This is a genomic window from Paenibacillus sp. JJ-223 (assembly GCF_927798175.1).
In the GTDB taxonomy this organism is placed as follows: domain Bacteria; phylum Bacillota; class Bacilli; order Paenibacillales; family Paenibacillaceae; genus Paenibacillus; species Paenibacillus hubeiensis.
This window is the reverse complement of record NZ_CAKMMP010000012.1, coordinates 200,460-255,173: the sequence shown is the minus strand read 5'-3', so window position 1 is coordinate 255,173 and position 54,714 is coordinate 200,460. Positions and strand designations below refer to the sequence as shown.

Here is a 54,714-nt window from a genome sequence, read left to right as displayed (position 1 = left end):
ATGCCCATGAACGAAGAACATCGGAAAGCCGTATGAGGGAAAACCTCACGTACGGTTTGATGAGGAGGGGCTGGGTTTTGCCCAGCCTTTTACTCTAGACCCGTTAGCCCATATACTTGCGCCGAAGCCGCAAAGCGAAAATCAGGTATTCGTCCCAAGGTTCGAGTGATAAAATAGATTACGGCTCCGCCAAACGGGATATTCCCGCTCGGGCAGCGCCAAATGAACGGTCTAATCCTTAAATCATACACTGACTGTCATTGACGATACGGAGGAAACCCTCAATGAAAAACTCTGAGTGGTCGGGATCATACTTTCCCAATTTTGCGATGGAAGGCATTCAATCCCTATACTTCACTTCCAATCGGCCGCTCCATACGATTCATGAACATGTTCCCGTACTGCTGGCGGTAAGCAGCGGTGCGGGTTCGCTGCAACGGGAACAAGAAACTTATGAATTGTCGCAGGGCACGTCTGTTTTGCTTCCGCCAGGCGCCAAGGCGGTCGTGACGGCCGGGCCTGGACAGCCATTGCACATATATATGTTGACGATCAGCACGCAAGCGCAGGCACGCGCGACCCATGAGGGCTCCATGAGCCGGGTGAGCATGATTGGTTCAGCCAAAAACGTGGAGTATTTCATCGACGCACCGGCGATTGCGGCCCGATTGGAAGAACTGTTTATACATCGCTTGCCCGAAAGCGAGACCCGGCATATGCGCAATCAGATCGTATTTCACCAGGTCTTGCTAGCATTGCTGGAACGTATGGAAAGCGGGGATTCTTTTTCCGATCTGCCCTCGATGGAACGAAGCTTGGCCTATATGGAAGGCCATTTCAACGAAAAAATTACGACAGAGCTTTTGTCCGAGATGGCCGGGGTCAGCCGTTCGCATTACTCCATTTTGTTCAAGCAGATGACCGGATTCTCTCCGAACGAATATTTATCCAAGCTGCGCGTGCATCGGGCCAAAGAATTGATCATTGGCAGCACGTTATCCCTAAGGGACATTGCGTTAAAGGTAGGCTACAAGGACGAATTCTATCTCAGCCGCCGTTTCAAACACCAGACGGGAGAAAGTCCCTCATCCTATAGTCGATCCCGAAACGTTCAACGGGCTGCAGTATGGTTTGCGCCATATGCAAGCCACCTGTTTTTGCTTGGCGTGGAGCCATCCATCGTTATTTCGGAAAGCAGCGAATACGTAAGGGCAGATGGTCTGCTGACTCCGCAAACCGTGCGATTTATTCATATGGACACCCCTCCCGAGCAAATAAAAGCTGCTTTGCAGGAGGAAAACGTCGATTTGATCATTGCTGCAAAGCAACATCTGCGGGAGACCGGTTTGACTGCCGAGCAATTGAGATCGGTCGCCCCGATCATTGAGGTTCCATGGATGGGACTCGGGTGGAAAGAACATTTGCGTATGATTGCCCACGCGATTCGAAAGAGCGAAATAGCAGAGCGTTGGTTAGCCGATTTCGAACAACAAGAACGACGGGCAAGGGAGACGGTGCAGGAGCAGAAGGTGGTTGATGAAACCGTAACCATTGTCGTCATCAAACCGGAAAGGCTGCAAATTTACGGGGCAAGGAATGCAGGTTATGTCCTGTACCATTCGTTGGGATTGCAGCCTTCGGCAAAGATTGCCCAGGAAATAGAACATTTCGGGGATGAGTTTCATTCCGTTTCCATCGCACGATCCGAACTGAAGGAGTACGAAGGAAATTGGTTTCTGGTTATGGTGTTCCCGGATGAGAAGGGGGCTACCGCCCATGCCGAGCGGATTTTTGCCTCCGAGGAATGGCAAGGTCTGAGCGCGGTTAAACAGAATCGGGTGCATGTGTTGGATCAAGAGGAATGGATACCGTATAATCCCGTTTCTGTTCGTCTTCAGCTTGAACGGGCGCTCAAGCTTTGGGCGGGGAATCAATAATGCAAGTCATTTTGCAAACAAAAAGGCATGGTTAGCTTCATTCGCCATGCCTATAATTAGCTATGTTAATGAGAATGATTTTCATGTTCAAACAAAAAGGGGAGAGAGTCATCCATGAAAAAGAGTTTTGCGCCTGTATTACTTGCCTTGATGATGCTGCTTGCGGCATGCGGAAACAACGGCAGCGAGGATGCCCAAGCAGGCTCCGGCACAACGGAGGCGGCGGCAACTTCGTCCGCGTCCACCGATTCGGCCAAGTCGGGAGACACCTTTGTATACGAGTCCGAGAATGGACCTGTGGACGTTCCTACACATCCGCAGCGTGTAATCGTGCTGACGCGTTTTTTGACGGGAAATGTGATGCAGCTTGGCGTTCCGCTGGTGGGCGTGGACGAAATGTCCAAGGAAAACCCGAACTTCAAGGAAAAGCTGACTGATGCCGAAGCGGTGACGGACGAAAGCTTGGAGAAAATCATCGAACTGAATCCCGACCTGATCATCGGCCAGTCGGATATCAAAAACGTGGACAAGTTGAAACAAATCGCTCCCACCGTAACCTACACTTACGGCAAGCTGAATTTTCTGGAACAGCAGCTGGAAATCGGAAAACTGTTGAACAAGGAAACCGAAGCTCAAGCCTGGGTGGACGATTTTGATGCACGCAGCAAAAAAATCGGAGAAGAAATCAAGGCCAAAATCGGTGCGGATGCCACCGTATCCGTCATCGAAACCTTCAATAAACAGCTGTACGTGTACGGCGAGAACTTTGGACGGGGAACCGAGCTGCTGTACGGGCAGTTTGGTCTGGCAATGCCTGAAAAAGTGAAAGAAGCAACCAAAACGGACGGATTTTTCGCCGTATCGACCGAAGTGCTGAAGGACTACATGGGCGACTACGTGATTTTCAGTAAAAACACGGACGAAGACAACACTTTCCAGACCACGGAAACCTACAAAAACGTGCCGGCCGTGCAAAACAACCGGGTGTTTGAGGCCGATGCCAAAACGTTTTATTTCAACGATCCGCTCAGCCTGGAGTATCAGCTTGAATTCTTTGAAAAACAATTCCTGGGCAAGTAACTTGAACCGCCATGAAAAATAAACATGTTTCGAACCGCTTTTGGATCAAGCTGGCGGGCAGCGTGGTCGTGCTCGTTCTATCCTTTGTCCTCGCCATGAAGTATGGGGCGGAGCAGGCGGACTTTCGCAGCATATGGCTGGCATTCACCGCGGCGGAGCCAGATGATCAGGTCATGATTTTGCGCGAGATCAGGCTGCCGCGGGAAATCGCGGCCATGCTGATCGGGGCGGCGCTCGCCGTGTCCGGTGCGATCATGCAGGGAGTGACGCGGAATCCACTCGCCGATCCGGGGCTGCTCGGCCTGACGTCGGGGTCCAATCTGGCGCTGGCCATCGCTTTTGTTTTTGTGCCGTCGCTCGGAACCTTTGGCATTATGGCCGCATGTTTCGTCGGAGCCGCCTTTGGCGCGGCCATCGTAGTCTTGCTCGGAGCCTTTGGACGAGGCAGGCTGTCACCGCTCCGCGTCGTCCTGGCGGGAGCTGCCGTATCTTCATTTATGTATGCCATTGCGGATGGGGTGACCCTCTATTTCAAAATATCCAAAGACGTATCCATGTGGACTGCCGGCGGATTGATCGGTACGACGATGCAGCAGGTGCAGACGATCGGTCCGGTCATCCTGATCGGCCTGTTCCTGGTCCCTTTTCTGGCACATCAAATGAATGTTCTCAGTCTGAGCGACGATGTCGCCACCGGTTTGGGTCAGAAGCTTGTTTTCGTCAAATTGATGCTGTTCCTTTTGGTTATCATCCTCACCGGCGCTTCGGTGGCCCTGATTGGCAATATGGTTTTCGTAGGGCTCATGATTCCGCATATTGTACGCAAGGTGGTCGGCACGGATTATCGGCACATATTGCCGCTATCCATCTTTGCCGGAGCAGCGTTCATGCTGCTGGCCGAAACGTTGGGACGCACGATCAACGCGCCGTACGAAACACCGGTTGTTGCGATTGCCTCCATGCTGGGACTGCCGTTTTTTCTGTTTGTGGTGTGGCGTAAAGGAGGGAAAGCATTCTCATGATGATGTCTGCCCGCCTTCGCAAGCAGCGGCTGATCTTGCTCGCATGTTTGCTGCTGATTGCATTAACCATCGTCATCGGCATGAGCTGGGGGTATTCTTCTTTGTCAGTCAAACGGCTGCTTCCCGTCCTTGTAGGACAAGGAACATTCAAGGAAGATTTCATCCTGTTTTCCGTGCGCTTGCCTCGAATCTTGATTACCGTTCTGGCAGGCATGCTGCTTGCGCTCTCGGGGTCCATCCTGCAGAGCGTCACGCGCAACGACCTTGCCGACCCGGGCATTATCGGGATCAATTCGGGTGCCGGGATTGCCGTAGCGGTCTTTTTTCTGTATGCACCCCTTGAAGCAGGCTCATTGGCCTATATGCTGCCACTCGCTGCATTGCTGGGTTCGCTGGTTACCGCTGCACTGATCTATCTTTTTTCATACAGCCGTACGCGAGGACTCGATCCCATCCGCATGGTGTTGGTCGGCGTCGGGTTCTCGATGGCGCTCTCCGGTGTGATGATCGTAATCATTTCTGCGGCGGAGCGCACCAAAGTGGATTTTATCGCCAAATGGATCTCGGGCAGCATCTGGGGAACGGACTGGCCGTTTATATGGGCTTTGCTGCCTTGGCTGCTGGTGCTGCTTCCGATTGCGCTGCTTCGTGCAGGGAGGCTGGATTTGCTTGCTTTGAATGAAGAAACCGCAATCGGTTTGGGCGTGCGCATGGAAAAGGAAAGATTGGTGTTGGTGCTGGTCGCCGTAGCCGCTGCCGCCTCGGCGGTATCGGTTACGGGCGGCATCGCTTTTGTCGGCCTGATGGCTCCCCATATTGCCAAAGCGTTGGTTGGGCCGCGTAGTTCCTTATTTATTCCGGTCGCCGTTTTGCTCGGTGGATGGCTGCTGCTTGTCGCGGACACCATTGGGCGCAATCTCGTCGATCCCGACGGCATCGCGGCCGGCATTATGGTTTCCTTGATCGGCGTGCCTTACTTTGTCTATCTGTTGTTGAAAAAGTCCTGATCGGAGCAAAGCGCAATGGCAGGTACTAAGCGAAGACACCGTGGATGAACAGGACAGCAAAAGCTGGACAACCCAAAAAAAGATCGGTTTGGATCACGTCTGTGTGACCCGAAACCGATCTTTTTTTTGCTCACGGAGATTAGTTTACTTTCTCTCCAGTGAACACTTCCACGTTCATTGGCGCTGCCATGAAAGCAGCGGCTTGCTGCACGAAACCTTGGAAATGCGCGCTTGCGTTATGTGCTTGAGTAGCAGCTTCGTCTTTCCATTGCTCGACCATGATGTATTGGTGTTCTTGCTCGGTGTGTTTAACCAGCGTGTAGGAAATGTTGCCTTCCTCCTGGCGGGTTGCGGCAACCAGCTCCTTGGCGGCAGCGAGGAAAGCTTGCTCTTGATCGGGTTTAACGGACAGATGTGCGTGAATGATAATCATAATGACAACCTCCAACGTTTTTTTTGTGAAAAGCAGGGGACGATTATGCCCAAGTCGTAATGGTGTCCACAGGCAAGCGGTAAGAAGGATGCCCTTCTTTGGCCGATTTGCCCATCGAAATCAGCATGACCGGTTGGAAGCGGTCTTTGTCCAGGCCGAACGCTTCCGCGATCTGGTCCTTCTCATAACCGCCAATCGGATTGGTGTCGTATCCATGGGCGCGCGCTACGAGCATCAGCTGCATCGAAACGAGTCCAGAGTCAATCAGGTTCACGTCGCGCAGATCGGACGCAGCCATGTTCGCATAATATGGTTTCACTTTTTGCACCTGCATATCCGCGATGTCTTTCGGCATGTATCCGAGTTCCACCGCTTTGCCAAAGATTTCATCCATGTGCTCGATATTGTTGGCATCATAGAATACGGCGATGACCGCCGAGGACGTCAGCACTTGCGTCTGGTTGAAGCGAGCGAGCGGCGCCAGTTTTTCTTTGCCTTCCGCACTGTCGATGACAAGAAAACGCCAAGGCTGCAGATTGATGGATGAAGGTGCCCGGGAAGCTTCTGCCAAAATCTCCGTCATTTCCTCACGGCTGATTTTTACTTCGGGATCATACGCTTTGACGGAACGCCGTCCCAGCACAATTTCATTAAAATCGTTGGTTTTATGAAATTTGCCTGTCGTTGTGCTCATATTCGTTTCTCTCCTCTGTCTACGGTTTATAAATTGTTCTGCATGCGTTCAAGATACCCCGCCAGGTTATGGATCTCTTCCTCGCTGAAACCTTCAAGGATTTGGCGGATCAGGATATCCTTTTCCGCCTTATAGCCATCGATCCGGTGGCGCCCCTCATCGGTGAGGGAAACGAACGTTTCACGGTTATCGTCCGGATTTTTGCGCCGGCTGACCATGCCGTCCAGCTCCAGTTGTTTCAGATGGCGGGTAATGGCCGCCCCGTCGATATCGACGTTTTTTTGCAGCGCGGATTGATTGATCTCGTCGACCAAGTTCAACTGGCACAAAATTTCGAAGCGGGATGAGCTAATGCCCGTGCAGCGCTCGAACTTGGGACTGATCTTGTTGCCCAGCCCGTTCAGCAGCGTCAGAATCAGTTCTTCTTTGGAAACGATACGTGTCATGTCTGGACCTCCCGGGTAAATCTCATCCATGGACAAGGGCGTATGTTAACAAATTAATGGTAAAGTGCCACATACAGGGCCATTGCATAATGATGAACAGGGCCATCATCGTTGAGCGCTCAAAATTTGAGGCATCAATGATTGACGGCTCAATCAATATAGCATGGTTCATTTGTTTTTGCAACCATCCTCCAGATGAGACGAAATCAAAGGCCGATATGAAAAGGGACCTCCGCAGTTATTCTATCCGGAGTCTAGGACATTATTATTTCGTTTTTTCTTTATTGAGAAGGGTATGGGCCGGAGTATTTTGCAATGGGAGCGGTGATCCGCTATACTTCTGGTTATTGATTCATTCATAACCTATGTGGAGGTGCATTAAAATGGCAAAAGACGGAGCGGCATCGGTCAACCGCCGGAACGAAATTATTTCTGCAGCCATCGAGGTGTTTGCCGAAATCGGATATTACCGGGCCACGACCGCGCAGGTCGCCGAAAAGGCCAGAATCTCGCAGCCGTACGTTTTTCGTTTTTTCAAAACGAAGGAGGCATTGCTGCTCAGTGCGCTGGAAGTATCCTGGACGCGGATCATCGATTCTTTTCGTGCGGTGGTGGAGACGGCATCGGCAGAGGCGCTTGAACACGAACTGATCGAGGCATACGAACGAATTCTGGAAACGCATAAAAATGAAATCCTGCTCCAGATGCAGGCGCAGACGATGCGGGAGGAAGAGATACGGCATGCGATGCAAAAAGCATTAGGCGAGGTACGCAATATGGTGCTGAATGCTTTCACCCAGGCCGGATATGCAAACCCAAAATACAGAACGCTGACCTTTTTGGCGATCGGCATGCTGTGCAACATTTCTTCGGCGTTGGATATGCCTGAACTTAAGGAACGTTAAAGGGACGAAATGCCCTTTTCCGATTTAGTTATTGATCAATCACTAATTATGCGTTATGATATGGTCATCAGATAAGTAATTGATCAATAACACATCAGAAGGAAGGATGAAAGAAGATGAAAAAAGCGCTGGTTATCGGAGCTACGGGAGGAACGGGAGCAGCAATTACGGAGGAGCTGGTGAAACGAGGTGTAGAGACGATCGTGTTTGGCCGTTCGCAGCAAAAGTTGGAGCAGCTGGTCCATCGTTTGGGGAATCCGGCACATGTTCGCATCCAAACCGGTGATGCCTTCCGCAGCGAGGATATTGTGGCTGCTTCGGGCGGAGCCGATGTTATGTTCCATTGCGCCAATGTCCCTTATCACGAGATGGAAAGCAGGTTGATTCCGCTCGGCGAATCCGTCATGCGGGCAGCAGGGCAGCTTGGCATCAAGGTTGTTGTCATGGACGGCATCTATCCTTACGGGAAAAGTCAGATGGATGAGGTCACCGAAGAGCATCCCAAACGGCCGCATACGCGAAAAGGGAAAACCCGGCTGGCTTATGAGCAGATGTTATTCAGCTACTCATGGGCGAGGGAACGTCTCATGATTGTGCGCCTGCCCGATTATTATGGCCCGACCGCCAATGAAGCTTCTTACTTGGGTTCCACGCTGGATGCAATCGCGAAGGGGAGGATGGCATTTTTTATCGGAAACATGAGCATTCCCCGCGAATATGTATATTTGCCGGATGCGGCGGCGATGGTGGTGGAACTGGCGAGCAAGGAAGACACGTACGGTGAGAACTGGAACATTCCCGGATCGGGAACGATCTCAGGCAAAGACATCGTGCGCATTGCTCAGCAAGCGGCAGGCGTGAAAAAACCGGTGCTGGCATTGGGGAAAATCGGGTTGTCGCTGCTCGGGCTGGGTGTGCCGGTGATGAAAGAAATTGTAGAAATGCTCTATTTGACAACGGAACCTCTGCGATTAAGCCGAAAAAAATACGAAACAAGGATCGGACCGATCGTATCCACTGCCTTTGAAGAAGGGATTGCGGCAACGGTAAGAGAGATCAGAAGATCGTTGTAACTTTCTTAGTTATTGATCAATCACTAAATCCGTTTGAAGCGTTTAGGAAATAGTCATGATCTTTTGGTTATTCCAGTGCTTCTCAGGTTGGATGCAGACATAAAATCGCTCTTTCCGCCCTTTCGTTTCGATCAACAAGCATGATAGCTATTTTTAGGTTCAATGACAATTAACCTTCCATATACTTCAAATATGCCATTCGAGCTTCTATAATAACGCTAATCTATGGATGGGAAATGCAAAAGAACGGTTGATTACCGAATGAACATAACTTATATATAACTTGTTAAGTTATGTTTTTTCTTTGTTGCCATGCTTGTTTGGAAAGGGTGATTAATCATGAGCCTGGAAGCATTGAATGAACGCGTCAAAACTGACCTTGCCTATTTGGCATATCGAGGAAAGGATTGGCTGCAGCCCAAGCAGCACCCCAATGGGCATGTTTATGATGTCATCATTGTCGGCGGAGGACAAAGCGGTCTTGGGGCAGCGTTTGGGCTGTTGAAAGAAAGGATATCCAACATTCTGGTCATTGACGAAAACGAGGCTGGCAGCGAGGGGCCTTGGGAATCCTATGCCCGTATGGTCACTTTGCGTACGCCCAAACACCTGACGTCGATTGATCTCGGCATTCCATCCTTGACGTTTAGGGCCTGGTGGGAAGCCCAGGCTGGACGTGATGGTTGGGACGGCATGGACAAAATTCCGCGCGGTGCCTGGATGAATTATTTGCGCTGGTACCGGCAAGTGCTGAATCTTCCCGTCCTGAACGAAGTGAAGCTGAGGTTGATCGAACCGCTCCCGGACGGAATTCACCAGCTTCACGTGGAAGGTGCCGGCGCGGATGCCGAGGTGCTGCTTGCCCGAAAAGTCGTGTTGGCCACAGGCATTCAGGGCGGCGGGGGATGGCATGTGCCGCCAATGATTGCAGACAGTCTGCCGAAGGAACGGTATGCGCATACGTCCGAGGCGATCGATTTCGAACGGTTGCGCGGAAAACGGATTGCGATCCTTGGCGGGGGAGCATCCGCCTTCGACAATGCCGCCCATGCGCTTGCGGCAGGCGTGACCGAAGCTCATGTTTTCGTGCGCCGGGAGCAGCTGCCCCGCATCAACCCGATTCGGCAGATGGAGCAATCCGGCATGATCGAACGATTCCACGCATTGTCCGTCCCTGACAAGTATGCGGTGATCGCTCATTTTCTCCAATATAATCAGCCGCCGACGAACGATACATTCAACCGGGCTGCCGCGTGGCCGGGATTCGAACTGCATCTGGGGGCGCCTTGGTTAAGTGTGGCGGAGACTGGAAAAGAGGCTATCGTAACGACATCAAAGGGAACGCTTGCGTTCGATTTTCTGATCATCAGCACCGGATTGCTCAGCGATCCCGGATTACGTCCGGAGCTTCAGCTTGTGGAGCGTCATATTGCCCGTTGGGCGGACCGATACGACGCACCCGGAGGCATACGCAACGCCCTGCTCGACGCACATCCTTATCTAAGCCCAGGCTTCGCGATGACAAGCAGGGATGAAGAAGGGGAGGCGCTGCTGTACGGACTGTTTGTTTTCAATTATTCGGCACTTGCAAGCTGCGGTCTCTCTGCATCGGCAATATCAGGCACCCGCAGCGCCATTCCGAAGTTGGTGGCGGCGGTGGCCGACCAATTGTTTTTGGATGAGCGGGAGTCCATCCTGAAACGGTATTACGGTTATGAGGAGAAAGAGTTCACCGCGACCTGGGGAGAAAGCATCAACGTATGATGATAAAGGGAGCCATGCTCCGATATGCGAACCGCGCAGCATTCTAATGCTGTGCGGTTTGTTTTTTTTGGGGGAACGGATCCGGATTGCAGGGATTTTCCTGTGCTGGCCTGTTAGAAGACGTTTTTCTTTGGCGGGACGGTTACGTCGAAACTGTTTTTGTTGTAAAATGTCGAATGTAGGATGTTGAAGGCAGGTGTAAGGAAGTATGAAAGAGATGAGCTATGAACAATTCAGGGCTCACTTGAAAAAGGCATCACGTCAGCGAGATGTACCCATCATTAAAATCATTGCTTTTCAGGAAAAGTATATGAAGCTGGAAGAAGTGCAGTTTTTCGACGTAGAACAAAATTATATGAGTGTACAGGCTTGCAACACCCTGTGGATGAACCTGGAAAACAAATCGTTCCGCAATCTGGTGTCGCAAAAGCTCCAATTGTATAAGGATATGGAGAACCTTGGCCGGCAATCGTTTGAAAATTTGCTTCGGGAATTGTACGATACGGCGGTCCCGCTACTGATCGAGTATGACCCAAATGAGTATTATACGTCAGCACAGTTGGCCGACATTCTGAGCGTTGACGAAACCAAGCTGATTGAACAACTGGAGATGGGGCGCTTCAAGGGCGCATTCATCAACGAAGAAGGCCAATGGCTCAAACCCAAACCAAGACGTGAGAAGAACCGTTAGCGAAATCTCGCGGATGACGACGAAATGACGGAAGCGGATCCTGCAGCGTTGTGCTTTGCACAGCGTTTGCGGGATTTTTGCCGTTGAAGGGTTTTGAATGAAATAGGCCGCTTGAACGTGTAAAATAAGGATATTGTGTGTACAAATTCGTCAAACCGTGCAGGATGATGAATGTTTTTAAATTATTTTGAAAGAAAATGATTGTTTTTTGCGGATTATATGATACTATAGAAAGCAGTTGGAGGAATGGCTATGTTAACAGAAGAGAGACATGCTGCAATTATAGAGCGCTTACATCAACGGGGTATCGTAAAGCTTCAGGAGCTTGTTGAGGTGCTTGGCGCCTCGGAATCCACGATAAGACGAGACTTGATCGACTTGGAGAACCGACAGGTACTCAAACGGATCCATGGGGGAGCTTCATTGATGAACGAGAAAGCGCTGGAACCCGGCATGGAAGAAAAAACATCCAAAAACATTCAACAGAAAATGATGATTGCCCGTTTGGCGGCGCAAGAGATCAAAAATGGCGAATGCATTTATCTAGATGCGGGAACCACTACATTAGCGATCATTCCGTTCATTGAAGCCACAGACGTCACGGTAGTTACCAATGGTTTGTCTCATGTCGAAGCATTGGTGGGCAAACGGATCCGCAGCTATCTGCTTGGCGGCATGATGAAAATGCATACCAAAGCCGTCATTGGAAGCATCGCATTGCAAAATATGGACCATTTCCGATTTGACAAATGCTTCCTTGGGACCAACGGGGTGGATCCAGAAATGGGATACACAACGCCCGACCCGGAAGAAGCGATGGTCAAAAGACGTGCCCACCAATTGTCAGGCAAATCGTACGTGCTTGCGGATTCCAGCAAAATCGGAGAGATCACTTTTGCCAAATTGTTTGATTTGGAGGAAGCCGACCTCATTACCGAGCAGATGCCGGAGCATTGGCGGAACGCAATCGCGCAGAAAACTAAAATAATTGAGGGATAACCATGATATATACCGTAACGCTAAACCCTTCCATCGACTACATCGTGGAAGTGCACGATATCCAGCTTGGAGGACTGAATCGCATGAACCGGGATCTCAAGCTCCCGGGGGGCAAAGGCATTAACGTATCGCGCATTTTGAACCAGTTGGGCGCGGAGAATACGGCGATCGGATTCCTGGGCGGATTCACGGGACGTTTCATCAACGATAAACTCCGGGAAGACCGGATCCGGACCGATTTCGTGACCATTGCGGACGATACGCGGATCAACATCAAACTGAAGCACGGAGAAGAGACGGAAATCAACGGTTTGGGCCCGGCGATCACGACCGAAGAAGCCGATCGTTTGGTAAGCAAATTGTCCGCCCTTCATCAAGGAGACATCGTCATCCTCTCCGGCAGCATTCCGCCATCGCTCGGCAACGATTTTTACGAAAAACTCATTGCGGTATGCCGGCAAAAGGGTGCGGAGTTCGTGATCGACACGACCGGGCCGGCACTGATGGATGCGCTCAAGTATCAGCCTCTGCTGGTGAAGCCGAACCACCACGAGCTTGCCGAACTGTTCGGCGTCAACATCGAAACGCGTGAGGAACTGGTCGTTTATGGACGTAAATTGCTCGCAGCGGGTGCTCAGCATGTGTTGATCTCGATGGCCGGGGAAGGCGCTTTGCTGATTACCGAAACGGATGTTTTTCATGCCACAGTTCCGAAAGGGACGGTGAGAAACTCGGTAGGTGCAGGGGATTCCATGATCGGCGGATTCGTAGGTACATGGGTGCTGAACGGGAATTTGCAGGAAGCCTTTCGAACGGGCGTCGCTTCGGGAAGTGCAACCGCCTTCTCCGATGATCTGTCCGAACGTGCATATATTGAGGAACTGCGTAATCAGGTAGGCATAACGCAATTGCAGCCGTAACGACCTGGGTATGAAATGAAAAGTGAATGACGACCGGTCCGCAAGTGTCGGGCCGGAAGCGATTTAGGGGAGTGTAACCAATGAGAATAACAGACCTGATGATCCAGGAAGCGATGATCATGGACCTGCAAGCCACAACCAAGGATGAAGCCATTGACGAGCTGATCTCCAGCCTGAGCAGAACGGGACGCATCAACGATCCGGTACTGTTCAAAGACATGATCTACAAACGGGAAGCCGAATCCAGCACGGGCATCGGTAACGGAATCGCGATGCCGCATGCCAAAACAAGCGCGGTCAACGAACCTACCGTGGTGTTTGCCAAGAGTCGAAAAGGGCTGGATTTCGAAGCGCTGGATGACCAGCCAGCACATGTATTTTTTATGATTGCTGCGCCTGAAGGTGCCGGAAACACCCATTTGCGCACACTTGCGGCTCTTTCCAGGCTGTTGATTGATAACGATTTCATCGCTCAACTGATGAACACGGATTCCCCGGCTGAGGTCAGCGCGCTGTTTGACGCGAAGCAGGAGGAAGCCGAGAAGAAGGAAGCGGCGAAGCAAAAGGCAAAGGCCGATAAAGAGGCCAAAGCGGCAGCGGAGGCAGCTGTTCAGTCCAAGCCTGCCGGAATCATTGAGGGCAACCCGTCCTCGGAAGATTTCGTCGTTGCGGTTACCGCTTGCCCGACAGGCATTGCGCATACATTCATGGCGGAAGATGCGCTCAAGAAAAAAGCACAGGAAATGGGCATCAACATCCGGGTCGAAACCAACGGCTCCGAAGGCGCACAAAATGTGCTTACACCGGAAGAGATCGCACGGGCCAAAGGCGTCATCATCGCAGCAGACAAAAAGGTCGACATGGATCGTTTCGACGGCAAACCTCTGCTGCAGCGCCCGGTCAGCGACGGCATTCGTAAGACAGAAGAACTGATCAGCAAAGCGGTGAAGGGCGATGCCCCAATCTATCGCAGTCAAGGTGCAGGTAAGGCCGGTTCTGATGAAGGCGCTGCCGAGAAAATGAGCGTGGGCAGCAAAATTTACAAAGATTTGATGAACGGGATTTCGCACATGCTGCCATTCGTCGTCGGCGGGGGCATATTGCTGGCTTTGTCTTTCCTGATCGAACAGGTAGCAAGCCCGGATAATCCGCTCTTCCAATTACTGCAGACGATCGGCGGCGGAGAGGGTGCATTCCACTTCCTGATTCCTGTATTGGCCGGATTTATCGCAATGAGCATCGGCGATCGCCCGGCATTGATGCCAGGTATGGTCGGCGGTCTGATGGCGGTCAACTCCAATGCCGGTTTCCTTGGCGGGTTAGCTGCCGGTTTCCTGGCTGGTTACGTCGTTGTTGGTTTGCGCAAAGCTCTTAAAGGATTGCCGAAAGCAATCGATGGCTTGAAGCCGATCCTGCTGTATCCTGTGCTTGGACTCTTGATCGTAGGTGCAATCAGTTATTACATTTTTGATCCGATCTTCGGCTCCATCAACACATGGATGGTGGATGCCCTGCAAAACATGGGTACAGGAAATGCCGTACTGCTGGGCATCCTGCTGGGCGGCATGATGGCGATCGATATGGGCGGTCCGTTCAACAAAGCGGCATATACGTTTGCCATCGGCGTGTTCACATCAAGCGGCAATACGGATGGTGCCTGGATGGCAGCCGTTATGGCTGGCGGTATGGTTCCGCCGATTGCGATCGCGCTGTCCACGACATTCTTTAAATCGAAATACACGGACCAAGAGCGCAAATCCGGTTTGACCAACTATGTGCTGGGCTTGTCCTTCATTACCGAAGGTGCGATCCCGTTTGCGGCAGCAGATCCGCTGCGCGTCCTGACATCCTGCATTATCGGTTCCGCCTTAGCTGGCGGCTTGACGCAGCTTTGGAGCATTAACGTGCCTGCTCCGCACGGGGGTATCTTCGTAGCCGCACTGGCGAACCATGCACTGTTGTTCCTGCTTGCCGTAGCCATCGGCTCGGTCATCTCCGGCCTGATTTTGGGCGTATGGAAGAAAAGACCAACGGCAGTGAAATCATAAACGTTCGAAATGTTGTGCTGCACACTGCATTTCCGGACACTTCCACACTTTGTTTCCGCAACATTCAAAAAAGCATCGCCCGAGTGGGTCATCACTGGGGTGATGCTTTTTTGTATTGTCTTATTGTTCGGGAAGCTTGACCTATGATAAGCTGAGGGTATACCGATAAATGAAACATAGTTTTACCTGATGAAACATAATGAGCCGGGCTATATCAAACTAAAGGAGGACGCGAAATGAGTGATGAGATCAAAAGTCGTGTTCGCAAACAATTTGGCGAGAATGCGCACAAGTATGTAACCAGTGCAGGACACGCCAAAGGGCAGGATCTGGCCTGGTTGGTTGAGGCGGCGGGAGCAGAACCGGGAATGAACGCCTTGGACGTAGCCACTGGCGGAGGGCATGTAGCCAATGCGCTGGCTCCTCTCGTCAGCAGGGTGACGGCGCTGGACATGACGGAAGATATGCTGCAAGCAGCCGGGCAGTTCATCCGGGGCAACGGCCACTCCAACGTGGATTTTGTCCCAGGGGATGCGGAAAAGCTGCCTTTTCCGAATGAATCGTTCGATCTGGTGACATGCCGGATTGCCGCGCATCATTTCCCGCATGTTCGTGATTTCGTCGCGGAGGCCTACCGGGTAACTCGGACTGGAGGAAGATTGCTGCTTATTGATAATGTGGTTCCGGAATCGGGGGAAGCGGATCGCTTCTATAATGAAATCGAGTGCCGGCGGGACCCTGGCCATGTTCGGGCATGGCGCAAGACGGAGTGGATTTCGATGCTCGAATCCGCCGGGTTCCGTGTGGAGACGATGGAGGTTTTCCGGAAAAACTTCGTTTTCACCGAATGGTGCGAACGGATGGCGCTTCCCCGCGCTGAACAGATCAAGCTGGAAGAAACGATGCTGGCAGCACCGGATCATCTTCAACGGACGTTTCGGTTTCAAAGCCGGGAGGATGGTACATTGTTTGGGTTCGAAGGCGAGAGCATGGGCATTCGGGTTGTGAAGGAGCAAACTGAACTCCCCTAACGCTGAATAGGCAAGCCGGGTTGCGGTTGCCTCGGCTTGCCTATTCGATCGAAGCATTACAGGCCAAGCGGATGTCCGCCCTAAAGCACGAAACGGCCGGAAGACTACGGTTTAAGCACCACTTTGGTGCATTCGTCTTCGTGCTCGGAGAACATCCGGTAGGCTTCGCTTGCCTGATCCATCGGAACGCGGTGGGAAATGATTTCCGTCGGATCAAGCTCGCCGGCCGTAATTTTGCGAAACAATTCAGGCATGTAATGGATGACAGGAGCTTGTCCCATTCTCAAGTTGATGTTGCGTTCGAACAGGTTGCCGAGGGGGAACATGTTATACAATGAGCCGTATACGCCCGTAAGCTGCAGCGTGCCGAATTTCCGTACGGCCTTCATACCGATTTCAATGGCGCTCAGGGTACCTCCCTGGAGCTTGAGCTTTTGCCCGATCTGTTCCAGCACCGTTTTTTTGCCATCCATACCGACGCAATCGATGACAACGTCGGTACCCCCTTTCGTGATTTCACGAATATGTGCACCCATGTCCTCGAACTCTTCGAAGTTATATGTCTCCACATCGTTCATGCGTTTGGCTTTATCCAATCGATAGGCAAGACGGTCGACGGCAATGACGCGCCTCGCTCCCTTCATCCAGGCAAATTTCTGCGTCATGAGGCCAACCGGCCCGCTGCCGAGAACCGTGACGGTATCCCCGGGTTTGACGTCCGCATTTTCGACGCTCCAATAAGCGGTCGGCAGCACATCCGACAGAAACAGCAGCGCTTCGTCCTCCAATTCGCATGATTCGGGAATGACGAACGGCACAAAGTTTCCGTAAGGGACTCTTAACAGCTCGGCTTGTCCGCCTGGATAATTGCCGTAACGGTCCGTAAATCCGAAATAACCGCCGGTATGGATGTCGGGATTACGGTTGGAGTTGTCGCACTGGCTCTCCATGTCGTGGCTGCAGTAGAAGCATTGACCGCATGCGATGTTGAAAGGGAGGACCACGCGGTCCCCCTTTTTCACGCGCGTAACGTCAGGGCCTACTTCTTCGACGATGCCCATCGGTTCGTGTCCGATGACATAATCCTTCTGTGCAGGCAATGCACCCAGATAAATATGAAGATCGGAGCCGCAAATGGCCGTGGACGTAATTCGGACGATGATATCGTCCTTTTTTTCAATGGTCGGGTCCTGGACTTGCTTGACTTGCACGTCTTTGATGCCTTGAAACGTAACAGCTTTCACGATGCAGCCTCCTTTGTGTTCGGATTCTTTCTTTGTTTACCCAAAAAGATGCTGGCCGATCGACGACATTGCGGATGTTCAAACCACCGGCCATTTGATTTTGCGCAGCGAATGAAGCAGCTCGGGTGATGCATTGAGGTTGCTTTGCACCAGTTGGGTCGGAGTCAACGCCATCCATTGATTCAGCGAAATATCCTCGAAACGGTCGCTGCGGAAAATTTCCAGAAACCACAACGTATCATTTCCGGTATTCTCAATGTAATGCCCCATGGCCACGGGAACGTATCCGACATCTCCTGCCCGGTAATCAAACGTGCGGGCCGTTCCATTGCCGCCGAATACCGTCATTCTGCCTTGCCCCGTCAAATAGTATTGCCACTCATCCGCATTGGGATGCCAGTGCATCTCGCGCATGGCTCCAGGCTTAATCTCGACCAAGGCCGCAGCAACCGTCGCCGAGATGGGGAAATTGCGCGAATCCACGATTCTTACGCTTCCTCCCGGCGTAACGAGCGGCTCCTGCGCCAACAGCCGATGGGTGAATGTCAGCGGAACCGTCCCGTATGGCGACTGGACTGCCTGGCTTTCGATCGAACCCGGTACTTGGTCTGGATAGATATATACCTGGTCTTTCGGAAGGTGGGCGAAGGCATTCTCCGACACTCCGAAATTGCGGGACAATACTTCGGGCGGAGTGTGCGCGAACCAGTCGGAGATGGATAACGTATTCAGATCCGAGAACGTCCCGTCGTCAAACACCAGCAAAAATTCGCAGCCTTCTCCCAGGCCTTGTATGGAATGGGGAAGCCCTTTGGGGAAAAACCAAAGATCGCCGGGGCCTACATCCGCAATAAAGTTGCGACCGTCCTGATCGACAGAAGTGATCCTGGCGGTTCCCCAAATCATGTATGCCCATTCCGACTGCTGATGCCAGTGGAGCTCGCGCACGCCTCCGGGAATGAGGCTCATGTTCACGCCGGCCAGCGTGGTAGCTACGGGAAGATCCCGCACGGTAATCTCGCGCGACCAGCCGCCTTGATTAAGCTGCATATGGGTGTTCGAGAAAGACATCTTCAGATTGGGCAGCAGGCCGGAGTCGGTCGCCGGCGGCACGAGCATGTTCGGATTTTGCCGGTCGAGCATCACGTTGCGCGGTCCAAGGTCTGGTCCGCCAGCCCCGTCCTTACGGATCGGCTGAGGCACGTTCACGTTTTTGAGACGGGTATGATCCGAATTGGTCATTGTTTCTTGTCCTCCTTGCAGGGTTAGTGCTTATTTTGGATACGCCTAATTCTCGTTATTTACACCTATGATGGGGGGCCTGCTCAATATGTGGGACAATGACCGGATAAAACATTCTGGCGACGCTTTTTGGGAGAACGTGCCGTGACCCACCGCCCTTGGGTTTGTAAGTTTCGGGTTCTTTCTTTGATGGCTGGTTAAGGCTATTATGATAAAGAGGGATGTGGACGGTTTTTTTGCCTGAGATGTCCCTGAGAACTGGGATACGTTTGAAGGGAGAATCAGGAATGACGCTGCAGCAATTAAAATATGCGATCGAAGTGGCAACGCGCGGCTCGATGAACGAAGCGGCCAAGCGGCTGTTTATTTCGCAGCCCAGTTTGTCGAACGCGATTCGGGAATTGGAGCAGGAGCTCCGTATTACTATTTTTGAACGAACCAACAAGGGGATTACATTGTCCAAGGAAGGCGTCGAATTTCTTAGTTATGCCCGTCAGGTCGTCGAGCAGGCCGAACTGTTGGAGAATCGTTATCTGAATGCCAAGCCGTCTCCGCAGCATTTTTCCGTATCCACGCAGCACTATGCGTTCGCGGTCAATGCTTTCGTGAATTTGGTCCGGCAATACGGGCATGAGGAGTATGAGCTTGCCTTGCGCGAAACGAAAACGTACGAGATCATTCAGGACGTGCGCAGCATGCGCAGCGAGATCGGGATTTTGTACCTGAACGAGTTCAATGCCAAAGTCATCAACAAGCTGCTCAAAGACGCCGGGTTGGAGTTCAACAGCCTGTTTACGGCGAAACCGCATATATTTATCAGCATTCACAATCCGCTTGCCAAGCAAGCTTCCGTAACGATTGAGCAGCTTCGGGATTACCCGTACCTGTCTTTTGACCAGGGGGAGTACAATTCGTTTCATTTTTCCGAAGAAATATTAAGCACGCTCTCCCATCCCAAAAGCATACAGGTCAATGACCGGGCGACGTTGTTCAATCTGCTTATCGGGCTGAACGGGTATACGATCTCTACGGGCGTGCTAAGTTCGGATTTGAACGGCAACGAGATTATTCCGGTTCCGCTGGAGTGCGAGGAGTCGATCAATGTAGGCTGGATTCGCCATAAAAGCGCCTCCTTGTCCATTCTGGGCGAGGCATACGTCCATGCGCTGCATGAAGCGATCGGCTCCTGATTCGTTCCCGGTTGGAACGGTTTTTGTCATTTTGATGGAGCGGAGCATCCAGTGACTGTTATAATAGAAGTAATGTACTTATATTTAGCGGAATGAGGGAACGTCACACGTGCGAGTGTTATATCGGAATCGGAGCGAACAACATGACTTGGTGGTATACGATATCAAGAAACTTTACGGGGAGAAGGGGCAATTTCGGGTTTTGGAATTTTCAGGCGAGGCCGTTCAAGGAGCGATGGATCTGGAGCAGCCTGCCCGAATGGTGCTGGAGTACCCGCGAGCGATGGTTCATTTAATGGAATGGAACAATCCGGAATTCGAGACGGCGTTTATTATAGGGCATGGCATCGGCACATTGTCTGCCTATTTGGCAAACCGGCGGCTCAAGGTGGCTGAACTGGATGCCGAAGTGGTTGAAATCAGCAGGACGTTTTTTGGTTACGAGGCGAATGATGTCATTGTGGGCGATGGACGGGAACTGCTGGAACAGGAACCTTCGGGGATGTACGACGTAATCGTCGTTGATGCGTTTACGGCAGCAGGTACGCCTGCACAGTTCATGTCCAGCTCTTTTTTTCGTTTGGTGAAGGACAGATTGCGACCGAATGGCCTGTTATTGATGAACGTTTTTGGACGTTCGGGCAATGACAGACAAGTGAATGCCATCTATGCTACGCTTTCGGAACATTTTGACCGCACACGCCTGTTTGCTTTGCCGACGGAATCCGGCGATGAGATCCAGAATCGCATTCTGGCCGGAAGCGACTCCGCAATTCATTATCAGGCGCGGCAAATGGCCGGGTTCGTGGAGCAGCAGCCTGGTGAAGGGCATGTCATTCAAAATGAAGATCATTGGCTGTAAAACCTCCTATTGGATTTGGAATGGCCCGGCGGCAATGCCGGACATCATGGATGATAAATGTTTGCGAAATAGACATACCTTCTTAACAACTTTCGTGTAAAATATTACGATATGCCTTTCATGAAATTTCGGGGGAACGAACAATCATGATTTCACAGAATGCAGCATCCAGATTTCGGGGGAAGATCAGGAGGTTCAAAAAGATAAGTCTCACCGCATTGCTCGGTGGGCTCGTTACCATTTCGGTTCTGATGACGTTAACCATTATGTTTATATCGTCGTACACTTCCCAGAAACAATCTTTGATCAACACAACGTTATCCTTGAATTATTCGAATGCCGTGCAGATGAGCAATACATTGGATGCGCTATTCAAATCCATGCAGAACAATCTGGCCCATGATGCCAGGTATTTCGCCGATATCGACTACTCTGATTCGCCAAAGCTGAATTCCGCACTGGACCTGATCAAGAACAGCAGCAATTACTTCAACTCGATGACATTGGTGGATTCGGACGGGCTTGTCCTTAGCATATCGCCGTATTCGGCCGATTCGGTTGGTTACCATGTTTCGTCAGAGGCTGCAAAGACAGCGCTCCGATTACAGGAACCGTACATATCTGAAGCGTACAAGACGCCCCGGAAGAAACGCAGAATCGTATTTGTCAGCGAACCCGTCTTTGACGCGCATGGCAAATTCAAAGGAATGATCGGGGGCAACATCTATTTGCAGGATCAGAATATTCTGAATCTGTTGTTCGGAAGCCAGATGAAAACAAGTCAAGGATCTCATTTTTTCATCGTGGACTCGAAAGGCACGCTCATTTATCATCCCGACACAGCGAGAATCGGGGAGAACATTAGCCGCAATACGGTCGTTTCCAAGCTGCTGAACAACGAGAAGGGCAAGGCACAATACAGAAATCTGGCTGGCGTCGATTCTCTCGCAGGTTACTATAAGGTGCCCACAACGGATTGGGGAGTGGTCGTGGTATCTCCGACCCAGACCGTATATGACCAGTTGAATCATCAAATCGGGCTGCTTATCCTGTACACATCCGTTCCTTTTTTGCTGCTGACCCTGATCGTCATTCGTGTTGCGAGACAACTCGCTCGTCCATTCGTATCGCTGACCGATCTGGTGCAGCAGGTGGATCAAGGGAGAGTGGACTTGCCGATCATGAAGCCGCATTGGAACCGGGAAGCGGACTTGCTGAATCGTACGGTGCTGTCGGCATTGGCCAATTTCCGCAAGCAAAGGGAGCAGCTCACTTATGATGCAAGAACGGATGTTTTGACCGGAATGACCAACCGCAGAACGTTTGAAGAGGTCATCCAGAATTGGTTGGACGAAGGCATCCGCTTTTCGATCGTGGTGCTCGATATCGACCGTTTCAAATCCATTAACGACACGTATGGGCACCATGCAGGTGACGAAGTATTGAAGCATATCGCCAACCTGATCCGGTTATCGGTGCGCCCGGAGGATGTGAGTTCGCGATTCGGGGGCGAGGAATTCGTGGTATTGCTTCGTGATGCAGATACCAAAGAGGCCTATCAGATTGCGGAGAACATTCGCGTTTCGGTTGCAGGCAGCGTTATGCCCGTGGATCGGCAAGTGACGATTTCGGCAGGCATCGCCGAGCATCCCCTCCATTCTTCGTCCGCGAGTGAGCTGTTCCATCTCGCGGATACGGCCTTGTACAGGGCAAAGGAAGAGGGACGTAACCGTACCGTAACGATTAAGGCTTTGCGAAAATAGCGAAAAAAAGAAGCTGATCCCGGACGAACGGGGTCGGCTTCTTTCTGTGAAGATCGGCCTGCACGTCCTGCTGTTTGGTCTGAACCTCGTTGGTGACTAGGCGTTGTTGGTGAGTTAGACCTTGGATGAAAAGAGTTTTATAATAGACTGAATGAAGGAAAACGATGGATCAAGTCTGCAAGAGCTATTACATAAGGTATCTTAACGGACGATTATGCAAGCGGATAAGGGGGGGATTAGCGTGGTATGGGTTGACAAACTATTGCCGTTTACGGAACACAATCTGCCGATGCTGGAGGATTGGTTTAAAGATGCAGAGGTTCAGCAGCGATTGGAGGGAATGCTTCCGTTAGGTGAATGGTACGAGCATGTGGAACGGCATCCCGGTTATCACGTGCGGTTCGCGTATGCGGAGAGAGAAGTCGTGGGCATAATTATGCTCGAGCAGGATGAGCAAAATACGGGCAGCATTGCTATCGTCGTCAAACCATCCGTCAGGAACCAGGGATATGGCAGGGCAATGCTTGAAAAAGCAATGCAGCTCCCCGAGCTCAGGACGATTCATAAGTGGTATGCGGGGATCGAAGCTGACAACGTCGCTTGTTTGAAATGTTTTCAGACTGCCGGTTTTGTATTGGAAAACGAAGCTCCCGATGAAGACGGGTATTACTCTTTATGGTATTGCTCCGATATTCAAGCATAGAGCGACAATGAAGAGCAGCAACTAAAAATGATAAATATAATTAATTTTATGTGGAGGGATTACTTATGAAGTGCAATAAATATAACAGGGTACAAATCGAAGAAGGGAGCGTATCACTGACCCTATAAACTACGCTGCCTCATGTTTGGAGGTAGAATGTGAATACATCTCATTCACAATCAACTTTGCGACACAACCCCATTTTAATTTGGCTTTGTGTGCTTTCTTTTTTTAGCGTATTAAATGAAATGGTTCTGAACGTCTCATTGCCTGATATCGCCAATGATTTGAATAAACTGCCAGCGAGCACAAACTGGGTGAATACAGCTTTTATGTTGTCCTTTTCGGTTGGAACAGCGGTATATGGAAAGTTATCGGACCAACTGGGCATCAAAAAACTGCTCTTGTTTGGGATTATCGCCAATTGCTTCGGATCGGTAATCGGTTTTGTTGGACACTCGTTCTTTCCCATCCTTATTCTTTCACGGTTTATTCAAGGGACGGGTGCAGCCGCATTTCCCGCACTCGTGATGGTTGTAGTTGCGCGCTATATCCCGAAAGAAAACAGGGGTAAAGCATTTGGTCTTATCGGATCCATAATCGCCCTGGGGGAAGGGGTTGGACCGGCCATTGGTGGAATGATTGCCCATTACATCCATTGGTCATATTTGCTGCTTATCCCAACGATGACGATAATCACCGTACCATTTCTTGCAAAACTGTTGAAAAAGGATGAAGGAACCAAAGGTTATTTTGATACGACGGGGAGTATATTGATGTCACTAGGCATTATATTTTTTATGCTGTTTACAACGTCATATACAATTTCTTTTCTTGTCCTCAGCATTCTCTCTTTCCTGATATTTGTAAAACATATTAAGAAAGCCGAAAACCCTTTTGTCGATCCTGCACTGGGTAAAAATGTTCCATTCATGATTGGAGTCCTTTGTGGCGGGCTAATCTTCGGTACGGCAGCAGGTTTTGTCTCCATGGTCCCTTATATGATGAAAGATGTTCACCAGTTAAGTACTGCGGCTATCGGAAGCGGGATTATTTTTCCCGGAACGATGAGTGTCATCCTCTTCGGTTACATTGGAGGATTGCTTGTTGATCGGAAAGGTCCTTTGGTTGTATTGACCATGGGAGTTGCCTTACTTTCCATCGGTTTTTTGATCGCTGCCTTATTTGCAGAAGCAGCACCATGGGTTATGACCATGGTATTGGTTTTGGTTTTTGGTGGGCTTTCATTTACTAAAACCGTTGTTTCTACAATAGTGTCAAGCAGTTTAAAACAAAATGATGCTGGTGCTGGAATGAGTTTGCTTAATTTTACTAGCTTCTTATCAGAGGGAACAGGTATTGCGATCGTTGGCGGATTATTATCCGTCCGTTTACTGGATCGAAGGCTGCTGCCTGCAATAACTGAACCGCCTGCGTATTTGTATAGTAATATGCTCCTGCTTTTTCTGGGAATCGTGATCATTAGCTGGTTAGTTACCTTAAAGATCTATAAGCGAACCCAGAGAAATATATAATAAAGGCCAATTCGGTCCACCGCTACAGCCAAACCTACAGAATCGATGCCAATATGCGGTCGCATAACGCCATCGTGCCAATGTTGTCTTTCCCGCTGCTAAGAGGGGTTGCTCCGGTACGGCAGCATGCCATGAAATGGGCCATTTCGCCCACGAATCCCCGCAAATAAAGGTCGCGGTATGCACCGGACATGGGCGAGGCTGAAGGAGTGAAGACAGTATCCTGCTCTTCAAGGGATTTCCATGGGATATTCGATGAAGTGCGGGAGGAGTGCACGGTCAGGGTGTTGATCTCATCCGCAGAAGCAAACCCGTTATCAAAGGTGACCAGCAGGCTTTCGCTTTCGCGGGACCATGCACTCATGCCGGTAAAATAAATGCTGCCTGCTACGCCGCTGTCGAACGCGATGGAAATGCTTTGGCTGATTTGCCGTCCCGTGGTGGCTCGTGTTCCCGTTACCGCGACCGCTTCGCCAAAGAGGAAACGCATCAGATCGACCATGTGAATGGCGGCCAGTTTAATGAACTGTTCTTCATCTTCGCAAAACGGCGTGGAATCCACGGCGAAGCGCATTTGAAACGAACGGGCTTGTCCCAATTCGCGCCGGTCGATCAACTCCTTTAATTTCATATAAACGGGAGCATATCGCTTCATGAAACCAACCATGAGCACAACGCCGGCATGCTCGGCCAAGCGGGATAATTCCTCCGCTTCGGCGGCATTCCATCCCAGCGGTTTATCTACGTATACATGTTTGCCCGCACGAATGCAGTCGCGAACGAGAGCCGTCTGGTCATGCGGCTGTGCAACGACAACGACGCCATCGCAGTTTTCGTTGCGCAGCATTTCGAGCGCGTCGCCATACGCTTGGCCTTGGCTGCCGAAACGAAGCAACGCGGCCCGTGAACGTTCGATGCTGCGGGTGGATATGGCCTGAATCTTGGCTCCTGCTTCTACGGCAGCGGGCAGGATGTTGGTGGTGGCATGGAATCCTGCTCCGATAAAACAAAGTTTGGTCTGAGGCAACGCCAATCTCTCCTTGAAAATTTGATTTGTACATGATTTGGCTGATCTTGATGACATCATGTTTTAAGATAGCGGGTTCGCATTCGATTAAAAAGGACATATGTCCTTTTTTTTGATACAAAAATATATTGCAATCGTGTTGAATAACCTGTATACTCTTAATTACGGTGAAACAAGCAATGGTTTGACCGGAGCATTTTCACATCAATGAAAAAGCTGCATATTATGCGGTCGTGGCGGAATTGGCAGACGCGCACGGTTCAGGTCCGTGTGGGCTAACCCCCCGTGGAGGTTCGAGTCCTCTCGACCGCATCTCAGAAAAAGAATGGAAGAGTTGCACACGCAATTCTTCCATTCTTTTTTGTTTATTCAACTCAACTTCGTTTTGTCTGCTGCTGTAAGTAATCTGCTGCCCAGAGGCCGGCAATCACGCCGGCCAGACCGCAAATCGCGACCGTGCCCATAAGGTGGTTTGGCTGGAAACGGAACAGGAACGAGATGCCGCTGCCCAGCGTCGTGCCGGCAAGAAAGCCGAGGGCGATGCCGATGTCCTTCGTGAATTTCATAGATTCACCTGCTTCTGTTGTGGTAAGTGGTTGCAAAGTAGCAGAACTAGCGGTAAAGTGTGATCAGGAAAAATATAACATCGTTTTCCTTGTTTTCATTGTGCGCTTTAACCGAAGAAATATGCATGAACCCAGGACAGGAGGATGGAAGAATGAATATGAACGAACGAATTGCGGACTGGAACAGGCGAGCCCAGGAATGCGATTGCGGACATGAGCATCGTGCGGTGGAAATCCAGGTGGTCATGGAGCATGGTGCGATTCGCAAGGTGCCTGACTATTTGAGCCGGAAGTCATATCATCATGTGACGGTCGTTTATGATGCGAATACGGGGCCCATTGCCGCTTTTGGCGTGGTGCGGAGCCTTCGAGCAGCGGGAAACCGGGTGGATGAGATCTGTTTGAGACCTGCGGCTGCCGGAGATGTAATTGCCGACGAGGCGGCCATCGTACAGCTGCTTTTGGGCGTGCAGCAGGGAAGTCAAGCGATCATTGCGATCGGTTCCGGGACGATTCACGATGTCGTTCGTATCGTGTGCGCCAAAATGAACAAATCGTTTCTGTCGATTCCAACGGCAGCATCGGTGGATGGTTTTACGTCTGCGGGAGCGCCGCTCATCGTAAACGGGGTAAAGCAAACGTTTCAAGCGGTTCCGCCGGAAATCATTTTTGCCGACATCGACGTGTTTGCATCGGCACCCCAAGAGATGACGGCAGCAGGTTTCGGAGACATGCTCGGCAAATTTACGTCCCTTGCCGATTGGGAAGTATCCCGCGATCTTGGAGGAGAGCCATTCTGCCCTGTTGCATACCGGATGACCAAAGAGGCATTGGACGCGTGCATCGATCAGGTGGATGCGATTGCGGAGGGAAGTCAGGAAGGCGTGACTGCGCTGATGGATGCATTGATCATGTCAGGCATATCGATGCTGATCATCGATCACTCTCGCCCGGCCTCCGGAGGGGAGCATCATGTATCCCATCGCTGGGAGATGGAGCTGATGGAGCTGGGTCGCAAACCGATTTTGCACGGGGCCAAAGTGGGTGTGGCTTGTGCGTTGTTGACGGGGAAATACAAGGAGCTTGTACGTACAACGAACGAGCGAGCCTTTCAGGTATACCACTCATTGCCCGAACAGGAGCAATTGTCTGCATGGTTGGGACAAGTTGGCGGGCCGACCACAACGGAAGAACTGGGCATTTCTCCGGAGATGGTGGAACGCGCTTTTGCGACCGCGCATACGCTTCGTGATCGCTATACGGGGCTCAAATATATGAACGAAGTCCTTTGTTCCAAATAACGGGTGCGAGATACATTTGTTTCGCGATGGCGGGGTTATTTGTCTTTCTATTAGTTGTACGTACAATTGTCTATATTTTTAATTTATGGTCGAACAAATTTTTTTGGATTGTGTGTAATCAGACTTTTGTATGTATTATTCACAACAGGCTTCAGGTTATTGAAGTTGAATTGCTCGACAAAACAAAATCGACAAAACAAAAAACACGGGATTTGGCCATTTCAGCCATATACCCGTGTTTTCTGTATTTAAGGTGACATTGGTTGTCGCAGGGTGCACTGCACCCGGACAGTCTGCTCCATTTAGTTGCTGCGGCGATCTTTCAAGATGACATCTGCAAACAATATCGTTTTTGGAATGCGGAAAAATTGTTCCGCCTGTTCCTGAAACGCAGCGGAAGGCAGCGTTCCCTGATGCAGCCATTTGCGAAAAGTGCCGGGGTGAACCCCGATCCAGTGGCTGACATCTGTCACCGACAAATCATGGACCATGCATAAGCCTGTCAGAATACGGTTGCTAACCGGAGAACGGGTCACCGTACGCTTCATGAAACGGGAAGGCTCAGGCTGGCAAATCACCGGGCTTTTGCGAACGACTTCTTCATTGAAAAGAATGTGGCGCGGGTAGCCGAGCAATTGGCAGGCCTTGTCCAGATTGGTACTGCCGGGTATCCGCCCTTCGTATACCCAGGCGCTTACGCTCCGGGACGAAATGGACAGGTCTTCGGCCAGCTGGGACAACTTGATGTCATTGGCCATCAGCACGGCAAGAAGAACGCGATTACGGATTTGACAGCGTGTCGGTTTGCGGAATCGTTTCACACGGACGCCTTTACCCAAGTATTTACGGTTGATCAGAGACCACGCCTGGATGGAATGTTGTTCTGGTTGATTAGGCATATTTCCTCCGATTTTTTTAAACAAATACTACAATAAGAACAGGGGTACTTTCAAGTGCCAGGTGCACCGTTTTGCAAACGCGAACCGCGATGGCGCATGGCCGGGGGGGAGTTATGGACTAGAAGTTTGCCCGTGGACTTCCTAGTATATTCCTAGATTACAATGATTCACTAAATTTTCAGAGTTAAAAGAAGCTGTAGAAACATCAAAATGATTCTATAAGACTATTCTTAGGACTATTTTACTTTTTCCGAATTTTTGTTGATATGATGCGGTTTGTTTACCTCTATTAGCCAATGTTTTCCGGATTCACCTTTCACTTTTTAATGTGATTATGCGCAAATCGGCAATCGCATTTCCACGGTTTGCACCAGGCAACTGGTTGGTCAAAATCTCTTAACCGTGCATATCTTGTACAGAGGATCAAGAGATGGGGGGGAGCATTGTGCAACCAGCCGTGAATACCTTTGCAGCCATTTCAGGAGCTATTGTTACGTTTGCTTTTGGTGGATGGGATCAGCTGCTCAGTCTGTTGGCCGTTGCCATGGCCATAGATTACATTACGGGTATTGCTGCAGCTGTAAGGTCGGGTACCGGTTTAAACAGTAATGTCGGTTTCTGGGGGCTTGCCCGCAAGGGGCTTATGCTCACGGTCATCCTTCTCGCTCACCGGATCGATCTGTTAATGGGAATGGATATCATCAAGGGCGGGGCGATTTATTTCTATTTGGTCAACGAGCTGATTTCGATTACGGAAAATTATGCCAAAATCGGTCTTCCGCTGCCCGAAAAACTTCGTCAGGCCATTACGGTACTGAAAAAGAAAGAAGGCATCTCGGATCAGGAATGGTCACGGTCTGGCGCCAAGTCTGAGTCGGAGAGCGAAGCCAAACCGCCGGTTTCTGACCAGAAGCAGCCTGAATCCCGGTTGCCCGAGTCGGAACGAGCGAAGAACGTGAAGGACTCGGACGAGTCCAACTAAATCCCTGCCTGAAATGCTTCTCGTATTCTCTGGGAGAACGTTTCCAGTATCCTTTTACAATAGCAAACGTTATGGTATATTTTGAATACAGCAACGTTGCTCCGATCTTCCGCTTAAGAAGGAAGCACCCGTGGATCAACGATGGATTTACGCAAGGATATGGATTATACGCAGAAGAGGAGCCGTCTACGATGATTAAGCATATTGTTCTTTTTAAAATGAAGGAGCGTTCTCCGGAGAATATTGAAGCCGCTGCGCAAGTCCTTCGAAACCTGGAAGGCAAAATCGACGTCCTGATTTCCCTGGAGGTTGGCGTGGATGTTTTGCGGTCGGACAGGTCTTTTGACATTTCGCTTACAGCGGAATTCGCTTCTTTGGAAGACTTGCAGGCGTATCAGGTCCACCCATTACATCAGGAAGTCATCAAATACATGAACGAAGTAAGAGAACAATCGATTGCGGTGGATTACGAAATCTGATCTTTTTCATTCCATTTACAGAAGTAAAGGGGACTGGATATGAGCGATTTGAGAGACGTTATGGAATTTTTGTACATTTTTATCGTGTTTCTGATCGCTTGTCCAGTCATGCTATTCTGGCTGAAGCGCAGAGGCAAGCGGAACCGATAATCTAGGGAACAGAAGGTGAACGTGTTGTATTACGTAAACAGAGAGCAGATTGCCCATAGGTTGGCTGCAGTGCCGGAAATCGCCGAGGGGCTTCGTCATGCGGTACATTCGTGGGATGGCGGGCTTGTGCTCGGCTTGGTTCAGGAACGATGCCTGCATCTGGCCATCGAAATCGTGACCGATGTAGGAAGTTACCTTATAGACGGGTTTATTATGCGGGATGCAAGCAGTTATGACGACATCATCACGATCAATCACGAGGAAAAGGTGTTCGATACGGCGACATATGAGGTGTTAAGCCGTCTTGTTGCTCTACGAAAGCCGTTAGTACAAGAATACTTCAGCTGGAATCGGTCCGAGCTGCATCCGTTAAGCCGGGAGCTGCCGGACGTTCTCGAACGTTTTGCAGAACACGTCTCCGATTACGTGGACCGGGAACTCGGTCCATTTCAAAACGTGCAGGCAAAGGGTTAGCAGCACAAGGAAGAGGGAAGCAGCATGATGCATGAAAGCAACGAACATTTGCAAGAAAAAGAAAGCGCAAAAACGCCTTCGGGATTTCATCCCGTATATATGGTGGAGCTGCTGTTCAAAACCCCGCCGCATGTCGATCGCCGCCGACTGCATGATGCGATAAGCCGGTATACCGGTCAAGTTCGGTTAGCCGTGAAGCAGCGCCATGATCAGGGTGAAACCGCGGGGGATCAGGAACTCCCCGGAGAGAAAAATGCTGTGCAGCCGGATCCGGAGTACAAGGAAGAGTTGTTGGTCTTCTATCACTTGGACCATCTGGTTTCTTTTGAGGAAGGGGCCGTTCCTTCGCAAACCTGTGTTCTCGCCGTGCAGAAAATCGAGGATCGTTCCCGTTTTAAAGGAGCGATTCAGCAGGCTTGGCATTGGTCCGAAGCAGAGCGGGCTGTGTCGTCTGCCGAATATTCCATGCGGCTGCATGACATGTTTGCGGCGGCGATGCCGCGGAAACAGCGGCTGGAATTGTTTCAAAAAACGCTCCAGGCGATCCTTGAGGTCCTGCCGTGCGAGGCGATCTATTGGTACGGCAGCGACAAAGTGGTTGAACCAGCGGCTTATCGCCAGTCGCAGGAGAGGGAAGAACATCTGTACGGCGCCATGAACGTGCGGATGTATCAGGCTGGCGGGGACGAGGAACAACGTGAACTTGTGATGGACACGGTGGGACTTTCCGCGCTCGGCATACCCGATGTCCAATGTCATTTCACGGGAATTGATCCGGATACGGTTGCCCAAACGCTTCTCGGGGCAGCTTATTACATATTCGATCAAGGCGATGTGCTTCAAAATGGACAGCTGCTCGGCTCCTCCGGCGGCAGGCGTTGGCGGTGCGAGCGCCAGGCGGCATTGATTGCGCCGGGGCGCTATGTCATTGATCTTCAGCCTGGAGAGAAGGCCGAGGCATAGTTGCTTGTACTCCAACTTTTTTTTGTTCAGGGAGTGTCAGGACAAACCGGTGCTGCTTATAATGCATCAACGGAATAGGCATTCGCCCGGTTTAGCGAAACGAAAATGTTGGGTTAAATCGGTAACGACAATTCGAAAGGGAGAGATGCAACGTGAAGGATTCCAACAAAAGCCTGTTATGGGGAGCGTTAATTGGTTCGGTGGTTGGTTCGGTGACAGCTTTGCTGCTTGCTCCGAAATCCGGGCGCGAGCTTCGTCAGGACATTTCGGAAGGTGCGCGCCAAGTCACGGAGAAAGGCCAGGAATTGGTCAGCAAAGTGGGCGAACAGGGCACGAATCTCGTGTCCAAAGTCAAAGAAGCGGCTGATGTCGTGATCCATGATATCCAATCATGGCGGAGCGGCAGCAGCTCCAAGGAATTGCTGGTTTCGGCGATCCCTGCTAATCCAGCCTCAGAAGATCATCTGTCGACTGGAAAAGAGGTTGATGAGATTGGCAAGGATGCGGCCCTCCAGCTTCCCGAAGACGAGTCGAAAAACCAGAATTAAGCAAAAAGGCTTGGGTTTAAGCAGGCTTTCCCTCAGAGGAGAGCCTGCTTTGCTGTGCGGAAGGGAATAAACCCCAGTCGGGGGTTGTATCCGGAATTTGAAGCCGACGATGAAATCGGGTAAGATGTAGGTACCTTTTTGCCCGAAAACTCATAAAGTAGGATGAAAGCTCAGGCAAACATGCATTTCAGAACAATTTTAATCGAAGAAGGAAGCGGTGTGTTCGTGCAACAAGCTATCGCTATATTAGATTCCGGTGTCGGAGGTTTGACGGTCGCAAAGGAAGTGATGCGTCAGCTTCCCAGGGAAAAGATCATTTATTTTGGAGATACTGCCCGGACACCGTACGGACCCCGTTCGTCCGAACAAGTGAAACAATTTACAGAACAAATTGTAGATTTTTTGATCCAATTCGATCCAAAGGTGATCGTTATTGCCTGCAATACGGCTACGGCGGCAGCTCTGGATTATATCCGGGCCAAGGTCCCGATTCCGGTCATCGGCGTCATTCATCCCGGAGCGCGGGCGGCCATTACGGCAACGCGCACAGGTAAGATTGGAGTCATTGGAACGATCGGCACGATCAGCAGCGGTGCGTATACGGCGGCCCTTAAAGAGCTTTCCCCTTATATCGAAGTGGTAAGCCAGGCCTGCCCGGATCTTGTGCCGCTGGTGGAGAAGGGGGAATTCCGCTCCGTCAAGACGACCGGCGTCGTGAAGCGGTCCATCGATCCGCTCAGGCATGAGCCTCTCGATTGTCTCATTCTCGGCTGCACCCACTACCCGTTTCTGATGGATACCATTCAGGAAGTCATCGGTCAGGACGTGAAGCTGATCAGTTCAGCGGATGAGACCGCAAGGGAAATAAGCACGATTTTGTACGATAAACGAAAACTGGCAAGCGGAGACGAGATTCCGGTACACCAATTTTTCTGCACGGGAGACCCGGGCATGTTTCAGAATATTGCCCGTCAATGGCTGGGAGAGCAGATCTCCAAAACGCCAGTAGTATGGCAGGTCACGCAATTATCATAACCATTTTGACGTTCTCGATCATTGCGACAAGGGGTGCGATTGATCCCGGGGCCATGAGGCTCCGGGATCTTTGTCGTGCGTTCATGCCGACCCGTCGATGACTGCATGGCGACCACATGTCGGACGACTTCATGCGCATATACATTATCAATGCTATGCAATAGCATGATGAACCATGCTGCATGCGATTCGTGCTGTTTTGAGAGCCTGCAGCTAATCAGGAGAAGACGGGCAGGGGCGACGGTCAGACTTCAAGGGTTTCCTGCCGGGAAAGGGGAGCGCATGGAATCGAAATGGATCATCGTACAGCCGGGAGACACGATATCCCGCATCGCTGCCGTACATCGCATGACCAGGGAAAACCTCGCAGCACTTAATCCGGAGGCCGCGGCCCAGCCCTACTTGTTGGCAGGACAGATGCTGCGGATCATTCCGGGCACGGGGCGTCGCTATGCGGTTCAGCCTGGAGAAACCGCAAGCGGAATCGCGAAGCGCTTCGGGATGACGGAGGCTGAATTGCGAAACGCAAATGCCAATATTGCAGAAATGGACGATTGGCACGGACACTGCATTCATATTCCGGATGCAACGGGCCAAACTATAATCAGAATCCAGGGTGAATATGGGTACCGTGACATGAACCGTGACATTCGGGAGCTTGAGAAACGTTATCCATTTATCCATACGGGCACGATCGGTACGAGTGTGATGGGCAAACCGCTGCATTATGTGCGGATCGGGGAAGGAGCCCGGCATTTTCATGTTAATGCCTCCATTCATGCAAACGAGTGGCTGACGACTCCGGTTTTGCTGCGGTTTATTGAGCAGTATGCGGCTGTCATCGGCACGGGTTCTTCCTGGTATGGTTTCTACCCGAATCAATGGTTTAAGGAAACGACGCTTTGGATCGTGCCGATGGTGAATCCGGATGGGGTGGAGCTCGTTCAGGAAGGTGTTGTGAATGGACACCCTTATGCCGATGAACTGCTTGCATGGAATGCGGGCCGTGCCGATTTCAGGCATTGGAAAGCAAACATTAGAGGCGTGGATCTGAATGACCAGTTTCCGGCTTACTGGGAAGAAGAGGTGGCCAGGAGAGGGGTGGCTTCGCCTGGGCCGCGCGATTATGCGGGGAGAACGCCGTTGTCCGAACCGGAGGCTCTGGCCCTGGCGCAATGGACGGAACAGCATGATTTTTCGGCGGTTGTAGCCCTCCATAGTCAAGGCAAGGAGATTTACTGGAATTATCGCGATCTGGAGCCTGTGGAAAGTGTTTGGTTATCCCGCAGGTTGGCCAAAGCATCCGGATACAAAGCCGTGAGGCTTAGCGGAAGCGATGCAGGATACAAGGATTGGTTCATTCAAAAGTTCGGCAGGCCGGGCTTTACGGTTGAAATGGGATTAGGCGTGAACCCTCTCCCGGTGGAGCAGTTTGATGATCTTTGCATGGAGATCGGCATGCTGCTCGGAGAATTGCTTTCCGGCGAAGGGAAAAAGGGGACGCCGTAAAACGGGTGAAACCTTCAGGTTTCATTTCCGTAACGAAAAAAACGGATGCCGCACACCGCGATCCGTTTTTTTCAATTCAGCTTCCTGATCCATAGAGCATGGGTGGTGCAGGGTCTTGTGCTTTCGGGTAAGGAAGGGATAGGAGGTCATGTCGATGAAATGGAGAAGATTGTTGTCATTTAAGCGGTGGAGAGAGGTATTCACCAGATTGCCTCGTTTGTTGCGGGCCCCCGAGATTCCGCTCTGGGAAAAACTGCTGTTTGCCGTGCCGGCGTTGTTGTATTGGGTGCTTCCCGACGTGATGCCTTTTATGCCGATCGATGATATTGGCGTGACGCTTTTGCTGATGAACTGGTTTGTCAGTCGGGCCGAACGTAAATATCCGGCGCTGCCGCCTGTTTCAAAATAAAGAGTATTGCCGCAAATGGGGCATTATGGCACGATTTTGCATCAATGTTATTGCACAGCGGGTTAACTTTCTTTAAAATAGATGCTGGAGTTTCGAAAATGCTGCAATTGTTGGATCCAGCAATTACGATATAGGAGATGAACAGATGAATTGCAAAATTACGCGCAATGCTGCCAAAGTATTGAAGCTTGAATTGGACAAGCCTGAGAATGAAGGGAAAAAGCTGCGGGTTGTCATTACTCACGCCCATGGCGATCACGCCCATTACGGGCTCGATCTGGATACCCCGGGAGATCACGACGAAGTCGTGTCTACGGATAAAGAGATCGACGTAATTCTCGAGAAAGATCAGCCGATGCTGGATGGCGTTAAAATTGACTATCTGTATTTCCCGCAAGAGGGATTTGTCATTACGAACCCTTCCAAAGGCAATCACGGCGACCATTAAGGCGCAAAGAAGGGGAAATCATGGCTAACGATATCCGCGTCTGCGAGAAATGCAGGCATATTAAATTGAAATCGATCGTACCTAAACTGGAGAAAATGGCTCCAGGCACCGAAATCAAGGTGGGGTGTAAATCGTATTGCGGACCTTGCGCCAAACGTGCATTTGTTTTCGTCAATGGCCGTTACATTAGTGCTCCTACGGAAGAAGAAGTGCTGGAGAAGGTTGCAAAATTCGTGAAATAATGGTTTTGGGCGCGAAAGGGCATAAGGCGGATAAACCTAATCCATCCTAAAGGGGTAACAGGAACATGATTCCCAAGGAGGGTGTATTCATGCCGAAGCGTTACGATTCCAGCTTGCAAGCCAATACGACCGTATCTCAGGCGCAAAATGCGGTCAACAAACTGCATTTCGCCGTTTCCCAGGCGATGTCCCATCCGACCGAGCAAACCATCGAACAGGCCGAACGGCGCTTGGCTCATACCGAGCAGGCGATGCGTCAAGCCGAACGTTCTTTGGGAGGTCAGGGCGTCGAGCTTGCCGAAGAGATGTTGGCCGTGGAGAAGAGACGATTCAGCTCCATCCGCAGCCAGAGCGGCCAAGGGAATTCATAATTCGTTCCTGTCACACCGGAACCCGCAGGGCAGAATGCTTCCTGCGGGTTTTTTGCGCCCGGTGACCGCTTCATTTTTCGCGAGGAGGTTAATAGACCAAGAGCAGGTTAATTCCAATCGGGAGGTATAGGATGACAAAACATATTACGGATTGCACCATACTGAACAATGGAGTCACGATGCCTTGGCTGGGCCTGGGGACTTATCGGGCCAAAGGAAAAGAAGTGCAGGAAGCGGTGGAGACAGCGCTGGAAGTGGGTTATCGCAGCGTGGATACTGCATCCGTGTACGGCAATGAGGAAGAAGTGGGACAGGCGCTTGCGGGCAGCGGGATTGCCCGGAGCGAGTTGTTTGTTACAACCAAGCTGTGGAATGAGGATCAGGGCTATGACCAAACGCTTCGTGCGTTTGAGGCGAGCCAAAAGGCGCTGGGTCTGGACGTCATCGATTTGTATTTGATCCATTGGCCTGGCAGGGACCGGTATAAGGATACGTGGAGAGCCTTCGAGCGTCTATATCATGAGAAAAGTGTACGAGCTATCGGCGTAAGCAATTTTCAGATTCATCATTTGCAAGACTTAATGGACGAAAGTGGAATAGTGCCTGCGGTAAATCAGGTCGAGCTGCATCCTGGTCTGGTCCAACAGGAATTGCAGGATTTTTGCGGGGAGCATGGCATCCAGTTGGTTGCATGGAGTCCCATCATGCGCAACAAGCTGGACAAGGAGTCGACCCTGAAGGCGTTAGCCCAGAAGTACGGGAAGAGCACGGCGCAAATCATCTTGCGCTGGGACATCCAGAATCAGATCGTGACGATTCCAAAGTCGGTTACGCCGGAGCGCATTCGCGAGAATGCCGACATCTTTGACTTTGAGTTAACGCCGGACGAACTGAGTTTGATCGATGCACTCGATGCCGATAAGCGAACGGGCCCGCATCCGGACCAGTTGTTTTGGGATTAGATTGACATGGACGGCATTTCGGGGAAACGTAGTTTCATCGATAAAAAAGCAGCAGGTCTTGGAGTATGCCAAGTCCTGCTGCTTTTTCGTCGACGTTCAGTTCGAAGGTTTTTGGGGCAGCTCGCAGCCTTCATCCGTGCAGAGACCTGCATCGGCAGTGTTGTCTCCGGCAGACTCCACCATAGTGAAAGGAGTACGCTCATCCCAGGCTTTTTGCAACGCGTTTCGGAATACGTCTTCCGGTTGTGCGCCGGAGACGGCGAATTTCCGGTCGATGACAAAGAAAGGAACGCCGCGAACCCCCAGCTGCGCAGCTTCGGCCTGATCCGCCCGCACATGGTCCGCGTATTGATTGCTCGCCAGCACGGCAGCGGCTTCCTGGCCGTCCAATCCCACTTCTTCAGCGAGTTGGATCAGCGTGTGATGATCTCCTGTATCTTTGCCTTCGATAAATACGGCTTGGAACAGCCGCTCGCTGAGTTCCAGCATTTTGCCTTGGGTGCCGGCCCATTGAGATAAGCGGTGAGCGGCGAAGGAATTGGTCGGAACCATCGAGTCGATGTCGTATTCCAGCCCCGCGGCTCTGGCATTGGCATTCATTTGGGCATTCATGGCCTGGGCTTGCTCGGCGCTGATGTTATACTTTTCCGTCAAATAGTCAGTGTTGGATTTGCCGCTGTTCAATTCAGCGTTCGGGTCGAGCTCAAAGCTTTTGAATTCAACGGTAACGTCGCCACGATGCGGAAATTGTTCCAGGACTTGCTCCAGACGGCGCTTGCCGATATAACAGAAAGGGCACATATAGTCAGACCATATTTCAATATTCATGTTGGACCTCCAATGTAGTTGAAACTATTTTGGTTACAATTATAAAACAGCCGATCCGTATTCGCAAGTTTCCTTGCGGACGTTTGAATCAAAAAATGCCGAAACACGCAGCGAGGTGCGGCTTCGGCACATTGCATTCACCGAGGGATGCTTTATTGGTCGCGAAAGGCTTTGAACCAATGAAAGGGCTGAATCTCATCCAGCCTTTTGTAAATTAACCGACCCTCCGGATCGTAGATGGCGGCTTTGACGTCTTCTCCCCAAAAAAACAACCGTTCCTGGCAAACGCCGCAAGGCGTCAATACTTTGAATTCGGATTGCTCGTCATCGCGGGCCACGCAGATGGAATGGGTGACGCGTTCGTTGAGCTTGTGGGCTTCCAGAAAGGCTCCGGTCTCCATGCACAATTCGGTCGCCGCATTGATCACTTCGGGAGCAACGCTGATGAGGACCGAACCTTGTTCGGTGTAGACGGCTGCCGCACCTCCCCAACCCTGCGGATATCGATGTTTTACAAAGGCGGTTGCCTCATCGTACAGCTTTTGTTCAATGGAATGATGTTCAATATTTGTTTTCATCGTCATTGGGGTTCTCCTTTTTCCTGCCGCAAGCGCGGAATGAGGTCATAGGTAATGACCGTGTCCGACACTTGCAATCGTTTCTGCGCTTCTTCATGTCCAGGGCGGCATGCATTGATGCCTGTTGGTGCGCTTGTGCTTATATCGTAACATGAACCGTTCTCGAACAGGTAGTCGTCCGAGGGGATATAAAACAACGAGCCGTCCGTAAATGCGCCGCTGCGCAGCACGACCGTCCGCGGCGACCCGGAGTACAGGTCGTTCCCCATGTGGTAATACGCTTGATCGGGGATGCCGAGCAGGTGCAGCACCGAAGGCGTAATGTCGAGCTGTCCTGCGGGAGCGTCGATGGTGCCTGCGCCTGCGCCGTCCGGAAGATGCACGAGCAGCGGCACCTCGTTCATGATCTGTTCCATGTCCAATGCATTCAACGAGCGGCCCAAAAATTTCTCGTAATCATCCTGTTCAGTGATTGAATTGTCATGATCCCCGTAAAACATAAATATCGTATTGTCCCACCAACCGCGGCTTTTAAGATCCTCTACCATGCTGCCGAGTGCGGCGTCGACATAATGGACCGATTGCAAATAATTCCCGAGCATCGTGCCCTCGAATTCGCCGACATCCAGTTGGCGTTTATTCTGCGGAAGGGAGTAAGGGTGATGGCTGCTAAGTGTGATCAGGAACGAATAGAACGGGGCGACGGCCTCGCCGCTCATTTTGTCGACGGATTGACGGAAAAAGGACATGTCGGATAAGGACCAGCCGAGCGGGTCATCCTCCACAAAGTCGTTTTTGCTATAAAATCGGTCATACTTCATATTTCGATACATCGTATACCTGTTCCAGAAGCCGCTCTCATAGGCGTGAAACGCGTTGGTGCTGTACCCTGAATCTTTCAGGATGGAGGGCAGCGAGTCATACGTATGGTCGGCGTAGCGAACGAAGACCGAGCCGGACGGCAGCGGATGCAGCGAAATGTTGGCGCCGAAGTCGGCATCCGACGTTCTTCCTTGGCCGGTTTGGTGGTAAAAATGGCTATAGTACTGGCTTTCTTTCATCAGCTCGTTAAAATGGGGCGTAATCTCCTGGCCGTTGATGCTGCGTCCGATCATGAAGTTCATGAAGGCCTCGCCCTGCACGATGATGACGTTGCTGTTTTTGTATTTGCCAAACCACTCGTCCTGCGGCGAACCGGCTTCTTGCCGAGCCGAGAAATAGGAACGAACCTGCTGCAGTTCGCTCTCGCTGGCTTCCGTTCCTGAACCGATGTGGTCCCGGGCGAAGCTGTACAGATCGTAACCGTGAAAGGCAATCAGACCGGTCACATTGTACATCGATACGTTCCACCAATTATTGTCGAACAAGCCTTTTGCCCAGGTCTGGCTGTAATAATAAATTGGCCCGACAGCCAGGCCTATTCCAAGCACAAGGGCGATGCAGCCCGACGCGAATCGGCGAATGCGCGTTTGCCTGCGAGTCCCTTTCGTTTGAACTGAAGAGCTCTCGAAGGCGTGCAGGCTGTAATGCCGTGGAGAGCGACGACCAAAGAGAACGATGATGCCATATGGGATGACGAGCAGCCAGTCGGCAAAAAACAAGATGTCGCTAACATGAAGCAGCGTGACGATGCTGTCTCCCAGCGCATTGACTTGTCCGGCTTGCATAAGCACAGGAATGGTCAAAAAGTCTTGGAAATACCGATAGTAGACCATATCCGCATAAATCAGCGCCGTGAGGAACAGGTGCAGCAGGACAAGTCCTGCCATTCTGCCTTTGGGCGGAAGCCACCAGGTCCAGAAGGAGACAAGCAGCAGGGAACCCACGGCGATCACTTTGTCAAAAAAGTCCATCGTAATGTTGTATGCATGCAGATTGTGATGCAGCCAGATCAGTTTGAATAGGATGAGTGCCAGAAACACAAGGTAAATCGTCAGCGGATGGTTCAGCAGTTTGCGCAGCATGCCGCTCGGTGTTGACCGGGTAAGGACCACGATGATGTTCCTCCTGTAAATTCATTTGTTAACGCAGTGTAAAACGGGACTCCATTCATTATAGCGCGGCCTCACTCCATTTCAACCGGGCGGAAATAGACGAAGGTTATCTCTCCCATTCATAGGATGGGTAACGCTGTGTCTGGATATGTGGAGGAGCTCTCAAGGGGGGCAAGGTATGAGAAGATCGCGATCATCGGTGCCGCAGCGGGACGAAAAAAGCCCTTGCCTGAGGAAGGCAAGGGCCGGCTAAGAGGGACCTGCACCGGTTGCGGTTGATCGCAGTGCCAACCGAACCATGCTCTCGTTTTATTCGGGTTTAGGTCCGCGCGGCGGCAATGGGCCGAGATATTGGTAAAATTGGGTCTCAATGCGTCCGTTGAACAGCTTGCGCCGTTTGTCCGCTTTCCGGCCGAAATAATGCTCGAACGATTTGGTGGACGTGATCGCAAAAAAGGACCATGTCGGCATTTCCAGGGCGGAGCGTCCGAGAGAACGAATGAGTTTCTCGACTTCCTTGTCGTCGCCAAGACGTTCGCCATAAGGAGGATTGGTCATTAACACGCCATATTCTCCCTGTGGTCTTGCGCGATGCGCAGGCATCACGCTGAGCTGAATGTCTTTGGCGAAGCCGGCGCTCTTGACGGCTGCTTTGGCGACTTCGATGGCTTCCGGATCGATATCGCTGCCGGCAATTTGCAGCGGCACGTCGTCTTGAACGGCATCGAAGGCTTCCTCGCGGGCCTGTTCCCACAGTTCTGGCGGAACGACGCCCCAATGTTCCGCATTGAAGGAACGGCGCAGTCCCGGCGCAATATTCCAGCCGATCATGGCCGCTTCGATGAGCATCGTGCCCGAACCGCAGCACGGATCATAGAACGGGCGATTCACGTTCCAACGGCTGAGCTGGATTAGCGCGGCCGCGAGCGTTTCCTTGAGCGGTGCTTCCGTTACCAGTTTGCGATACCCGCGTTTATGGAGCCCTGCACCTGTCGTGTCCAGCGTAAGCAGGGCGCGATCGTTGAGAAGAGATACCTCGATCACGTATCTCGCGCCATTTTCGGGAAACCACTCCGTGCGATGCGTCAGCTTCAGTTTTTCGACGATCGCTTTTTTGACGATCCCTTGGGCCGCGGGCACGCTGCTCAGTTGGGATTTGTGGGAACGCCCTTCGACAGGGAATTCGCCGTTTGCCGGAATCCATTCTTCCCATGGGAGCGCCTTGGTCCCTTCGAACAATTCGTCGAATGTGGTCGCATCGAATTCGCCCATTTTGACGAGCACCCGATCCGAGCTTCTCAGCCACAGATTGCAGCGGCAAATGTCGATGTAATCCCCTGTAAACGTGACCCGCCCGTTCTCTGTCTTGACATCCTCGTATCCTAGTTCTTTCAGTTCCCTGGCGACGACCGCCTCAAGCCCCATCGCCGAGGTGGCGATCAATTGCAATTGAGCCATTGCTAAATATTCAACTCCATTTCAGGCTGGAAGGAAATATGCCTTTCCGATGCCGTATAGTAGACGGTGCGGCCTTGCCGCTTGCCGTGAAAAAACTTACAATGAGTAATGCGGTATGTATTCAAGCTTAACCGCCTGTATCAATAACAAACATTCATTATAGAACATTGGCATGCAGATGGAAAGCGGTCCAAGTGTCCGAGGGAGGATATTGCGGTGAATTTGACACCTGACGAATATGTGAATCAATTATATCAAGAGGATGAGCTCTTGTTGAAAGTGAAGGAGGCCATTCGGGCGAGCGGGATGCCTGAAGTGTCCATTGCCCCGGCGTACGGCCGTTTGCTGACTTTCCTGGCGAAAACATCCGGCGCTTCGGCCATTCTCGAAATCGGGGCTCTGGGAGGGTATAGCGGCATCTGCCTGGCCCGCGGCTTGGGGGAAGGCGGCAAGCTGACCTCGCTCGAATTGAAAGAAGCTTACGCAGCGATGGCGAAAGGCCATCTGGAAGAAGGCGGTTTCGGAGATAAAGTGGAGTATCGCATCGGTCCTGCCGCAGACAGCTTGCAGCGGCTCGAAGAGGAAGGGCGCACGTTCGATTTCGTTTTCATCGATGCGGACAAGGAAAACTATCCGGTTTATCTCGATTACGCAATCCGGCTGGCCCGTCCGGGAACGGTCATCGTAGGCGACAATTGCTTCCTGCGAGGCCGTACGTTGAATCCGGACAAGCAAGGCCCGGCCGTGCTCGCCGTGCGCCGTTTCAACGAACAGATGGCCAGCGACCCGCGCCTCGTGACCACGATGCTGCCGGATTACGATGGTTTGGCCCTGGCCTGGGTGAAGTGAAAAAATAGGTACATCGTTAAGAAAGACCACGCCTGTTCTTCCTGAGGGCGTGGTCTTTCTGCGGGTTTGAACGGTTTTTTTAATGTATGATGGCTGTTGCATGTTCATTAAGATCGTCTATGGGTTGGCCGGAATCGGCGTATCCTTATTATACTTCAGGCGTTCCGTAGGTTTCGAACCATTTCTTGATCGTATCGAAATCGCTGCTGAACGAGAGGGAGAGCATCAGCAAGATCCGAGCCTGCTGCGGGCTAAGGTTGTCTCCGGCGATGATGCCGTCGCTGCCCCCGTATACGCTTCCCGAGCCTGTACGGGTTGTCGTCACGAAAACGACGCCTTCTTCGATCGCTTTGGTGCGTGCTTGACCCATCGCTTTTGAAATGCCGCCTGCGCCGGTGCCTGACGTTACGATGCCCTTGGCTCCGCCTTTAACGAAGCCTTCGATGGCTTCTCCTCCGGCTTCCTGGTAAGAGATCGCGATCTCGACCTTGGCGAGGTCGGATTTTTTGATTTTGCTCAGATCGAAGACCGGTTTGGCTGCCCCGGAAGGCTGCATGGCCCGCGAAGGTGCGCGGTAGATGCGAATGTTGTCTTCATCGATGTAACCGACGGCCCCAAGCATCGGGGTTTCAAAGGTGTCTGTGCGATAGTCGTTCGTTTTGGTTACGCCGCGTGCCAGTTGAATGGTGTCATTCAACATGAGCACGGTGCCGAAGGAAGTGGTGCGACCGCTCGCGGACAATTTGATGGCATTGTACAAGTTGGCCTGCGCATCGGAACCAATCACCGTCCATGGCCGCATCGATCCGGTGATCACTACCGGTTTGTCGCTTTGGACCGTCAAATCGAGGAAATAGGCGATTTCCTCCATGGTATCCGTTCCTGTCGTGACGACAACGCCGTCATATTGTTTGAGCGCTTCGTCTACGGATTGCGAGAGATCATAGAGATCGGCCATGGTATAGGAGCCTGAACCGGAATTGCCGAACTGGAGCGTATTGACATCCGCGATCTTCTGTTTATCGGGCAGTGAATCCACCATATCGGCTATGGCCAGCGTACCGGCTTTGTAGTTTTGAAAGCTGGTTTCGTCCTTGGACTGGCCGGCGATGGTTCCCCCTGTACCGATGACGAGAACGTTAGGCAGCTGGGATTGTTTGGCGGCATCAGTGACAGGAGGAATGGTTGTGTTGCGCGCCGGCGTGGACGATGTCGTCTGCACGGGAGCCGTCGTACCGCTCGTTTCGACGATTGCGGCAGAGGCTGCGTAAGTTCCGATTGGGGATAAGGAGATGGTCAGTGCTGTCAAAGCGGCTGTGCTCCATACAGCCCAAGGGCGAAGATTTGAACGTTTTGTCATAGTAACACGCTCCTTCAGGTCAATGGTGTGTGAGGTATTATGTAATGATTGTAGGGTTATTGTATTATGTGTTAGAAAATATGACAAACGAAAGATTTCATAAGGAAAGCGGTTAAATTGAAAGATTGAAAGAGTATATTGCATATTTATTTGAAATTTTGAGGAAAAATACGACGTTGGAATGATTGGGTTTTCATCCTTGTGCATGTCATATAATATTCCATAATAGGCTTGGGGTTGTGCTGTCATGATCGGTATAGGCGAGAAATGAAATCGTCTATCGATAAACTCAGAGAGGTTGGGCCGATTATTGGTCATCGTAGCTTCGTATATAACGGGCGGATGCAGGACATTCCTTTGAAAAAAAAGAGCTCCCCTCCAAGTCTTCCTGTAAAGGAAGCTCGGAGAGAAGCTGCATGTGGGATTCGTGGCCCGGGGAAGCTACATCTCAATGATCACGCAGGGATGCTGGCTTGCCGTACAGCTTGAATCGGACCCAGATCATATTCAGCAACAATAGGGCGCCCGACAAAATGAAAAGTCCTTCGATTCCGATAAAGCCGGCCAGGAAACCGCCGAACACGGCGCCGAGCATGTTGCCCAGTGCAAGCGTGCTCGTATTGAAGCTGAATGCACGGCTGATCATGCCTTCCGGCGAATAGGAACGGATCAGCGCATTGACGCTTGGCAGCAGGCCGCCCATGAACACACCCATGACGAAGCGTACAAGGATGAGCTGCCATACCGTCTGTACAAAGGCCTGCGGAATCAACATGAGGCCCGTGCCGATGAGTGAAAAGGTCAACACCTTGTGGGCCCCGATCTTGTCGCTGAGCTTGCCGAGCACGGGCGACATCGCCATGTTGGACATCCCGGTCACGGCACCGACCAACCCTGCCCAGAACGCTACGTTGACGTCGGACGCGTGAAGCTTCTGCACGTACAGCGGCAGCAGAGACATCGGACTGATCATGGCGAACTGAAGCAGGAACGTTACGGCGAACAATGCAGGGAGCTGCGGAAACTTGTTCAGCTCTTTCAAACCGGACAGGACCGATTGCTCTGGCAGCTTGGCCGCTTTTTCGCGGTCGAATGTCTCCCTAACGAAAAACAGGGCCAGCATCGAGGCCGTAAAGATCAGTCCGCCCGTAATGTAGAAAATCGGACGGAAGCCGACTTGGTCCGCCAGCAAACCGCCGATCAGCGGGCCGAGAATCGTGCCGGCGACCTGGCCGGACTGGCTGATCCCCATGGCGAAGCCCATGCGGTCTTTTGGTGTCGTGCTTGAGATCAGCGATACGGCGGCCGGGTTGAAGCCCGAAATCGTGCCGTTCAACAGGCGCAATAGCAGCAGCTGCCACGGGCTTTGCGCGAGTCCCATCAAGCCGATGACGATCGCCATGCCGAAGCCCGAACGCAGCAGCATGATTTTGCGGCCGTATTTGTCCGACAGCTTGCCCCACAGGGGCTGGAACAAAAAGGAGGTCAGGAAATTGGCCGCAAAGATGATCCCCGCCCAGATGCCGATTTCATGCTCGCCTACCACGCCGAGGTCTTGTGCCAAATAAAGGGACAAAAACGGGGTGATCATGGTCATACCGGAGTTGGCCAGAAATTGCCCGAACCAAAGCACGATGAGGTTTACTTTCCAGGTTTTCAAAGTGCTTTTCACTCCTTTCTGGATCATTTCTGAAACACCTAAAAAAACACGATTCTTTTATTATACCATAATTGGCATATGGGCATCGGGATGTAAGGAATGTCATAGTATTGTCATCCAGACGTGGTTGTTACTGGTCTTCAAAAAGGGCATAATGGTAGTTATGAGTCCAAAACGAGTTGGAGGCATCTTAACAATGAGCTATAATGACCGTCTGATTCGGGCGAGCTTCGGACAGCAGGTGGACCGTGTTCCGGTGTGGTACATGCGTCAGGCTGGGCGTTACGATCCCGATTACCGCAAGATCAAAGAGAAATATTCATTGCTTGAAATTTGCCGCCAGCCCGAGCTGGCTGCTGAAGTGACCCTAATGCCGGTACGCAAACTCGGCGTGGATGCGGCTATTTTGTATTCCGATATTATGAATCCGGTTGCGTCAATCGGCATTGATTTCGATATTGTCAAAAACATCGGTCCCGTCATCGATAATCCCATCCGCAGCGCTGCGGACGTGGATCGGCTTCGTCCCATCGACGTGGAGGGGGATTTGTCCCATATATTAGAGACGATCCGGATTCTGGACAAAGAGCTGGATGTTCCTTTGATTACGTTTGCGGGTGCGCCGTTTACGATCGCCAGCTATCTGATCGAAGGCAGGCCGTCCAAAGGATATATTCGCACCAAAACGTTGATGTACAGCGAGCCTGAAGTATGGCATCGGCTGATGCAGAAGCTGGGCGACATGGTCATTACATATGTACGAGCCCATATCGGCAGCGGCGGCAAAGCGTTCCAGTTGTTCGACAGCTGGGTAGGCGCGCTTTCACCGATTGACTTCAAAACCTATGTCCTGCCAACCATTACCCGTATCTTTGCCGAATTGTCGGATTTGAATGTACCCAAAATTTATTTCCCTGGCGTTGCTTCGGGAGAATTGCTGCCCGCGCTGCTTGAACTGCAGGCGAACGTCATTGGATTGGATTGGCGGGTATCCATCTCCGAAGGACGCAAGAGACTGGGGGGCAAGTTTGCCGTGCAAGGCAACCTTGACCCGTACGTGCTGACCGCGCCGATGGATGTCATCAAGCAGCAGGCCAAAGCGATCATCGACGAAGGCGTTAAGGAGCCGGGCTATATTTTCAATCTGGGTCATGGATTGTTCCCGGAAGCCTCGCTTGATAAATTGAAAGAATTGACGGCGTATATTCACGAATATTCTGCTGAAGCATTGAGAATGGGAGTGAAAGTTACCAATGACTAATACAGTAGGCGTACTGGTGATGTCTTATGGCACACCGGAGAGCATGGAAGGCATCGAAGCGTACTACACGCATATTCGCCGCGGGCGTCCTCCTGAGCCGGAGCAATTGAAAGAATTGACGGATCGGTATGAGGCCATTGTCGGCGGTGTGTTCCCGCTCAGGGAAAACACGGACAACCAAGTGAAGGCCCTGCAGGAAACATTGAACCGGGATGAGCGCACAACAGAGGTGGAATTCCGTTGTTATCAGGGATTGAAGCATGCCCGCCCGTTCATCGAGGACGGCGTTGAACAGATGGCCAAGGACGGCATCCGGACGGCGGTTGGCATCGTGCTTGCTCCACACTATTCCACGATGAGTGTGGGCAGCTACATTAAGCGTGCCCGCGAGAAGGCGGAGGAGCTCGGCATTCAGATGTCTTTCGTCGAAAGTTATCATCTGCATCCGAAGTTGATTCAGGCTTTTGCGAGCCGTGTCAATGCCAAGCTGGATGCGTTTGAGGAAGCTGGCGCAAAACGCGGGGAGGTTCGGGTCCTGTTCAGCGCACACAGTCTGCCCGAACGGATCGTCGGCATGGGCGATCCTTATCCGCAGCAGCTGCTGGAGACATCGGAAGCGATCGCTTCCCGCACGGGGATCAGCAATTGGCAGTTCACATGGCAGAGTGCGGGAAGAACCGCAGAGCCGTGGTTGGGACCGGACATTCTGGACACGCTTCAGAATCTGGCGCGCGAGCAGGTGGAGGACGTGCTGGTGGCACCCGTCGGATTCGTGTCCGATCATTTGGAAGTGCTCTATGATCTGGATATTGAAGCCAAAACGATCGCCAAGGAAATCGACATACGTTTGATGCGCATTGATTCGCTGAACAGTGATCCTCTGTACATGGAAACGCTCAGCGATGTAATTATAGGCCGATGGCAGCAAGGAACAGATGCGTAATGGTTGATAAGAAACGGCGTGTCGTAGTCATCGGCGGCGGGTTGACCGGCCTCAGCGCGGCATTTTACATCCGGAAACATTACCGGGAAGCAGGGGTAGAGGCCCAAATTACGCTTGTGGAAAAAAGCTCGTCCATGGGCGGTATGATTCAGACGCTTCATCGTGACGGTTTCGTGATCGAGAAAGGCCCGGATTCCTTCTTGGCCCGCAAAACGGCTATGGTCGATCTGGCCAAGGAACTGGAAATCGACCATGAACTGGTCAGCCAAAATCCGGAATCCAAAAAAACCTACATTATGCAGCGCGGCAAGCTGCATCCGATGCCTGCGGGACTGGTGCTTGGCATACCTACGGAACTGGCGCCGTTTCTGCGAAGCGGGTTGGTGTCTCCACAAGGCAAGCTGCGCGCATTGATGGATTTCTTCATCCCGCCGCGTCGATCGTCAGAGGATGAGTCGCTCGGGTACATGATCGAGCGCAGGCTTGGGCCGGAGGTGCTGGAGAACCTGACCGAACCGCTCTTGGCCGGCATTTATGCCGGGGATATGCGCAAGCTGAGCCTTCAGGCCACCTTTCCGCAATTCGGCGCGGTGGAGCGGGATTACGGCAGCCTGATTCGCGGCATGATGACCGGACGCAAGCCGGCAGAGACCCATACGGGAACGAAAAGAAGTGCGTTTCTTACGTTTCGTCAGGGGCTGCAAAGCCTTGTTCACGCGCTTGTTCATGATCTGCATGACGTGAAGCAGCTGCTGAACACCGGAGTGCAATCTTTTGAGAAGCACGACGAGGGAGAGGCAAGATACCGGGTCCATCTGGATAACGGGGAGTCGCTGGCTGCCGAAGATATCATTGTCACCGTGCCGGCTTTTGCGGCAGCGCCGCTGTTGAAACCCCATGTGGATACCTCCGCGCTCGATGCCATCAATTATGTGTCCGTGGCCAATGTGGTGCTCGCATTCCAGAAAAAGGACGTGGAGCACGTCTTCGACGGCTCGGGATTTCTCGTGCCGCGCAAGGAAGGGCGCAACATCACGGCATGCACGTGGACTTCGACAAAGTGGCTGCATACAAGTCCGGATGACAAAGTGCTGCTTCGCTGCTATGTCGGCCGTTCCGGCGACGAACAGAACGTGGAGCTTCTGGATGACGTGCTGACTGACCTCGTGCTCAAGGATTTACATGAGACGATGGGGGTTGATGCCGTTCCGCTCTTCACAGAAATTACGCGGCTTCGCAAATCGATGCCGCAGTATCCGGTCGGGCATCTGCAGCATATTGCGGCGCTTCGGCAGGAACTCGGCGACAAATTGCCGGGCGTTTATGTTGCCGGGGCTGCGTATGAAGGCGTTGGTTTGCCGGATTGCATCAAACAGGCGAAGGAAATGTCCATGCAGGCTGCAGCCGCGCTTGCGGCGTTGTAACATTCATCATGGGGCTGTCTCGAACGTTGAAATGGATACGTGGAGACGGCCTCTTTTTTTCAGGCGGTCTGTCTACTTAGAGAGTGCATCGATAGTTATTTTTCTTTAGATTATGGAATTTCGCGGGTGTGAGCGAAGTTGAAGGCCATAATCGCAAGAAAAATTTCTGCTAAAGGCGGTCTGTCTACTTAGAGAGTGCATCGATAATTATTTTTCTTATATAATGATAGCGATTGGGTTGAAATGGAATAGAAGAGGTGGTCTATGTATCCCCCAAGATCCGAACGAGGTGCAAGGAAGAAAAAGCGAAAGCGCATAAGCCCGCAAAAGGTAGTCTGGAGCATTAATCTGCTGCTTTTTGTCTGTATCATTCTGGTCTCGCTCTACTATATTCTCGGGATGAAGGAGCGGCAGGCAGGCACAAACCCGCAAGATGAGATTGTAAGTGAGGTTCCGGCGGATCGCGACAATACCGAGGAGAACCAACCTGCTGGTGAATCAGATGCAAAACCGGTAACTGGCGGAACGTTGGATGAAGAGCCTGACCAAACGCCTCAGCCTGACCATCAGGAATCCCCTGCTGCAAGTGGAGGGAAGCAAGGTTCAGAGCCTGCGAATGCATCCGGAACTTCCGAGGCCGTCAAGACAGACCAACCTGCGAAACAGCCGGAAAAGCCAGAGAAGCCTGCGTCATCCAACACTTCGGCTGCTCAGGACAACGATAAGTCTTCGGGTAGCAGCGTTGTTGCGCCTCAGCCTTCGGGTACCTCCGGTGATGTCATTATTAATATTGTCGGAGATATGCAATTTTCGGGCAAGGTAGCGGAAGTCCTCGATAAAAACGGCTATGACTATGCCTTTGCTCAACTTGGAGGCATGTTTAAGGAAGACGACCTGACCATCGGCAATTTGGAAACCCCTGTTACGCTTGGCGGAACCGGGGCTGCCAACAAAACCTTTGTGTACAAATCTTCACCCAAAGCGCTTGCCGCAATGGTCGCTGCTGGATTTGACGCCGTAAACCTGGCCAACAATCACATTTTGGATCAGGGCGTGGAAGGTTTGGTGGATACGCTCACCTATCTCAAGGAGTATGGCATCGAACATGTCGGCGCGGGCATGAATCAGGACGAGGCGTATGCTCCTGTATACATGGAACGCAAAGGAATGAAGATTGCCCTGCTTGGTTTCAGCAGGGTCGTTCCGGAAACGAGTTGGAAAGCCGAAGGAAACCGGGCTGGCGTTGCAGAAGCTTACAGCTCGGCCGCGGCTGTAAATGCAATCAAGAAGGCCCGCAAGCATGCCGATTTGGTCATTGTGGTCGCCCATTGGGGAGAGGAACGTGTAAGCACCCCCAACAGTGACCAGACGAGACTGGCTCATGAATTCGTTGACGCTGGCGCGGATCTGATCATCGGGGGACACCCTCATGTACTGCAAGGCGTCGAGCTGTACAAGGGCAAATGGATCGCTTACAGTACAGGCAATTTCATTTTTTCAAGATCGACCACGGAGGAGACCTGGAAGACGGCTGTCTTCCAGGCGCGCTGCAGCGCGGATGCCAAATGCAGCATGAAAGTGGTGCCTTATGAAGCAGGGCTGGGGCAAGCCATTCCGATGGAAGCCGACGCTGCACGGTTGCTTCTGGAACAGATGACCACGCTTTCTCCTGGCATCCGTTTTGAACCAAACGGAGCAGCTGTGACGAAATGACTATCATTTTAGGGGGAAACCTAGTGAAAAACATATGTGTCGCGCACCGCGGATACTCCTCGGTAGCGCCCGAAAACACGATGGCGGCCTTTTTGCTGGCCATGGAGCAGCCGCAAGTGCAATGGATCGAGCTGGATGTTCAAATGTCGCGCGATGATGTTCCCGTCGTCATTCATGATTTTTCGTTGGAACGTACGACAAATGGCGAAGGTTTGGTCCGGGAGACAGATCGTTCCACTATGGCATCGCTTGATGCCGGATCATGGAAAAGCAAACAATACGCAGGGGAGCGCATACCGACTTTGGCGGAAGTGCTGGATCGCTGCTGCGGCAAAGTACGGCTCAATATCGAATTGAAGACGGTAGGGAACATGTACCCCGATTTGCCGGAAGCGGTCATTCGAGAGGTGAAGAAGCGTCATATGCAGAACGACGTTGTTTTGACCTCCTTCGAACCGACGGCTTTGATCAAAGCAAAGGAGATTGACCCCGGGATTAGGACCGGGTTGATCATTGATGCCTATCCAGCCGATCTTCCCGAGCGTTTGCAGGAAATGAAGTGCAGTTTTCTGTCTATTGGACACTCCCATGTCAATCGCAGCATGATGAACGATTTGCGGAGCAGAGGCATCCAAGTCATGGCTTGGACGGTGGACGATCCGGCCGTCATGCAGCAGCTCGCGGCGGTCGATCCGGAAGTGATGATCTGCACGAACGATGTGCATGCGTGGCAGGTAGCTTTCCGTGATTCGCATGACCGGTTTATCAAACGTTAGAGGCAAAGCTTTGCATAACGAATCCGACAAAGGTGGTTGTATTCATGCTGACAAATATTCGCAACGTATACTGTGTAGGACGCAATTATAAACTTCATGCCGAAGAACTGGGCAATGCCGTTCCTGACGAACCGATGATTTTCATGAAACCTTCCCACGCGGTCATCCCCATGACTGAAGAGGTCATTGAACTGCCGGCCGGAAAAGGTGAAATCCATTATGAGGCCGAGCTGGTCATCCGCATCGGAAGCAGCTACGAGCCGGGAGTCAAGGTAGATGAGCTTGTCGATGCTTATGCTTTTGGCATTGATTTCACGCTTCGGGACGTACAGTCCAAGATTAAACAAAAAGGCCATCCTTGGACGGCGGCCAAAGGGTTCCGCAATTCGGCGCCGATTACCGATTTTCAGCCTTTTCCTGGGGTGAAAGACTTGCTGGAAAGCGACTTTACGCTGACCAAAAATGGGGAAACGGTGCAGCGCGGCAACATCCGCAACATGATTTTCAGCTTGCAGGACATCGTGGATTATGTTGGCCATCATTATGGCCTGGGAGCTGGTGATGTGATCTTCACCGGAACACCTGAAGGGGTGGGACCAACGACGGCAGGAGACGTGCTGGAATTGGGCTGGAATGGCCAAACGGTGGGCAAATGTTCCATCGCATTGAAGTAGAGGACACCAACATGTGATCTGTCTATAACGGGAACAAAGCTGCAAGGAGCGCGAGGGCGCTCCTTTTGGTTTTGCGGCATTTCATCAACATTTCGGCATCACGGGAAACCGTGTTATAATCAGTGTACTGTTGATCAACTTTTAAAATGGGAGAGCGTCCGTTGCATTTAACGCATGCTGACGTACAGGAGAACATATGGACTGGATCATCGGCGCCGTGTGCGCCTTTATTGTAGCGGGCGCCGCCTATGCCAAAAAATCGCTTACCCTGTCGGGAGCGCTTGCGGCTGTCATGATGGGAACCATCTATTACGGCGCGGGGAACTTGTTTTGGTTTGGTACGCTGCTGCTGTTTTTCATCACTTCCACGGTGCTTTCGAAGTATCGAAAGGATCGCAAGCAGGAGCTGGAGAAATCGTACGCCAAAACGGGAAATCGTGACGCGGGACAAGTCATGGCCAATGGCGGCATCGGCATGATTCTTTGCCTTGCATACTGGCTGTATCCGCATCCGGCTTGGTTGTATGCGTTCATCGGTGTCATGGCGACCGTTACCTCCGATACCTGGGCGACTGAACTGGGTAGTTTAAGCCGCAAGCCTCCTCGTTCCGTGCTGACATGGAAGGTGCTGACACCCGGAGCTTCCGGAGGTGTATCGATGCTTGGCACCACTGCTGCTGCTGCAGGCGGGGCCATGATCGGCGCGGGAGCCTCCTTCTTTGGCTGGATGGCCGGCATGGAACATGCTCATGTGTTGGGCTGGATATGTACGGGACTGGTCGGCGGGCTTGCGGGGGCTTTTGCCGATTCCTATCTGGGAGCAACCGTGCAGCGTATGTATCGCTGCACCGTATGTGGGCGCGACGTGGAGGTTGGAACGCATTGCGCGCATGATACGGTGCGAGCGCGAGGCTGGTCATGGATGAGCAACGATCTGGTGAACGTAATCAGTTCCCTTGTCGGTGCAGGCGTGGCCATTGGATTAGGGAACATTTTTGCGCTATAGGGGGAGTTGCATTTTGAGCAGCGTGCAGGGAGACAAATCGGAAGCCATTTTGGATGCGGCTTACACGATATTTGGATCGAAGGGATTTTACGAAACCAAGATGTCCGATATCGCGGACGAGGCGGGGATCGCCAAAGGCACGATTTATTTATATTTCAAAAGCAAAGAGCAATTATTTGTGGCCGTATCGAAAAGGGACTGCAATGAATTCATCAGCCGGCTGGGCCGAGCGCTGGAAGCTCATGAAAGCACGGGCGACAAGCTTGGGGCCATTGCCGAAACACATCTGACGTATTATTATGAGCGCCGCAATCATACCAAGCTGTTTTTTATGGCCCCGAACAACGATCCGGATCTGATGCAGTTCATGAAAGGGTTCATGCGCGAGTACATGGGCGTGGTACGCGAGGTGCTGGAGCGGGCAGGCGTGCCGGACCCTGTATTGCTGGCAGAAGCTTATATCGGCATTCTTGACCGCCTGAAAATGGATATCATGCTGAATCCCGAGTTCGGCGAAGAGGATCTGAACAGACGGATTGCGTTTGCGGCAGCATTATTCCTGGATGGGTGCCGTTCTTTTTTGCAAGCATGAGTGGAGCGGGGACACCATCAACTAATTTACGGAGAAGTGGGTAACGAGCATGAATATAATGACTGTGGAGCAAATCTCCAAGAGCTATGGCGAAAAAATATTGTTTAAGGATGCCTCATTCGGCTTGAACGACCAGGACAAAATCGGCATTGTCGGCGTAAACGGGACGGGGAAATCTACGTTTTTGCGCGTCATTGCCGGGATTGAACAACCCGACGAAGGGCAGATCGCGATCGGCAATGACGTGCGCATTCAGTTTTTGGCACAAAATCCCGACTTCAACCCGGATAATACGGTGCTGCAGCAAGTATTTGAGGGTGACAGCCCGGAGATGAAGACCGTGCGCGATTACACGGAAACGATGGAGCTGCTGGAGCTTCATCCTTCCGACACGGCTTTGCAGGAAAGACTGCTGCGACTGAACCAGCAGATGGAACAGCTCCAGATCTGGCAGTTGGAGAGCGAAGCCAAAAGCATTTTGTCCAAATTGGGCATCCGGCAGTTTGATGCACGCATGGGGACCTTGTCCGGTGGACAGCGCAAAAGGGTGGCATTGGCCTCCGCGCTTATTCATCCTTGCGAACTGTTGATTCTGGACGAGCCGACGAACCATATCGATAACGATTCGGTGGTATGGCTGGAAC

Annotated in this window: 54 protein-coding genes, 1 tRNA gene and 1 pseudogene (1 of these 56 cut by a window edge); 42 read left to right on the top strand and 14 right to left on the bottom strand. The window is 51.7% G+C overall.

Annotation, left to right across the window (positions count from 1 at the left end; genetic code table 11):
- Positions 1–284 precede the first annotated feature (284 nt).
- From L6H98_RS21205 to L6H98_RS21190, 4 genes are all read left to right on the top strand, one after another.
- Positions 285–1,937 (top strand): helix-turn-helix domain-containing protein, encoded by a 1,653-nt coding sequence (locus L6H98_RS21205; protein WP_236418458.1) that lies wholly within the window; start codon positions 285–287, stop codon positions 1,935–1,937.
- A 114-nt stretch (positions 1,938–2,051) separates the two neighbouring features.
- Positions 2,052–3,017 carry an iron-hydroxamate ABC transporter substrate-binding protein gene (locus L6H98_RS21200; protein ID WP_236418456.1) on the top strand — a complete coding sequence of 322 codons (966 nt, stop codon included), beginning with the start codon at positions 2,052–2,054 and terminating at the stop codon, positions 3,015–3,017.
- A gap of 11 nt (positions 3,018–3,028) precedes the next feature.
- A complete protein-coding gene (locus tag L6H98_RS21195) occupies positions 3,029–4,039 on the top strand; it encodes an iron ABC transporter permease (RefSeq protein ID WP_236418454.1) in 1,011 nt (336 codons plus the stop codon).
- Positions 4,036–5,046, top strand: a complete 1,011-nt coding sequence (locus L6H98_RS21190) for an iron ABC transporter permease (protein ID WP_236418445.1) — start codon at positions 4,036–4,038, stop codon at positions 5,044–5,046. The genes L6H98_RS21195 and L6H98_RS21190 overlap by 4 nt, the downstream gene beginning before the upstream one ends.
- A 139-nt stretch (positions 5,047–5,185) precedes the next feature.
- On the opposite strand, the gene L6H98_RS21185 is transcribed toward L6H98_RS21190, so the two are convergent.
- From L6H98_RS21185 to L6H98_RS21175, 3 genes are read right to left on the bottom strand one after another with little or no spacing between them, the layout of a single operon-like run.
- Complete coding sequence (locus L6H98_RS21185; protein ID WP_236418443.1) at positions 5,186–5,479, bottom strand: putative quinol monooxygenase; 294 nt, start codon at positions 5,477–5,479, stop codon at positions 5,186–5,188.
- 43 nt (positions 5,480–5,522) lie between these two features.
- Complete coding sequence (locus L6H98_RS21180) at positions 5,523–6,173, bottom strand: nitroreductase family protein (RefSeq protein WP_236418441.1); 651 nt, start codon at positions 6,171–6,173, stop codon at positions 5,523–5,525.
- A 26-nt stretch (positions 6,174–6,199) separates the two neighbouring features.
- Positions 6,200–6,619, bottom strand: coding sequence for a MarR family transcriptional regulator (locus tag L6H98_RS21175; RefSeq protein WP_236418431.1), 420 nt, complete (start codon positions 6,617–6,619; stop codon positions 6,200–6,202).
- 383 nt (positions 6,620–7,002) lie between these two features.
- Between L6H98_RS21175 and L6H98_RS21170 the strand changes: the two genes are divergently transcribed.
- The 8 genes from L6H98_RS21170 to L6H98_RS21135 all read left to right on the top strand — a co-directional run bounded on the left by L6H98_RS21170 (position 7,003) and on the right by L6H98_RS21135 (position 16,050).
- Positions 7,003–7,524, top strand: coding sequence for a TetR/AcrR family transcriptional regulator (locus L6H98_RS21170; protein WP_236418430.1), 522 nt, complete (start codon positions 7,003–7,005; stop codon positions 7,522–7,524).
- A gap of 116 nt (positions 7,525–7,640) precedes the next feature.
- The gene (locus tag L6H98_RS21165) at positions 7,641–8,597 is read left to right on the top strand and encodes an SDR family NAD(P)-dependent oxidoreductase (RefSeq protein WP_236418428.1); all 957 of its coding nucleotides are present in this window, start codon (positions 7,641–7,643) and stop codon (positions 8,595–8,597) included.
- 339 nt (positions 8,598–8,936) lie between these two features.
- Complete coding sequence (locus tag L6H98_RS21160; protein ID WP_236418418.1) at positions 8,937–10,361, top strand: NAD(P)/FAD-dependent oxidoreductase; 1,425 nt, start codon at positions 8,937–8,939, stop codon at positions 10,359–10,361.
- A 217-nt stretch (positions 10,362–10,578) separates the two neighbouring features.
- Positions 10,579–11,052, top strand: coding sequence for a hypothetical protein (locus tag L6H98_RS21155; RefSeq protein WP_236418416.1), 474 nt, complete (start codon positions 10,579–10,581; stop codon positions 11,050–11,052).
- A 252-nt stretch (positions 11,053–11,304) separates the two neighbouring features.
- A complete protein-coding gene (locus L6H98_RS21150) occupies positions 11,305–12,051 on the top strand; it encodes a DeoR/GlpR family DNA-binding transcription regulator (RefSeq protein WP_236418414.1) in 747 nt (248 codons plus the stop codon).
- 2 nt (positions 12,052–12,053) lie between these two features.
- Positions 12,054–12,971 (top strand): 1-phosphofructokinase, encoded by a 918-nt coding sequence (pfkB, locus tag L6H98_RS21145; protein ID WP_236418404.1) that lies wholly within the window; start codon positions 12,054–12,056, stop codon positions 12,969–12,971.
- A gap of 80 nt (positions 12,972–13,051) precedes the next feature.
- On the top strand, positions 13,052–15,019 hold the full coding sequence (locus L6H98_RS21140; RefSeq protein ID WP_236418402.1) for a PTS fructose transporter subunit IIABC: 1,968 nt from the start codon (positions 13,052–13,054) through the stop codon (positions 15,017–15,019).
- A gap of 236 nt (positions 15,020–15,255) precedes the next feature.
- Positions 15,256–16,050 (top strand): methyltransferase domain-containing protein, encoded by a 795-nt coding sequence (locus L6H98_RS21135; protein ID WP_236418401.1) that lies wholly within the window; start codon positions 15,256–15,258, stop codon positions 16,048–16,050.
- A gap of 104 nt (positions 16,051–16,154) precedes the next feature.
- Here L6H98_RS21135 and L6H98_RS21130 read toward each other — a convergent pair whose 3' ends face one another.
- Positions 16,155–17,294: a zinc-dependent alcohol dehydrogenase gene (locus tag L6H98_RS21130; protein WP_236418398.1), complete on the bottom strand. Its 1,140-nt coding sequence runs from the start codon at positions 17,292–17,294 to the stop codon at positions 16,155–16,157.
- Positions 17,295–17,372: 78 nt separating this feature from the next.
- Positions 17,373–18,536, bottom strand: coding sequence for an oxalate decarboxylase family bicupin (locus tag L6H98_RS21125; RefSeq protein WP_236418396.1), 1,164 nt, complete (start codon positions 18,534–18,536; stop codon positions 17,373–17,375).
- 287 nt (positions 18,537–18,823) lie between these two features.
- On the opposite strand from L6H98_RS21125, the gene L6H98_RS21120 reads away from it, so the two are divergent.
- The 6 genes from L6H98_RS21120 (at position 18,824) to tet (ending at position 24,589) form a co-directional block, all read left to right on the top strand.
- A complete protein-coding gene (locus tag L6H98_RS21120) occupies positions 18,824–19,726 on the top strand; it encodes a LysR family transcriptional regulator (protein WP_236418387.1) in 903 nt (300 codons plus the stop codon).
- Positions 19,727–19,928: 202 nt separating this feature from the next.
- Positions 19,929–20,588 (top strand): fused MFS/spermidine synthase, encoded by a 660-nt coding sequence (locus tag L6H98_RS21115; RefSeq protein ID WP_356723835.1) that lies wholly within the window; start codon positions 19,929–19,931, stop codon positions 20,586–20,588.
- Positions 20,589–20,734: 146 nt separating this feature from the next.
- The gene (locus L6H98_RS21110; protein ID WP_236418375.1) at positions 20,735–22,351 is read left to right on the top strand and encodes a sensor domain-containing diguanylate cyclase; all 1,617 of its coding nucleotides are present in this window, start codon (positions 20,735–20,737) and stop codon (positions 22,349–22,351) included.
- A gap of 241 nt (positions 22,352–22,592) precedes the next feature.
- Positions 22,593–23,054, top strand: coding sequence for a GNAT family N-acetyltransferase (locus L6H98_RS21105; protein ID WP_236418366.1), 462 nt, complete (start codon positions 22,593–22,595; stop codon positions 23,052–23,054).
- Positions 23,055–23,119: 65 nt separating this feature from the next.
- Positions 23,120–23,182, top strand: coding sequence for a tetracycline resistance efflux system leader peptide (locus tag L6H98_RS31425; protein ID WP_356723851.1), 63 nt, complete (start codon positions 23,120–23,122; stop codon positions 23,180–23,182).
- A gap of 30 nt (positions 23,183–23,212) precedes the next feature.
- The gene (gene tet / locus L6H98_RS21100) at positions 23,213–24,589 is read left to right on the top strand and encodes a Tet(L)/Tet(K)/Tet(45) family tetracycline efflux MFS transporter (RefSeq protein ID WP_236418364.1); all 1,377 of its coding nucleotides are present in this window, start codon (positions 23,213–23,215) and stop codon (positions 24,587–24,589) included.
- Positions 24,590–24,623: 34 nt separating this feature from the next.
- Here tet and L6H98_RS21095 read toward each other — a convergent pair whose 3' ends face one another.
- Positions 24,624–25,616, bottom strand: coding sequence for a Gfo/Idh/MocA family oxidoreductase (locus L6H98_RS21095; protein WP_236418354.1), 993 nt, complete (start codon positions 25,614–25,616; stop codon positions 24,624–24,626).
- Positions 25,617–25,843: 227 nt separating this feature from the next.
- Between L6H98_RS21095 and L6H98_RS21090 the strand changes: the two genes are divergently transcribed.
- A tRNA-Leu gene (locus L6H98_RS21090) sits at positions 25,844–25,928 on the top strand.
- Positions 25,929–25,990: 62 nt separating this feature from the next.
- On the opposite strand, the gene L6H98_RS21085 is transcribed toward L6H98_RS21090, so the two are convergent.
- The gene (locus tag L6H98_RS21085; RefSeq protein ID WP_236418351.1) at positions 25,991–26,182 is read right to left on the bottom strand and encodes a hypothetical protein; all 192 of its coding nucleotides are present in this window, start codon (positions 26,180–26,182) and stop codon (positions 25,991–25,993) included.
- A gap of 152 nt (positions 26,183–26,334) precedes the next feature.
- On the opposite strand from L6H98_RS21085, the gene L6H98_RS21080 reads away from it, so the two are divergent.
- Complete coding sequence (locus L6H98_RS21080; protein ID WP_236418349.1) at positions 26,335–27,483, top strand: sn-glycerol-1-phosphate dehydrogenase; 1,149 nt, start codon at positions 26,335–26,337, stop codon at positions 27,481–27,483.
- Between the two features lie 302 nt (positions 27,484–27,785).
- Here the strand turns inward: L6H98_RS21080 and L6H98_RS21075 are convergent, their stop codons facing one another.
- Positions 27,786–28,382 carry a helix-turn-helix transcriptional regulator gene (locus L6H98_RS21075; RefSeq protein WP_236418347.1) on the bottom strand — a complete coding sequence of 199 codons (597 nt, stop codon included), beginning with the start codon at positions 28,380–28,382 and terminating at the stop codon, positions 27,786–27,788.
- A gap of 430 nt (positions 28,383–28,812) precedes the next feature.
- Here L6H98_RS21075 and L6H98_RS21070 point away from each other — a divergent pair.
- From L6H98_RS21070 to L6H98_RS21015, 12 genes and pseudogenes are all read left to right on the top strand, one after another.
- A pseudogene (locus tag L6H98_RS21070) lies at positions 28,813–29,214 on the top strand (phage holin family protein); the annotation flags it as partial.
- Positions 29,215–29,555: 341 nt separating this feature from the next.
- The gene (locus L6H98_RS21065; protein ID WP_236418340.1) at positions 29,556–29,843 is read left to right on the top strand and encodes a Dabb family protein; all 288 of its coding nucleotides are present in this window, start codon (positions 29,556–29,558) and stop codon (positions 29,841–29,843) included.
- A 174-nt stretch (positions 29,844–30,017) separates the two neighbouring features.
- Complete coding sequence (locus L6H98_RS21060) at positions 30,018–30,467, top strand: DUF86 domain-containing protein (protein WP_236418330.1); 450 nt, start codon at positions 30,018–30,020, stop codon at positions 30,465–30,467.
- Between the two features lie 24 nt (positions 30,468–30,491).
- Entirely contained in the window at positions 30,492–31,430 is a 939-nt protein-coding gene (locus tag L6H98_RS21055) for a DUF4261 domain-containing protein (protein WP_236418327.1), read from the top strand.
- 152 nt (positions 31,431–31,582) lie between these two features.
- Positions 31,583–31,978, top strand: a complete 396-nt coding sequence (locus tag L6H98_RS21050) for a YtxH domain-containing protein (protein ID WP_236418324.1) — start codon at positions 31,583–31,585, stop codon at positions 31,976–31,978.
- Positions 31,979–32,203: 225 nt separating this feature from the next.
- Positions 32,204–33,013: a glutamate racemase gene (racE, locus tag L6H98_RS21045; protein ID WP_290371471.1), complete on the top strand. Its 810-nt coding sequence runs from the start codon at positions 32,204–32,206 to the stop codon at positions 33,011–33,013.
- 282 nt (positions 33,014–33,295) lie between these two features.
- Entirely contained in the window at positions 33,296–34,522 is a 1,227-nt protein-coding gene (locus tag L6H98_RS21040; protein WP_236418313.1) for a M14 family metallopeptidase, read from the top strand.
- A 154-nt stretch (positions 34,523–34,676) separates the two neighbouring features.
- Positions 34,677–34,931 carry a hypothetical protein gene (locus L6H98_RS21035; protein ID WP_236418303.1) on the top strand — a complete coding sequence of 85 codons (255 nt, stop codon included), beginning with the start codon at positions 34,677–34,679 and terminating at the stop codon, positions 34,929–34,931.
- A gap of 145 nt (positions 34,932–35,076) precedes the next feature.
- A complete protein-coding gene (locus tag L6H98_RS21030; protein WP_236418301.1) occupies positions 35,077–35,379 on the top strand; it encodes an iron-sulfur cluster assembly accessory protein in 303 nt (100 codons plus the stop codon).
- A gap of 20 nt (positions 35,380–35,399) precedes the next feature.
- Positions 35,400–35,621 (top strand): DUF1450 domain-containing protein, encoded by a 222-nt coding sequence (locus tag L6H98_RS21025; RefSeq protein WP_236418299.1) that lies wholly within the window; start codon positions 35,400–35,402, stop codon positions 35,619–35,621.
- Between the two features lie 89 nt (positions 35,622–35,710).
- Complete coding sequence (locus tag L6H98_RS21020) at positions 35,711–35,992, top strand: hypothetical protein (RefSeq protein ID WP_236418297.1); 282 nt, start codon at positions 35,711–35,713, stop codon at positions 35,990–35,992.
- Positions 35,993–36,123: 131 nt separating this feature from the next.
- A complete protein-coding gene (locus L6H98_RS21015) occupies positions 36,124–36,954 on the top strand; it encodes an aldo/keto reductase (RefSeq protein WP_236418288.1) in 831 nt (276 codons plus the stop codon).
- A gap of 96 nt (positions 36,955–37,050) precedes the next feature.
- Here L6H98_RS21015 and L6H98_RS21010 read toward each other — a convergent pair whose 3' ends face one another.
- The 4 genes from L6H98_RS21010 to L6H98_RS20995 all read right to left on the bottom strand — a co-directional run bounded on the left by L6H98_RS21010 (position 37,051) and on the right by L6H98_RS20995 (position 41,812).
- Entirely contained in the window at positions 37,051–37,782 is a 732-nt protein-coding gene (locus L6H98_RS21010) for a DsbA family oxidoreductase (RefSeq protein WP_236418286.1), read from the bottom strand.
- A gap of 152 nt (positions 37,783–37,934) precedes the next feature.
- Positions 37,935–38,360 carry a cytidine deaminase gene (locus L6H98_RS21005; RefSeq protein WP_236418535.1) on the bottom strand — a complete coding sequence of 142 codons (426 nt, stop codon included), beginning with the start codon at positions 38,358–38,360 and terminating at the stop codon, positions 37,935–37,937.
- Between the two features lie 2 nt (positions 38,361–38,362).
- Positions 38,363–40,354: an LTA synthase family protein gene (locus tag L6H98_RS21000; protein ID WP_236418285.1), complete on the bottom strand. Its 1,992-nt coding sequence runs from the start codon at positions 40,352–40,354 to the stop codon at positions 38,363–38,365.
- 309 nt (positions 40,355–40,663) lie between these two features.
- The gene (locus L6H98_RS20995; RefSeq protein ID WP_236418272.1) at positions 40,664–41,812 is read right to left on the bottom strand and encodes a class I SAM-dependent RNA methyltransferase; all 1,149 of its coding nucleotides are present in this window, start codon (positions 41,810–41,812) and stop codon (positions 40,664–40,666) included.
- Between the two features lie 216 nt (positions 41,813–42,028).
- Here L6H98_RS20995 and L6H98_RS20990 point away from each other — a divergent pair, with 216 nt between their 5' ends.
- A complete protein-coding gene (locus L6H98_RS20990) occupies positions 42,029–42,661 on the top strand; it encodes an O-methyltransferase (protein WP_236418268.1) in 633 nt (210 codons plus the stop codon).
- Positions 42,662–42,809: 148 nt separating this feature from the next.
- On the opposite strand, the gene L6H98_RS20985 is transcribed toward L6H98_RS20990, so the two are convergent.
- Both L6H98_RS20985 and L6H98_RS20980 read right to left on the bottom strand, forming a co-directional pair.
- Positions 42,810–44,021: an asparaginase gene (locus tag L6H98_RS20985; protein WP_236418267.1), complete on the bottom strand. Its 1,212-nt coding sequence runs from the start codon at positions 44,019–44,021 to the stop codon at positions 42,810–42,812.
- Positions 44,022–44,469: 448 nt separating this feature from the next.
- Positions 44,470–45,708, bottom strand: a complete 1,239-nt coding sequence (locus L6H98_RS20980; RefSeq protein WP_236418258.1) for an MFS transporter — start codon at positions 45,706–45,708, stop codon at positions 44,470–44,472.
- A gap of 169 nt (positions 45,709–45,877) precedes the next feature.
- Here L6H98_RS20980 and hemE point away from each other — a divergent pair, with 169 nt between their 5' ends.
- The 9 genes from hemE to L6H98_RS20935 all read left to right on the top strand — a co-directional run.
- Entirely contained in the window at positions 45,878–46,942 is a 1,065-nt protein-coding gene (hemE, locus tag L6H98_RS20975) for a uroporphyrinogen decarboxylase (RefSeq protein WP_236418256.1), read from the top strand.
- Entirely contained in the window at positions 46,935–47,885 is a 951-nt protein-coding gene (gene hemH, locus L6H98_RS20970; RefSeq protein ID WP_236418248.1) for a ferrochelatase, read from the top strand. Before hemE ends, hemH begins: the two co-directional genes overlap by 8 nt.
- On the top strand, positions 47,885–49,309 hold the full coding sequence (gene hemY / locus L6H98_RS20965) for a protoporphyrinogen oxidase (RefSeq protein WP_236418230.1): 1,425 nt from the start codon (positions 47,885–47,887) through the stop codon (positions 49,307–49,309). Before hemH ends, hemY begins: the two co-directional genes overlap by 1 nt.
- 264 nt (positions 49,310–49,573) lie before the next feature.
- Positions 49,574–51,022 carry a CapA family protein gene (locus L6H98_RS20960; protein ID WP_236418228.1) on the top strand — a complete coding sequence of 483 codons (1,449 nt, stop codon included), beginning with the start codon at positions 49,574–49,576 and terminating at the stop codon, positions 51,020–51,022.
- 23 nt (positions 51,023–51,045) lie between these two features.
- Positions 51,046–51,798, top strand: coding sequence for a glycerophosphodiester phosphodiesterase family protein (locus L6H98_RS20955; RefSeq protein WP_236418208.1), 753 nt, complete (start codon positions 51,046–51,048; stop codon positions 51,796–51,798).
- A gap of 44 nt (positions 51,799–51,842) precedes the next feature.
- Entirely contained in the window at positions 51,843–52,472 is a 630-nt protein-coding gene (locus tag L6H98_RS20950) for a fumarylacetoacetate hydrolase family protein (protein WP_236418207.1), read from the top strand.
- Between the two features lie 196 nt (positions 52,473–52,668).
- Positions 52,669–53,478 (top strand): DUF92 domain-containing protein, encoded by an 810-nt coding sequence (locus L6H98_RS20945; protein WP_236418205.1) that lies wholly within the window; start codon positions 52,669–52,671, stop codon positions 53,476–53,478.
- Between the two features lie 13 nt (positions 53,479–53,491).
- A complete protein-coding gene (locus L6H98_RS20940; RefSeq protein ID WP_236418195.1) occupies positions 53,492–54,070 on the top strand; it encodes a TetR/AcrR family transcriptional regulator in 579 nt (192 codons plus the stop codon).
- Between the two features lie 49 nt (positions 54,071–54,119).
- On the top strand, positions 54,120–54,714 hold the beginning of the coding sequence (locus L6H98_RS20935; RefSeq protein ID WP_236418193.1) for an ABC-F family ATP-binding cassette domain-containing protein. It continues 1,337 nt past the right edge of the window; 595 of the gene's 1,932 nt are visible here — the first part of the coding sequence; its start codon is at positions 54,120–54,122; the stop codon falls past the right edge of the window.

Bases quoted from the DNA above. Each gene is read 5' to 3' on its own strand.
- L6H98_RS21205 (WP_236418458.1), top strand. From the start codon at position 285: ATGAAAAACTCTGAGTGGTCGGGATCATACTTTCCCAATTTTGCGATG.
- L6H98_RS21200 (WP_236418456.1), top strand. From the start codon at position 2,052: ATGAAAAAGAGTTTTGCGCCTGTATTACTTGCCTTGATGATGCTGCTT.
- L6H98_RS21195 (WP_236418454.1), top strand. From the start codon at position 3,029: ATGAAAAATAAACATGTTTCGAACCGCTTTTGGATCAAGCTGGCGGGC.
- L6H98_RS21190 (WP_236418445.1), top strand. From the start codon at position 4,036: ATGATGATGTCTGCCCGCCTTCGCAAGCAGCGGCTGATCTTGCTCGCA.
- L6H98_RS21185 (WP_236418443.1), bottom strand. From the start codon at position 5,479: ATGATTATCATTCACGCACATCTGTCCGTTAAACCCGATCAAGAGCAA.
- L6H98_RS21180 (WP_236418441.1), bottom strand. From the start codon at position 6,173: ATGAGCACAACGACAGGCAAATTTCATAAAACCAACGATTTTAATGAA.
- L6H98_RS21175 (WP_236418431.1), bottom strand. From the start codon at position 6,619: ATGACACGTATCGTTTCCAAAGAAGAACTGATTCTGACGCTGCTGAAC.
- L6H98_RS21170 (WP_236418430.1), top strand. From the start codon at position 7,003: ATGGCAAAAGACGGAGCGGCATCGGTCAACCGCCGGAACGAAATTATT.
- L6H98_RS21165 (WP_236418428.1), top strand. From the start codon at position 7,641: ATGAAAAAAGCGCTGGTTATCGGAGCTACGGGAGGAACGGGAGCAGCA.
- L6H98_RS21160 (WP_236418418.1), top strand. From the start codon at position 8,937: ATGAGCCTGGAAGCATTGAATGAACGCGTCAAAACTGACCTTGCCTAT.
- L6H98_RS21155 (WP_236418416.1), top strand. From the start codon at position 10,579: ATGAGCTATGAACAATTCAGGGCTCACTTGAAAAAGGCATCACGTCAG.
- L6H98_RS21150 (WP_236418414.1), top strand. From the start codon at position 11,305: ATGTTAACAGAAGAGAGACATGCTGCAATTATAGAGCGCTTACATCAA.
- pfkB (WP_236418404.1), top strand. From the start codon at position 12,054: ATGATATATACCGTAACGCTAAACCCTTCCATCGACTACATCGTGGAA.
- L6H98_RS21140 (WP_236418402.1), top strand. From the start codon at position 13,052: ATGAGAATAACAGACCTGATGATCCAGGAAGCGATGATCATGGACCTG.
- L6H98_RS21135 (WP_236418401.1), top strand. From the start codon at position 15,256: ATGAGTGATGAGATCAAAAGTCGTGTTCGCAAACAATTTGGCGAGAAT.
- L6H98_RS21125 (WP_236418396.1), bottom strand. From the start codon at position 18,536: ATGACCAATTCGGATCATACCCGTCTCAAAAACGTGAACGTGCCTCAG.
- L6H98_RS21120 (WP_236418387.1), top strand. From the start codon at position 18,824: ATGACGCTGCAGCAATTAAAATATGCGATCGAAGTGGCAACGCGCGGC.
- L6H98_RS21110 (WP_236418375.1), top strand. From the start codon at position 20,735: ATGATTTCACAGAATGCAGCATCCAGATTTCGGGGGAAGATCAGGAGG.
- L6H98_RS21085 (WP_236418351.1), bottom strand. From the start codon at position 26,182: ATGAAATTCACGAAGGACATCGGCATCGCCCTCGGCTTTCTTGCCGGC.
- L6H98_RS21080 (WP_236418349.1), top strand. From the start codon at position 26,335: ATGAATATGAACGAACGAATTGCGGACTGGAACAGGCGAGCCCAGGAA.
- L6H98_RS21075 (WP_236418347.1), bottom strand. From the start codon at position 28,382: ATGCCTAATCAACCAGAACAACATTCCATCCAGGCGTGGTCTCTGATC.
- L6H98_RS21065 (WP_236418340.1), top strand. From the start codon at position 29,556: ATGATTAAGCATATTGTTCTTTTTAAAATGAAGGAGCGTTCTCCGGAG.
- L6H98_RS21055 (WP_236418327.1), top strand. From the start codon at position 30,492: ATGATGCATGAAAGCAACGAACATTTGCAAGAAAAAGAAAGCGCAAAA.
- L6H98_RS21040 (WP_236418313.1), top strand. From the start codon at position 33,296: ATGGAATCGAAATGGATCATCGTACAGCCGGGAGACACGATATCCCGC.
- L6H98_RS21035 (WP_236418303.1), top strand. From the start codon at position 34,677: ATGAAATGGAGAAGATTGTTGTCATTTAAGCGGTGGAGAGAGGTATTC.
- L6H98_RS21030 (WP_236418301.1), top strand. From the start codon at position 35,077: ATGAATTGCAAAATTACGCGCAATGCTGCCAAAGTATTGAAGCTTGAA.
- L6H98_RS21025 (WP_236418299.1), top strand. From the start codon at position 35,400: ATGGCTAACGATATCCGCGTCTGCGAGAAATGCAGGCATATTAAATTG.
- L6H98_RS21020 (WP_236418297.1), top strand. From the start codon at position 35,711: ATGCCGAAGCGTTACGATTCCAGCTTGCAAGCCAATACGACCGTATCT.
- L6H98_RS21015 (WP_236418288.1), top strand. From the start codon at position 36,124: ATGACAAAACATATTACGGATTGCACCATACTGAACAATGGAGTCACG.
- L6H98_RS21010 (WP_236418286.1), bottom strand. From the start codon at position 37,782: ATGAATATTGAAATATGGTCTGACTATATGTGCCCTTTCTGTTATATC.
- L6H98_RS21005 (WP_236418535.1), bottom strand. From the start codon at position 38,360: ATGAAAACAAATATTGAACATCATTCCATTGAACAAAAGCTGTACGAT.
- L6H98_RS20995 (WP_236418272.1), bottom strand. From the start codon at position 41,812: ATGGCTCAATTGCAATTGATCGCCACCTCGGCGATGGGGCTTGAGGCG.
- L6H98_RS20985 (WP_236418267.1), bottom strand. From the start codon at position 44,021: ATGACAAAACGTTCAAATCTTCGCCCTTGGGCTGTATGGAGCACAGCC.
- L6H98_RS20980 (WP_236418258.1), bottom strand. From the start codon at position 45,708: ATGATCCAGAAAGGAGTGAAAAGCACTTTGAAAACCTGGAAAGTAAAC.
- hemE (WP_236418256.1), top strand. From the start codon at position 45,878: ATGAGCTATAATGACCGTCTGATTCGGGCGAGCTTCGGACAGCAGGTG.
- hemH (WP_236418248.1), top strand. From the start codon at position 46,935: ATGACTAATACAGTAGGCGTACTGGTGATGTCTTATGGCACACCGGAG.
- hemY (WP_236418230.1), top strand. From the start codon at position 47,885: ATGGTTGATAAGAAACGGCGTGTCGTAGTCATCGGCGGCGGGTTGACC.
- L6H98_RS20960 (WP_236418228.1), top strand. From the start codon at position 49,574: ATGTATCCCCCAAGATCCGAACGAGGTGCAAGGAAGAAAAAGCGAAAG.
- L6H98_RS20950 (WP_236418207.1), top strand. From the start codon at position 51,843: ATGCTGACAAATATTCGCAACGTATACTGTGTAGGACGCAATTATAAA.
- L6H98_RS20945 (WP_236418205.1), top strand. From the start codon at position 52,669: ATGGACTGGATCATCGGCGCCGTGTGCGCCTTTATTGTAGCGGGCGCC.